This window comes from Yinghuangia soli, assembly GCF_021502675.1.
Classification (GTDB): domain Bacteria; phylum Actinomycetota; class Actinomycetes; order Streptomycetales; family Streptomycetaceae; genus Yinghuangia; species Yinghuangia soli.
This window is the reverse complement of the sequence record NZ_JAKFHA010000017.1, coordinates 128,884-169,831: the sequence shown is the minus strand read 5'-3', so window position 1 is coordinate 169,831 and position 40,948 is coordinate 128,884. Positions and strand designations below refer to the sequence as shown.

Sequence of the window (40,948 nt, the reverse complement as noted above, 5' to 3'; positions counted from 1 at the left end):
CCGCCGGGGGGGGCCCTGGGGGGGCCGCGCGGGGGGGGGGGCCCCCCGCCCCCCCCCCTTCGCCATGTCCTGGACGCCTCCTGCCGCGGCCCGCGGGCGCGTCAGCTGCTGGGCGGGCGCTCCGCGACGTGCACGTCGCCGTGCGCGAAAAGGTCGTCGAGATCGGCCAACATGCCCTCGGCCAGCTCGCGTTCGGCCTTGTAGTAGCGCTCGCTCCACTTGAGCACCAGCGCCGGGAACGGCCAGCGGTCCTGCGCGGTGTCCTCGGACGCCTGCACCTCGGCCAGCGTCCGGTCCGCCCAGTCGCGGTGCTCCACGAGCGTCTTGCGCAGCTCCTCGGGCTCGGACAGGTGGCCCATCCACACCCGCAGCGCGACGCCGTGCTTGAGCACCGGCGGGCCGGCCGGGGTGTCCCGGGCCCAGGCGGCGAGCGCGGCCTGGCCGGCCTCGGTGATGGAGTACAGCCGCTTGTTGCGCAGTTCGTCCTGCGAGGCGATCCGCGAGACCGCGAAGCCGAGCTGCTCCAGGCGCTTGAGCTCGGTGTAGATCTGGCTGAGCGCCGGGCTCCAGTAGAAGAACCGGAGCGACGAGTCGGCCCACTTCTTCAGGTCGTACCCGGAGCGCTCGCCGGGGAAGGACAGCAGCCCGAGCACCGCCCACGCGGTGTTCGGCAGCTTCGGCAGCCCCGCCGGCGGGGCCGTCGCCTCGGTCATGTGGTGTCCCTCCCTCTCACTCAACTGATTCTACGTCAGCTCGCCTCTTGACGTCGCAGTCAGTCATACATCTAATTGGAGTATTCCGCGTCAGACCCCAGGAGTACGGCATGCAGTTCTCGATGATCTTCGAGGCCCAGATGGCCAACCCGACCGCCGAGCACGAGCGGCAGGTCATCCTCGACTCGGTCGAGCAGGCCGTCTACGCCGAGGAGATGGGCTTCGACCGCATCTGGGCCGTCGAGCACCACTCCACCAAGTGGTACTCGCACATGAGCGCCCCGGAAATCTTCCTGACCTGGGTCGCGGCCCGGACCACCAAGATCCGCATCGCGCACGGCGCGGTCTGCATGCCGTTCAACTTCAACCACCCGGCGCGCGTCGCGGAGCGCATCGGCATGCTCGACACCCTCTCCGGCGGCCGACTGGACGTGGGCGCGGCCCGCGGCGGCACGCTGCAGGAGACCAGCCTGGTCGGCGCCGACATGGAGCGCACCAAGGCCGAGGTCGAGGAGGCGCTGCGCATCATCGGCGCCGCCTGGCAGAAGGACGAGCTGGAGTACGACGGCGACCTGCTGAAGATCTCCCCGCACCCGATCCTGCCGCGCCCGGTGCAGACCCCGCACCCGCCGCTGTTCCTGGCCTGCAGCAAGCAGCCCAGCCTCGTCGAGGCGGCCAACATGGGCGTCGGCGCGCTGGTGCTCGGCTTCGCCGGCCCCGAAGAGGTCGCCAACCTCAACAAGATCTACCGCGACGCGGTCGAGGCGCGCGACGGCAGCCAGTTCGTCTCCACCGTGCAGAACAACCACCTCGTGGCGCTCTGCCCGACGATCGTCGCCGAGGACGGCGCCAAGGCCCGCCAGATCGGCGCCCGCGGCCAGCGCTTCTTCGCGCAGTCCATCGCGCACTGGTTCTCCGGCGGTAAGTCCGGCATCCCGGACGAGGCCGTCGTCGAGGGCCGCGACGAGGTCGCGGTCATGAACGAGGCCGCCGAGCAGCAGGTCGCCATGCTGCACGAGGCCAAGATCCCGGTCACCGTCAACGCGACCGCGACCTACAACCTCAACCACGCGTACGGCACCGCCGAGGACGCGATCGGCTACGTGCAGAAGCTGATCGACGCCGGCGCCGACGAGATCATGTGCCTCATCCAGATGGGCACCGTGCCGCAGGAGGCGTGCATGGAGACCATCCGCATCTGGGGCGAGGAAGTCATCCCGCACTTCCGCAAGAAGTACGGCAGCACCCTCGGCGCCTGACGCCGACCCGGACAGGGTCGCCCGTTCCGGTGCGGAGGACTGGAACGGGCGGCCCGACCCCTGTGTAATCCGTACGGCTGCACCCGCCGGCGGGCGCGGCCCCGTACCGGCGCACCGCAACCCGGCGACCAGCCCGGGGGAGTGCGCCGCCGAGGCGCACGACGCGCAAAAGGGAGTGCCGCAGCATGACGAGCCTGACCGGCAAGGTCGCCATCATCACCGGGGCCGCGCGCGGCATGGGCGAGGCGGAGGCCCGCCTGTTCGCGGAGCGCGGCGCCAAGGTCGTGCTCACCGACATCCTCGAGGACGAAGGCCGCGCCGCGGCCGCGAAGATCGGCGACGCCGCGCTGTTCGTGCGGCACGACGTGTCCTCGGCCGAGGACTGGGCACGTGTGGTGGCTGCCGCCGTCGAGGCGTTCGGCGGCGTCGACGTCCTGGTCAACAACGCGGGCCTGCTCCGGCACGCCGCGCTGATGGACGAGACCGCGGAGAACCTCGACAAGATCCTCAAGGTCAACCTGTTCGGCGCGTTCCACGGCATCCAGGCCGTGGTCCCCGCGATGCGCGAGCGCGGCGGCGGCTCGATCGTGAACATCTCCTCGCTGGCCGGCCTGCAGGGCATCCCGCGGCACGCCGCGTACGGGGCGTCCAAGTGGGCGGTGCGCGGCCTCACCAAGACCGCCGCGCTGGAGCTCGGCGAGGACGGCATCCGGGTCAACTCGGTGCACCCGGGCGCGGTGGACACCGCGATGCTCGGCCGGACCGTCGAACGCGGCCGGGGCGGGTTCCCCGCGGTGCCGCTGCGCCGGGTCGGCGAGCCGGAGGACATCGGCGAGCTGGTGGTCTTCCTGGCCTCGGACGCGTCCTCGTGGATGACCGGCACCGAGTTCGTGATCGACGGCGGCTCGATGTCCGGCATCGTGCCCCCGATGAAGGGCTGACCCGGCCGGCCGGTCCGGCACGCCGTCCCCGGTGCGGTCCTTTTTGACATACGACATTTAGTTGTACTGTGCATGTGTGGGCATCTGCCCAGCTCGGTCCGACGCAAGGAAGCGATCACCATGGCGGAACTCCAGGGCCCCAACCTCGCGGGCAAGGTCGTCATCGTCACCGGCGCGGCCGGCGGCCTCGGCGCGGCCGCGGCCCGCCAGGTCGTGGCCGGCGGCGGCCGGGTCGTCATCACCGACCTGCAGGAAGAGGCCGGTGCGAAGACCGCCGCCGAGCTCGGCGCGGACGCCCGCTTCCACAAGCACGACGTCACCGACCCCGAGCAGTGGAAGGCCGTCGTCGACTACACGCTGGCCGAGTTCGGCCGGGTCGACGGACTGGTCAACAACGCCGGCGTCACCGCGGGCGGCCCGTTCGCGCAGGAGACCCTGGCCAACTTCGAGAAGGTCATCAAGGTCAACCTGACCGGCGTGTGGATCGGCATGCAGGCCGTGATCCCGGCCATGAAGGCGGCCGGCGGCGGCTCGATCGTCAACATCTCCTCGGCGGCCGGCCTCATGGGCCTGCCGTACACCGGCTCGTACTCGGCCGCCAAGTGGGCGGTCCGCGGCATCGGCAAGACCGCCGCGATCGAGCTGGCCGGCGACAAGATCCGGGTCAACTCGGTGCACCCCGGCATGATCTACACGCCGATGACGGCTGTCGTCGGCGTCCAGCCCGGCGAGGGCAACTACCCCAAGGCCCCGATGGGCCGGGCCGGCGACGCCGACGAGGTCGGCTCGGCGGTCGCCTACCTGCTGTCCGACGCCGCCTCCTACGTCACCGGCGCCGAGCTCGCCGTCGACGGCGGCTGGACCGCGGGCCCCACCGTCCGCAACGTCGTGGAAGGCTGACGCATCCCATGCCGGCAACGCCCCCCGAGCCCGCGGTCCGCGGCCTCATAGACGCGATGACCTCGGTGTTCCCGCAGGTCGGCACCGAACTGGACGACGCCGTGCAGGCCCGCGCCCTCCTCGGTGCGGCACCCAAGTCGCCGGCCCCGGTGGTGCCGGTCGCGGACGTCCGCGACCGCATCATCCCGGGCCCGGGCGGCGATCTGCCGGTGCGCATCTACCGCCCGCTCGGCAGCCAAGAGTCCGACGTGCTGCCCGTCGTGGTCTTCCTGCACGGCGGCGGCTGGGTGCTGTGCAGCATCGACAGCCACGACCAGACCTGCCGCAGCCTGGCCAACGCCACCGGCGCGGTCTTCGTCTCGGTCGAGTACCGGCTCGCCCCCGAGACGCGCTTCCCGGGCGCCGCCGAGGACGCGTACGCGGCCTACATATGGGCCCGCGAGAACGCGGCCGAGTTCGGCGGCGACCCGGCGCGCGTCGCGGTCGCCGGCGACTCGGCAGGCGGCAACCTGGCCGCCGCGGTCCCGCTCATGGCCCGCGACCGCGGCGCCGCGCAGCCGACGTTCCAGCTGCTCCTGTACCCCGTGGTCGACCACCGCCGGGCGACCGACTCGTACACCGAGAACGCCACCGGCTACTTCCTCACCGCGGCCCAACTCGCCTGGTTCTGGCGGCAGTACATCGGCCCGGACGGCGACCCCGCACACCCCTACGCCTCGCCCGGCACCGCCGAGGATCTCTCGGGCCTGGCCCCGGCGTTCGTGGTCGCCCCGGCGCTCGACCCGCTGCGCGACGAAGGCGTGGCCTACGCCGAGCGGCTCGCCGCGGCCGGCGTGCCCGCGGAGTACCGCGTCTACGAGGGCATGTTCCACGGCGCGATCAGCATGGGCGCCCTGGTGCCCAGCGCCGCGGCCGCCTTCGCGGACGCCACCGAGGCGTTGCGCAAGGCCCTCGCGTGACCGGCGGGCAGCCCTGCCCGCCGGCACCCCGTACTGTCCGCAGTCCCGTCCGGAAAAGGTGACGTCCATGGCACAGCTCGCCGACCAGCTCGCCGGCAAGGTCGCGATCATCACCGGCGCAGCCCGCGGCCAGGGCGAGGCCGAGGCCCGCCTCTTCGTGGCCCGCGGCGCCAAGGTGGTGCTGACCGACCTGCTGGAGGAAGAGGGCGAGAAGGTCGCCGCCGAACTCGGCGACGCGGCCCGCTTCGTCCGCCACGACGTCGGCTCGCCCGAGGACTGGGCGACGGTCGCGGCCACCGCCCTGGACGCCTTCGGCCGCATCGACGTCCTGGTCAACAACGCGGCGATCTACTGGACCAAGGCCTTCCAGGACGAGACCCTCGAAGGCCTCGACAAGATCTTCCGGGTCAACTTCCAGGGCGTGTTTCTCGGCATGCAGGCCGTGCTGCCGGCCATGAAGGAGCAGCGCACCGGCTCGATCGTCAACATCTCCTCGCAGTCCGGCCTGGAGGGCCTGCCGTCCCACTCCGCGTACGGGGCGTCCAAGTGGGCGGTGCGCGGGCTGTCGAAGACCGTGGCGCTGGAGGTCGGCGAGTACGGGATCCGGGTCAACGCGGTCTACCCGGGCGTCATCGACACCCCGATGATCGCCAAGGCGGGCGTCGAGCGCGGCGAGGGCAAGTTCCCGTCGGTGCCGCTGCGCCGCGTGGCGGCTCCCGAGGAGGTCGCCGAGACGGTCGCGTTCCTGGCATCCGACGCGTCTTCGTACATGACCGGCAGCGAGCTGGTCGTGGACGGCGGCATGATGGCCGGTACGACGCCCCCGATGGGACGCTACTGACCTGCGGCGATGCCGCACCGGACGCCTGCCGGGTATCGGTTATGAGATGCCACGGCGACCATGTAAAGTAATCCCTGGCCGATCGGTTTGAACACCGGTTGTCCGGGTGAGGGGCTTTAGCTCAGCTGGTAGAGCACCTGCATGGCATGCAGGGGGTCAGGAGTTCAAGTCTCCTAAGCTCCACTCTCACAATTGAATGGCCGTCACTCATGACGGCACCTTGGGGCTTTAGCTCAGCTGGTAGAGCACCTGCATGGCATGCAGGGGGTCAGGAGTTCAAGTCTCCTAAGCTCCACCCAAGGACCGAAGGCCGCCCCGATGGGCGGCCTTCGGTGTTTTCCGATTTTCGTACCCCCGGACTCCAGCCGCAGCGCGGACCCACCCATACGATGATCACCGTGACCCGCCGATTCCCCGCCGTTGCCGGCGCCGCCGCACTTGCCGCCGCGCTTCTGCTGTCCGCGACCGCCTGCAGCAGCAGCGACGACGACAAGACGTCCGAGGACGTCGCCGACACCCCGATCCCCGCCGCGGCCTCGGTCGGCGACATCCCCGACCTGCAGGCCCGCTGGTGGGGCTGGGCGGCCGCGCAGCCGACCGCGACCCACCCCGTGCTGGACGACACCGGCGCGCACTGCGCGGTCGGCCAGGGCGGCGATGTGTGGTTCGTGGCCGGGACGTTGGGCGGCGAGGCCAAGCGCGCGTGCACCGTCCCGGCGGGCCGGACAATCGCCGGGCCGCTGCTCAACGTCACCACGGACACGCCCGCCGCCTGCACCGACTTCATCGCCTCCGCCGACGGCGAGGTGATCCTGGACGGCGCCCCGGTCGACGTCAAGAAGATCGAGCCCGAGGCGGTCACGTTCACCGCCGTCGCCGGAAACCCGTTCACCAAGGAGGCCGGCGAAGTCGCCAAGCAGGGCTGCGGGTTGTGGTTCGCCCTCGCCCCGCTCCAGCCGGGCGTGCACAAGCTCAACATCCACGGTGTCTCGGACGTCTACAAGACCTCGGTCGAGTACACCCTGACCGTCACTGCGTGACTCCCGTGCCGATACCCCGGACCCTGCCGTGCGCCGGATAGACAAGGTCTACACCGGCCTCGGCGCCGTGCTTGCGGCTGCCGCGGGACTGGCTGCGGCCGGGGTCATCGGCGGCCCGGGCGGGTCGGCGGCGGCCGGGGCAGGGGACTGCCTATCGGCATGGCGCGGTACGGACCTGGTGACCGAACTGCCGTCCGTGGTGCCGTGCGGGAAGCCGGAATCGCGGTGGCGCGTCATCACCCGCTACACCGACGTGAGCGATCCGAAGCGCTGCGAGAAGCTCCGCGCCGAGAGCGGCTACCTCGTCACACTGCACTGGACGGGCGACGAAGTCGACGGCGACGCATCGCTGTTGTGCCTGACGATGACGCCCGCGACCGACCTGGCCGACCTCGAAGGCGTCGGGCTGGCCCCGTACGGCTTCGGCGAGCAGGAGTTCACCGCGCTGCGCAAGCGCATCCTCATGACCACCAACCAGCGCTGACCGCGCCGGACCGTGCTGTGCCGGCAGCAGACCCGCCGCCTACCATGATCGCCGTGACTCGCCGATCCCCTTCCGTGCTCGCTGTTGCGTGCACCGCCGCGCTTCTTCTTTCCGCGACCGCGTGCGGCACCGCCGGCAGCATCACCAGCGCCAGGGACAGCGGCAAGGCGTCCCAGAACGCGAGCGGCACCCCCACCGCCTCGGCCTTCGGTGGCGAGGAGATACCCGATTTGCAGGGCCGCTGGTGGACTTGGGCCGCCTCCCAGCCCACCGCGACCAACCCGGTGCGGGATCGCACAGGGGTGCACTGCGCGGTCGGCCAGAGCGACGATGTCTGGTTCGTGGCGGGCACGTTCGGCGGCGTCGCCAAGCGCGCCTGCACGGTGCCGGCCGGGCGTCCGATCGCCGGGCCGCTGCTGAACCTGGTGTGCTCCGACCGGGAGCAGTGCGAGGAGTTCATCGCCGCCGCCGAAGGCGAAGTGACTCTGGACGGGGCGCCCGTCGACATCCGCAAGTTCGAGGCGCAGCCGATCCGCTACACCGGGGTCGCCGGGAACCCGGTGACCCAGCAGCGCGGCCGTTTCACCGGCTTGGGCTGCGGGTTGTGGTTCACCCTTCCCGGTCTTCAGCCGGGGGTCCACAAGCTCAGCATCGACGGTGCCTCGGGCGGTTTGGAGCTTTCTGTCGAGTACACCCTCACCGTCACGGCCTGACCGCCATGCCGGCCCCGGGCCGCCGGCGCGCCGGACGGGCCCGCATCGGCCGGGGCAGGGGTCAGGCCAGGAAGCCGCGCAGCAGTGCTGCGGTGCCGTCGAGGTGTTCGACCACGGCCTGGCGGGCGGCCTCCGGATCGCCGGCCAGGACCGCGCCGACTATCGCCGCGTGCTGGACCGCGCTGTGCTCGATGTTGCGCTCCAGCACCGGGATCGCGTTCAGCAGGTCGTTGAGCCGCATCCGCACGTCGGCCGCGGCCGCGGTCAGCGAGGACGACCCGGCCAGTTCGGCGAGCGTCAGGTGGAACGCGGTGTCGAGCCGCCGGTAGTCGCCGGGTGCCGCGGAGTCGACCGCGGCCAGCCGGGCCAGCAGCACCTCGCGCTGCGCGTCGTCGAGGCCGCGGGTGGCCAGCACCTGGACCGCGCCGACTTCCAGGACCTGCCGGAAGGTCAGTGCGTCGTCGAGTGCGGGGCCCATGTCCTCGGCGCGGCGGCGGGCCTCGCCGGGTTCGGGCGCGGGCGGCGGCCCGGTGACGAAGGTGCCGCCGAACCGGCCGCGGCGCACCTCGACCTGCCCGGCCTGCTGCAGTGCGCGCAGCGCCTCGCGCAGCGTGATGCGGCTGACCCCGAGCCGGGCCGCGAGGTCGCGCTCCGCCGGGAAGCGGGCGCCGGGCGGCACCACGCCGAGCTTGATCGCGGCCATCAGCCGCTCGACGGTCTCCTCGAAGGCATTGCCGGCCCGGACCGGGCGCAGCACGGCATCCGCGGTCGGATCGCTCCAGCCGCGGAACTCGGACCCGGTCGTCGCCGCGTCGGCCGCATCAGTCGGCACGGTATCCCCCTCTCGACGCCGTCCCGAATTCTTTCATCCAATCAATGGACTGATGTTAGACCAATGAGATTGGATAGCCCGGAACGCCGGTACGAGCATGTCGGACGACGGGAGAGCAGTGTGACGCAGGGGAGGGCGGCAGTGTCCGGAGAGCAGCCGTACGACGTGGACCGGCTCCGCGCCGAGATCGCCGCCGGCGAGGTCGACACCGTCCTGGTCGCCTTCACCGACATGCAGGGCAGACTCCAGGGCAAGCGCCTGTCCGCCCGCTACTTCATGGAGGAAGTCCTCGCGCACCACACCGAGGGCTGCAACTACCTCCTCGCGGTCGACATCGACATGAACACCGTCGACGGCTACGCGATGAGCTCCTGGGAGAAGGGCTACGGCGACTTCGTCCTCGTCTCCGACCTCGCGACCCTGCGCCCGGTCCCGTGGAACGCCGGCACCGCGATGGTCCTCGCCGACCTGGCCTGGCCGGACGGCACCCCCGTGGTCGCCTCCCCGCGGCAGATCCTCAAGGCGCAGACCGACCGCCTCGCCGGCCTCGGGCAGCGCGCGATGGTCGGCACCGAGCTGGAGTTCGTGGTCTACCGCGACACGTACGAGCAGGCCTGGAGCCGCGGCTACCGCGACCTGACCCCGGCCAACCAATACAACGTCGACTACAGCGTGCTGGGCACCGCGCGCATCGAGCCGCTGCTGCGCCGCATCCGCAACGAGATGACCGCGGCCGGCATGTACGTCGAGTCGGCCAAGGGCGAATGCAACCTGGGCCAGCACGAGATCGCCTTCCGCTACACCGAGGCGGTCGCCACGTGCGACAACCACAGCATCTACAAGAACGGCGCCAAGGAGATCGCCGCGCAGGAGGGCATGAGCCTGACCTTCATGGCCAAGCCGAACCAGCGCGAGGGCAACTCCTGCCACATCCACCTGTCGCTGCGCACCGACGCGGGGCCGGTGCTGAGCGGCGACGGGCCGTTCGGGCTGTCCAAGGCCGGCGAGCACTTCCTGGCCGGGCAGCTCGCCACGCTCCGCGAGTTCACGCTGCTCTACGCGCCGAACATCAACTCGTACAAGCGCTTCCAGCCCGGCACCTTCGCGCCCACCGCGGTGCAGTGGGGCGTCGACAACCGCACCTGCGCGCTGCGCCTGGTCGGGCACGGGCAGTCGCTGCGGGTCGAGAACCGCGTACCGGGCGGCGACGTCAACCCGTACCTCGCGGTGGCCGGCATGATCGCCGCCGGGCAGTACGGCATCGAGAACGAACTCCCGCTCGCCGAGCCGCAGACCGGCAACGCGTACACCTCGGGTGCGGAGACCGTGCCGACCACGCTGCGCGAGGCCTTGGACCTGTGGGAGAAGAGCGAGCTCGCCCGCACGGTGTTCGGCGACGAAGTGCACGCGCACTACGCCAACGCCGCGCGGATCGAACTGGCGGCCTACGACGCGGCCGTCACCGACTGGGAGCTCTTCCGCGGGTTCGAGCGCATGTAGCCCCGCCGGAAAACCAGGACTTCAGCACCGGCGAGAACTCCGGTGCACGAGAACCCGAGAAAGGGCCGCAATGGCCGACGACGTCTTCGACGTGATCAACCCGGCGACCGAGGAACTCGTCGCCCAGGTGCCGATGGCGAGCGCCGCCGCGGTCGACGCCGCGGTGCGCAGGGCCGCCGAGGCGTACCCGGCCTGGCGCGCGGTGAGCCCGGGGGACCGGGCCCGGCTGCTGCGCCGCTTCGCCGAAGTGGTCGACGCGCACACCGACGAACTGGCCGCACTGGAGGTCGCCGAGGCCGGCCACCCGATCGGCAACGCGCGCTGGGAGGTCGGCAACCTGCGCGACGTCCTGCACTACTACGCGGGCGCCCCGGAACGCCTGACCGGCCGTCAGATCCCGGTCCCGGGCGGCATCGACGTCACCTTCCAGGAGCCGCTCGGGGTCGTCGGCCTCATCGTGCCGTGGAACTTCCCGCTGCCGATCCTCGGCTGGGGGCTCGCCCCCGCGCTCGCCGCGGGCAACACCGTGGTCGCCAAGCCGGCCGAGCTCACCCCGCTCACCGCGCTGCGGGTCGCCGAGCTGGCGCTGGAGGCCGGGCTGCCGGAAGGCGTCTTCCAGGTCGTCCCCGGCCGCGGTGCGGTGGCCGGCCGCGAACTGGTCGACCACGAACTGGTCCGCAAGATCGTCTTCACCGGGTCGACCGCGGTCGGCAAGGAGATCATGGCGCGCGCCGCGGGCGGCGTGAAGCGCGTGACCCTGGAACTCGGCGGCAAGAGCGCCAACATCGTCTTCGCCGACGCCGACCTGGAGAAGGCCGCCGCGGCCGCCCCCATGTCGTTCTGCGACAACACCGGGCAGGACTGCTGCGCGCGCAGCCGCATCCTGGTCCAGCGCAGCGTCTACGACCGGTTCCTCGAACTGCTCGAACCGCACATCCTCGCGGTCCGGGCCGGCGACCCGAACGACCCGGCCACCGAGATGGGCCCGCTGGTCTCCGCCGGGCAGCTCGCCCGGGTGCGCGGCTACGTACCCGAGGACGCGCCCGTCGCGATCCGCGGCACCGCCCCGGTCGGCAAGGGCTTCTGGTACCCGGCCACCGTGCTGACCCCGGCCGATCCGCTGGACCGCACCGTCACCGACGAGATCTTCGGCCCGGTCACCGCGGTCGTCCCGTTCGAGGACGAGGCCGACGCGCTGCGCATCGCCAACGCCACCTCGTACGGCCTGGCCGGCTCCATCTGGACCCGCGACGTCGGGCGCGCGCTGCGCGTCAGCCGCGGCGTCGAGGCGGGCAACCTGTCCGTCAACTCGCACTCTTCGGTGCGCTACTGGACCCCGTTCGGCGGCTTCAAGCAGTCCGGCCTCGGCCGCGAACTCGGCCCCGACGCGCTCTCCGCGTTCACCGAGACGAAGAACGTCTTCATCGCCTCGGACTGAGCCGGCCAGCACCCCTGCTTCCTTTGCACCCCCCGGCACCACGCCCCAGCACAACGGAGGACTGACCCAGTGAAGCGTTTCGAAGGCCGTACGGCCGTCATCACCGGCGCCGGCAGCGGCATCGGGCTCGCCACCGCGAAGCGCCTCGCGTCCGAGGGCGCCAACGTCGTCTGCGTCGACATCGACGAGACGGCCGGCAAGGCGGCCGCCGATGCGGTCGGCGGCCTGTTCGTCCGCGCGAACGTCACCAGCGAGGCCGACGTCGAGGCCATGTACCAGGCCGCGTTCGACGCCTACGGCAGCGTCGACGTCGCGTTCAACAACGCGGGCATCTCGCCGCCCGACGACGACTCGATCCTCACCACCGGCCTGGACGCGTGGCGCCGCGTCCAGGAGGTCAACCTGACCTCGGTGTACCTGTGCTGCAAGTACGCGATCCCGTACATGCAGCGCCAGGGCAAGGGCTCGATCGTCAACACCGCCAGCTTCGTGGCCCGCATGGGCGCGGCCACCTCGCAGATCTCGTACACCGCCTCCAAGGGCGGTGTGCTGGCCATGTCGCGCGAGCTGGGCGTGCAGTTCGCCCGCGAGGGCATCCGGGTCAACGCGCTGTGCCCGGGCCCGGTCAACACGCCGCTGCTGCAGGAGCTGTTCGCCAAGGACCCGGAGCGCGCCGCGCGCCGCCTGGTGCACATCCCCACCGGGCGCTTCGCGGAGGCCGAGGAGATCGCCGCGGCGGTCGCGTTCCTCGCCTCGGACGACGCGTCCTTCATCACCGCCTCGGAGTTCCTGGTCGACGGCGGCATCTCGGGCGCGTACGTCACCCCCATGTGACAACACGTGTGACCGACGCTTCCGCGGCGGGCTCTGGTGTACCGGTGCCCGCCGCGGGACTGTGGACATCCGCACAGAAGACCGACCCGGCCAGACAGGTGGTCCCCCGTATGCCCCGCCCCGTGATCGGCATCAGCGTCTACAGCGAGAAGGCCAAGTGGGCCGCCTGGGACACCCAGGCGACACTGCTGCCGCAGGCCTACGTCGACCGGGTCGCCGCCGCGGGCGGGCTCCCGGTGCTGCTGCCCTCGGTGCCCGACGTGGCCGAGGCACTCGACCGCGTGGACGCGCTGATCGTGGCGGGCGGCGGGGACATCGACCCGGCCCGCTACCGCAGCACGCCGCACGAGCGCACCGGATACATCCGGACCGCCCGCGACACCGCGGAGTTCGCACTGGCCGAACGCGCCCTGGACATGCGCCTGCCGGTGCTGGGCATCTGCCGCGGCCTCCAGGTCCTCAACGTGCTGCGCGGCGGCTCCCTGGTCCAGCACCTGCCCGACCAGGTCGGCGACGAGCGGCACGCGCCCGCGCCCGGGCAGTACGGCCGGCACCCGGTCGCGCTCGTGCCGGGCAGCCGTACCGCGCAGCTGTACGGGCGCGACGAACTGGACGTGGCCAGCTACCACCACCAGGCCGTCGACACCCTGGGCGCGGGCCTGGTGGTGACCGGGCGCGCCCCGGACGGCATCGTCGAGGCGCTCGAACTCCCCGGCCACCCGTTCGCCGTCGCGGTGCAGTGGCACCCCGAAGTGGACGAGGACCTGTCCCCGTTCCACGGCGTGGTGGCCGCGGCCGAGGCCCGCCTGGAGACGGTCGCGCTCGGGGTCTGAGGGGCCGAGGCGGGCGCGCAGCACCGCGTTTCGCCGCATTCCGTGCGCCCCGGCGTACGCGCGTGGGTACGCCGCCCGCGCGAACCGCACACCACAACGCGGCCCGGACTCGGGCTCATCACGGTTGCGTGACGTAGTGCCCGGACAGGCGAATTCTCCGGTTACCACTCAGTATGGTCGCCGGTCATGACCCCCCTCGCCTGGACCCTGTTCGCGATGGCCGCCGTGCTGGCGGTCGTCGACTGGGTCGCGGTCGGGCGCGAGGACACCCGCCTCGAACGCCGGGCCAAGCCCGCGGTCATGGCCGCCCTGATAGCCGCCGCCGCGGCCCTGGACCCGAACAGCCAGGGGCAGCGCGCGGCATTCCTCGTCGCCCTCGGGCTGTCGCTCATCCGCGACCTGCTCCCGACCGGCGACCGGCGGCGCTTCCCGGCCGCGGTGGCCGCCGCACTCGGCGCCCACACCGCCTATGTCGTCGGCTTCCAGCAGGTGGGCTGGTCGTGGCTGTGGGCCGCGGCCGGCATCGTCGTGGTCCTGGTCGCCACCCTCGGCTTCGCCGTCCACCTCGTCCTCGGGGTGCGTGCCACCGAGCCCCGGCTGACGTTCCCGGTGGTCGCCTATATAGGCGTGCTGTCCCTCATGGTCGTCGCGGCATCCGCGACCGGGCAGCCGACCGCGGTGGCCGGCGCGTTCCTGTTCTACTGCGCGGACGCCCTCACCGGCTGGAACCGCTTCCGCGAGCCGACCGCTTACGCGCGACCGCTCATCGCGGTCTCGTACCACCTGGCGCAGTTCCTGCTCGTGATCTCGCTCGTCTGAGCAGCGCGTCCGGCCTCGGCCCTACCGGTCCCGGACCCCGTCGGCGGATATCGCCGGGCCCGGCAGACGCCCTGCGGTACCCTGTCCCCATGCGTGCCGTACTGCTGCTTACCGGGCCGCGCTGAGCGGGTAGGGCGACCGATTCGTCGCCCACCTCGGCGCGGCGACCCCTCCTGTGCGAGGGGTTTTTGTATTTCCGGCGAGACTTCGCAAAAACGACGCGCACACGCGTGCACCCAGGAGCCCTGAGGACGATGACCGAGACGACGCAGGCCGCCGAGCCGACCGAGCCCTACCGCTACACGGCCGCGATGGCCGGCGACATCGAGCTGCGGTGGCAGGACCGCTGGGAGGCGGAGGGCACCTTCGAGGCCCCCAACCCGGCCGGTCCGATGGCCGAGCCCGAGAAGGTCGCGGGCCGCGAGAAGATGTTCGTGATGGACATGTTCCCGTACCCCTCGGGTGCGGGCCTGCACGTCGGCCACCCGCTCGGCTTCATCGCCACCGACGTCTTCTCCCGGTTCAAGCGCATGACCGGCTTCAACGTGCTGCACACCCTGGGCTACGACGCCTACGGCCTGCCCGCCGAGCAGTACGCGGTCCAGACCGGCACGCACCCGCGGGTCACCACCGAGGCGAACATCGCCAACATGCGGCGCCAGCTGCGCCGCCTGGGCCTGGGCCACGACAAGCGCCGCTCGATCGCCACCACCGACCCGGCGTACTACCGCTGGACGCAGTGGATCTTCCTGCAGATCCGCAACTCCTGGTACGACGAGACCGCGGACGGCGGCAAGGGCCGCGCCCGGCCGATCGCCGAACTGGTCGAGCAGTTCGAGAAGGGCACCCGCAGCGTGCCCGGCGACCGCGTGTGGGCCGACCTGAGCCGCGCGGAGCAGGCCAAGGTCGTCGACGAGTACCGCCTGGCGTACCTGTCCGAGGCCCCGGTCAACTGGTGCCCCGGCCTGGGCACCGTGCTGGCCAATGAAGAGGTCACCGCCGACGGGCGCAGCGAGCGCGGCAACTTCCCGGTCTTCAAGCGCAGCCTGAAGCAGTGGATGATGCGCATCACCGCGTACTCCGACCGGCTGCTGGACGACCTGGACAAGCTGGACTGGCCCGAGCCGATCAAGCTGATGCAGCGCAACTGGATCGGCCGGTCCGAGGGCGCCCACATCGACTTCGCGTTCGACGGTCACCAGGACGCTGCCGTGCGGGTCTTCACGACCCGTCAGGACACGCTGTTCGGCGCCACCTACATGGTGCTGGCGCCCGAGCACGACCTGGTCGACTCCGTGGTGCCCGCGGCCTGGCCGGCCGGCACCCCCGAGGCGTGGACCGGCGGTGCGGCCACCCCGGCCGAGGCCGTCGCGGCGTACCGGGCCCAGGCCGCGTCCAAGAGCGAGGTCGAGCGGCAGACCGAGGGCAAGGACAAGACCGGCGTCTTCACCGGCGCGTACGCGGTCAACCCGGCCGGCGGCGCGCGCATCCCGGTCTTCATCGCCGACTACGTGCTGGCCGGCTACGGCACCGGCGCCATCATGGCGGTGCCCGCGCACGACCACCGCGACTTCGAGTTCGCCCGCAAGTTCGGGCTGCCGATGATCTGCGTCGTGGAGCCCGAGGACGGCCGCTCCACCGACCCGGACACCTGGGACGACGCGTTCGACTCCAAGACCGCGAAGATCATCAACTCCTCGGCGGGCGGCTTCAGCCTGGACGGCCTGGCCGTGCCGGACGCCAAGCGCAAGATGGACGAGCACCTGGGCGCCGAGGGTGTCGGCGAGCCGACCGTCACCTACAAGCTGCGCGACTGGCTGTTCAGCCGCCAGCGCTACTGGGGCGAGCCCTTCCCGATCGTCTACGACGAGGACGGCGTCGCGCGCGAACTGCCCGAGTCGATGCTGCCCGTCGAGCTGCCCGAGATCGACGACTACCGGCCGCGCACCTTCGACCCGGACGACGCCGACACGCAGCCCGAGACGCCGCTGTCGCGCCGCGAGGACTGGGTCACCGTCGAGCTGGACCTGGGCGACGGCCCGCGCATGTACCGCCGCGAGACCAACACCATGCCCAACTGGGCCGGTTCCTGCTGGTACGAGCTGCGCTACCTGGACCCGACCAACGACGACGTCCTGGTCGACCCGGAGAACGAGAAGTACTGGATGGGCCCGCGCACCGAGGGCGCGTCGGGCGGCGTCGACCTGTACGTCGGCGGCGTCGAGCACGCGGTGCTGCACCTGCTGTACTCGCGCTTCTGGCACAAGGTGCTGTTCGACCTGGGCCACGTGTCCTCGTTCGAGCCCTTCCACAAGCTGTTCAACCAGGGCTACATCCAGGCCTACGCGTACACCGACGAGCGCGGCGTCTACGTGCAGGCCGACGAGGTCACCGAGGAAGACGGCAAGTTCTTCCACGGCGTCGAACAGGTCAACCGCGAGTACGGCAAGATGGGCAAGTCGCTGAAGAACTCGGTGACTCCCGACCAGATGTGCGAGGAGTACGGCGCCGACACCCTGCGCCTGTACGAGATGTCCATGGGCCCGCTGGAGGTCTCGCGCCCCTGGGACACCCGCGCGATCGTCGGCTCGTACCGCTTCCTGCAGCGCCTGTGGCGCAACGTCGTCGACGAGGAGACCGGTGCGGTGCGCGTCGCCGACACCGCCGCCGACGAGGACACGCTGCGCGCCCTGCACAAGGCGATCGACGGCATGCGCCGGGACATGGACGGGCTGCGGTTCAACACCGCGATCGCCAAGGCCATCGAGCTGAACAACCACCTGACCAAGCTGGACGCGGTCCCGCGGGACATCGCCGAGAAGCTGGTCCTGATGGTGGCCCCGCTGGTGCCGCACATCGCCGAGGAACTGTGGGGCCGCCTGGGCCACGAAGGCTCCCTGGCCCACCACGACTTCCCGGAGGCCGACCCGGCCTACCTGGTCGACGACACGGTCACCTGCGTCGTGCAGATCAAGGGCAAGGTCAAGGCCCGCCTGGAGGTCCCGCCCGCGATCGGCGAGGACGACCTGCGCGAACTGGCCCTGGCCGACCCGGCGGTACAGGCGGCGCTGGGCGGCGCCGGCGTGCGCATGGTCGTGGTCCGGCCGCCGAAGCTGGTCAACATCGTCCCGAGCTGACGGGAGCGCGGCCGAGGGCCGACCGGCGGCGCGGATTCGTTCGACCGGGAGCTGATCGGTCGGACGGTCCGCCGGGCGGTCGGCCACGGGCCGGTCGGCCACGGGGCGGACCTGTCCGGCATGACCGTGCGGGGTGGGTTCGCCGGGCCGGTCGGCCAGGTCCTGACCCGCCCGGTCCGGCGTACCGGCACCTTTTCCGTCCCGTGGGGCCTGCTCCTGGAGCGGGCCCCACGGCGGGCGCAGCGGGCTTGCCCTGGTTTCACCTCGACTCGTCCCCGGGACCGTCCGCCGGACTGGTCGGGCGGCCTGCTCCTCGCGCAGTGCCGGCCCCCAGGTCCCCGTTCGGAACCGCACCTGTTCCTCGGGGCCGGATCCCGGTCCGCAGCGGGTCCGACCCGACGTCTCGGACCGGCCCGACCCCGGATGCCCGGCCCGTCCCCCGAATGCCGACCCTCTTCCGGGGTACTGCAGGCGCGTGCCGTTTCCGGGCCATGTCGCGGTCGTTTCCGGGCTGTGAAGATCGCCCGGTATCGGGATGATTTGGTCGGCGGCGGACGTCCGGCGGCGCAGCGGCGCTACTGTTGAGGAATTCGCAGGTGGCGACCTGGGAGGAGACCAGCCGTGTCACTCGCCTCGGACGGCGCGCAAGCCGTCGTGCTGTTCCTCGGAGCAGGCGTCGCCGCGCTGATGACGGTGGTCGGTCTGGTGCTGATCGTCGCGGTGATGGTCCGGCGCGCGGTACGGCGCAGGATCGACCGCCATGCGCCGCGGCTCCGCGGCCTGGTCGACGACGCCGCCTCACGGGCCCGCGCGTACACCCGGCCCGGCAACGCGGGCGAGGCGGCCCGGCTCCGCGTCTCGGTCCGCAAGTCGCTCGAACACACCCGGCGGGTGCTCGACGCCGGCTACACGCGCGACAGCCAGCTCGGCGAGGCGCGGCAACTTCTCGCCCGCCTCGAAGGCTTCGCCGCCGGCCTGGACACCGACCTGCGGATGCTCGAACGCGAACCCGACGCCACCCGCGTCGACCGCGAACTCCCGGGGCTGCGCGAGCGCGCCGAACGCGTGCAGCATGCCGCCGGGTCACTGCGCTGGGCCGCGCAGGACCGCGAGCGCGTGCTCGCCCACGACGAGTTGGACCGCCTGGGCCGCGAGGTCGAAATGGAGGCGGCGGCCCTGCGCGAGACGACCCAGGCCGCGAAGGACGCCCTCGGGCCCTGACGCACCCCTCTGCCGCCCTGCCGTCCTGGCGCGACCGGGACGAAAGGACGACCCGAACGACCCGCACGACTACTCCGGCGGTGCCCCGGCATCAGGCGGGCGGGCCGTTGCTCCACCATCCTTTGTCCCTTCGCCGACGGGTAGCTTCGACTCCATGACGACCGAAGTCGCGATCGTTACCGATTCCACGGCGTATCTGCCCGACGATGTGGTCGAGCGGCACGGCATCGTCGTGGTCCCGCTCAAGGTCGTGCTGCGCGGCCGCCCCCTCGACGAAGGCATCGAGGCGACCCCCGCGGGCGTCGCCGACGCGCTGCGCCAGAAGCGCACCGTGACCACCTCGCGGCCGTCTCCCGAGACCTTTGCCGAAACGTACCGGCGCCTGGCCGACGACGGCGCGGGCGAGATCGTCTCGATCCACCTCTCCGCGGAACTCTCCGGCACGTACGAGGCCGCGCTCCTCGCCGCCCGCGACGCCCCGGTGCCGGTCCGCGTCGTCGACTCCCGCACCCTTGCGATGGCCATGGGCTTCCCGGTCCTCACCGCGGCAGAGGCGGTCGCCGACGGCGCCACCGCCGAGGACGCCGCGGCCGCCGCGGAGAAGCGCGCCGGCGCCACCTTCGGGTTCTTCTACGTCGACACGCTCGAGTACCTCCGCCGCGGCGGCCGTATCGGCGCCGCCGCGGCCCTGATGGGCACCGCCCTCGCGGTCAAGCCCCTCCTGCATGTCTCCGACGGCCGCGTGGCCCCCCTCGAAAAGGTCCGCACCGCCGCGAAGGCCATCAGCCGCCTCGAGGAAATCGCCCTCGAAGCCGCGGGCGGAGCCCCCGTGGACGTCGCCGTCCACCACCTCGCCAGCCCCGACCGCGCCGAGACCCTGGCCGAACGCCTCCGCGAACGCCTTCCGCAGCTGGGCGAGTTGCACACCAGCGAGGTAGGCGCCGTGATCGGCGCCCACGCCGGCCCGGGCCTCCTGGCCGTCGTCGTCTCCCCGAAGTAGCACGCGCGGAGCGGCCCCAGCTTCAACCACACCCCACGACGCAGCCCCGCGCCCCCACACCCGACGACCCTCCGCCGCCGCACGTCAGCCGATTCCGGCCGCCGCATGCGCCGAATCACCTGGACCCTGACCGCCGCGCCCCCTTCCCGGCCCCGCAGAGCACAGCCCCGACGCACGCGAGCCGCCCCACCCAGCACTGCCCGGCCCCGCTCTGCGCGCCCAACGGACTCGCCCTGCGCGAGCTGCCGCCGACTGCTACCCGGCCCAGCCCTGCTCCCGCGCGCCCTACCGGAACCGGCACTTCCAGACCCTGCGCCACCCCGTCGGCTTGGCGGTTCCGCGGTTCCGCGGTTCCGCGGTTCGATCCTCGGCCCGTCCCCACTCCGCCGCAGACGCTGTCCCTGCGGTCTGTCCAGTCGAGTTTCCCCAGGGCGCCTTGTCCACAGGCTGGGGAATCGCGGTCTCGGGGCGAGGAGTTCGGCGCCTAACGTCGAAGCATGTCGAAAGCACCGAACCCGTACACCGCCGCCCGACTCGCCGCGATGTTCCCTGCCGTCCCGCACTCCCGCGCGGATGTGCGCGGATCCCTGCACGCCGCTTCCCCCACCGAGCACGGCGGCTTCTTGCCGCCCGGCTCCGCGACCGCAACCCATCCGCTCCCGGCCGGGCGGGACGAACCACCCGACGAGCGCCCGCCCGAGCCCGCCCCCGTCCTCGACACCGAGGCCACCCCTGCCCCCGACCCCTGGGCGTTCGCTCCTCACTCCGTCACGTCGTCGCCGCCGCGCGGCCTCGCCCCCTCACCCACACCCTCACCTGCTCCCACCCGCACGCCCACTCCCGAACCCCTTCCACTGCCCGCGTCGAGCCGGCTCGCAGGTGCGGTCGCGGACCGGATCCCCCTATCGCTCCGCGCTTTTCGGCTCGGCGTGGACATGCGCGTCGTAGCCGCAGTCGCCGTACTCGCACTCCTCGCGATCGTGCTGGCCGGCGTGGGCTGGTGGCGGTCCCGACCGCAGCCGGTTCCGCTGCCCAGCGCCCTCGCCGCCGCCTCCCCGTCCGTCACCGCCACGTCGCCCGCCGCACTCGTCGCGCTCACCGCCCCCGGCGCAGCCCTGCCCGACTCCCCAGCCCCGCCCGGCGCCGCCGGCGCCCCCGCCCCCGCACCCCTGGCCGTCCACGTGGTCGGCCGCGTCGCCCATCCAGGACTCTTCTCGTTGCCGCCCGGTGCCCGGGTCGACGACGCCCTCAAGGCCGCCGGGGGAGCGCTGCCCGGCACCGACCTGTCCGTCCTCAACCTCGCCCGCCCCCTCGCCGACGGCGAGCAGATCCCCGTCGGCGTCCCCGGCGCGACCGCCGTCCCGCCGCCTGCCACCGCACCTGCTGCCGCCGGCGCAGCCCGCCCCGCCAACCCCAACGCTCCTGCCGGTGCCCCGCTCGATCTGAACGCCGCAACGGCCGAACAACTCGACGGCCTGCCGGGCATCGGCCCCGTCATGGCCGCGAACATCCTCGAATGGCGAACCCGGCACGGCCGGTTCACCTCCGTCGACCAGCTCCGCGAGATCCGCGGCATCGGCGAACGCCGCTTCGAGGACCTCCGCCCCAAGGTCCGCGTATGACGGACCCCGTACCCGCCACCACTGCCACCGCCCCTGCGCCCGCAGGTCGGCAGCCGAACCCACCCGCGGCCGCACACAGCGGTCCCATCCCCGTCCTGATCGCACCTCCGGTCGATCTGCGGCTCGTTCCCGGGGCGTTCGGTGCCTGGGCCGCAGCCTGGGCGGCACCGGCCACCGAGCCCGTCATCGTCTGGACGTTCGTCGGCGGCTGCACCCTCGGCGCCGCAGCCCTGGCCTTATGCAGCCGCAGCCGCAATCGCACATACAGCAGGCGCACACACGTCAGTAGCCCGCACAACAGCCGTACGCACAGGACCCCCACGCACGCCGGTCACACGCAGGGCACTCCCACCAGCAGCAACCCCCACACCCCCGCCCAAACCGGCGGCCCACACCCCCGCGCTCCACACCGCGACGGGTCACATCCCGGCAGTACGCAGCCCGGCGGCCCACGCCCTGGCACCCCACACCCAGGCACCCCACACCCCGGAGGCCCACTCCTCCACGCTCCACACCCCCGTGCTCTTCACCCCACCGGTCCGCAGCCCGATCCACGCCCCCACCATCCACGCCTCCCCGCCTCTCGTCCTCCATTTCGCCGTTCCCTCATCCGTACTACCGCCGCCGTAGCCCTTCTCTGCTGCGCCGCCGGAGGCGCAGCCGCAGCCCTCGCCGGGAGCAGCACCCGGTCCGGTCCCGTCCGTTCACTTGCCGCGCAACAAGCGTTCGTCACCCTGCACTTCACCGTGACCGGGGACCCGGTCCCGGTCGCCCCCAAGGTCCGGGGCATGACCCGCGGGGCCGGTTCGGTACGCCTGCCCGGCCGTGTCGAGTCGGTCGACGCAGGCGCCCTTCACTCGGCCACGCGCGTCCGCACGCCGATCGTCGTGCTGGCCGCCGGCGTCCCGGACACCGGTCCGTGGCTGCGCCTGCTGCCGTCTACCCGGATCGCAGCAACTGGGCGGCTCGTCCCCGCGCGGCCGGGCAGCAGCGACGCGGCGCTCTTCATCGCCGAGTCGGCGCCCCGGATCCTGGACGGCCCTTCCGCGTACCAGCGTTGGGCGGGCCATCTCCGGGCGAGGATGCGGGCCGCCTGCGCCGGACTGCCGTCGACCGAACGCGGTCTGCTGCCAGGGCTCGTCGTCGGCGACACCAGCGCAGTGCCGCCCGAACTCGTGGAGGACTTCCGGGCCACCGAGCTGACCCACCTCATGGCCGTGAGCGGTACCAACGTGACGATCCTGCTCGGCGCCGCCCTCCTGGCGTTCCGGTACGCCGGAGCCCGTGGTCGCGCACTGCCCGTCCTCGGGGCCGGCGTCGTGCTGGGGTTCGTCGTGCTCGCGCGGCCGGAGCCGAGCGTGCTGCGGGCGGCGCTCATGGGGCTGGTGACGCTGGCCGCGTTGTTCGGCGGCCGCCGCCGGCACGGGCCGTCCGCACTGGCGGCCGCCGCGCTGTTCCTGGTGCTCGTCGACCCTGGCCTGGCGCGGAGCTTCGGGTTCATCCTGTCCGTTCTGGCCACCGGGGCCCTGCTGTTGCTGGCTCCGCATTGGGCGGACGCGCTGGTCCGGCGCGGTTGCCCGGCGAAGCTCGCCATCGTCGTCGCGCTGCCCTGCGCCGCGCAGGCGGTGTGCGGTCCGGTCGTGGTGACGTTCACCGAGCGGGTCAGCCTGGTGGCCGTCCCGTGCAACCTGCTGGCCGAAGTGGCGGTCGCCCCCGCCACGGTGCTCGGTTTCCTGGTCCTTGTCCTGGCCCCGCTGTGGCTCGCCGGAGCAAGCCTGCTTGCGCACGTGGCGGGGTGGCCGGTGGCCTGGATCGCGGCGGTGGCCCGCACCGGGGCGGCGTTCCCCGGTGCGACCGTCGGCTGGCCCGGTGGTTGGGGCGGGGGAGTGGCGTTGGCGGTGGCGACGGTGGCAGCCGTGCCGCTCGTCCGGGTGCTGCTGCGCAGGCCGGTCGTCGCCACGGTCCTGGTCGGCGTCCTCGCGGTGGCCCTTCTGCGGCCTGCCGCCGTGGTCCGGCCGCTCACCGGATGGCCACCCGCCGACTGGACGGCAGCGGCCTGCGACGTGGGCCAAGGCGACGCGTTCGTGCTGCGCGCGGGCAGGGACACCGGCGTCGTCGTGGACGCCGGCCCGGAGCCCGACGCCGTGGACCGGTGCCTGCACGAACTGGGCATTTCACGTGTGTCCGTGGTCGTGCTGAGCCATTTCCATGCCGATCACGTCGAGGGGCTGCCCGGCGTGCTGCGCGGCCGTGCGGTGGGGCTGATCCAGACCTCCGGGCTGGCCGAGCCCGCCGGCGAGGTCCAGCGAGTGCGCCGCTGGGCGGCCGCCGCCCGAGTGCCGATGGCGGTCGCCCAGATCGGCGAACGCCGGGCTCTCGGCGGCACGTTGCACTGGCAGGTCGTCGGCCCGCGCGACCCCGCCGCAGCCCGCCGCCAGTCCGGATCCGCGCCGAACAACGCCAGCCTGGTCCTGCTGGCCGAGGTGTCCGGCGTACGCATCCTGCTCACCGGCGACATCGAGCCGGAGGCCCAACGCGCGCTGCGCACCGACCTCCTTGGCATCAGTCCCACGCGCACCGCCCCCGTGCGGACAGACCCCACGCGCACCGACCTCCTGGGCACTGAGGCCATGCGCACTGAACCGACGCGCGCCGACTCCACGCGCACCGACCCCGTGCGGGCAGACTCCCTCGCGGCCCTGCCAGGGCTGCGCACCGGCCCGCTCGCAGCTCCACCGGCGCTGCAGACAGACCCCCTCGCCGCGCCACAGGGACCACGAACCACCCCTGTCACCACCACCGCACCCAAGCCGCGCAACGACTTCCGTGCGGCTGCGCCGGGGCTGCATGCCTACCCCTTCGCTGCCCCACCGGGGCCGCGAACCGCGCCCCTCACGACCACCGCACCCAAGCCGCGCAATGACTCTCTCGTGGCCGCGCCAGGGATGCACGCTTCCCCCCATCCCACCCCACCTGGGCCGCGAACCGCCTCCGTCACCACCGCACCCGAGCTGCGCAATGACTTCCTCGCGGCTGCGCCGGGGCGGTATGGCCACCCACTCACAGCTCCGCTGGACCTGCGCACCGACCCCCTCGCAACCCCAGCCCCGCTCCCACCCCCACCTGCACTCCCACTGCGCATCGACGTCCTCAAGGTCCCGCATCACGGCTCCGCTCGGCAGGACCCGGCCCTCCTGCTCGCGCTCCGCCCCCGGCTGGCCCTCGTCTCGGCGGGCACCGGGAATCCGTACGGCCACCCCGCGCCGGCCACCACCGCGCTGCTGACCGCCGCAGGTGCCCGCATCATGCGTACCGACCGGGACGGCGCGATCGCCGTCGCCGGACCGGTGGACCGGCTGCGGGCCGTTGCCCGCGGCCGTGCCCGGGTTGTCGCCGGAGCGTGCCATGCTGTCCACGATGGCCAGGAAAGTTGCAGACGACCCGCTCGCTCCGGTGACCCTCGTGGTCGGCCCGGAGGAACTCCTCGTCGACCGCGCGGTCTCCGTGGTCACCCGCGCCGCGCGCGCGACGGACCCGGACGCCGACATCCGCGACCTCGCCCCCGGCGCCCTGCAGCCCGGCATGCTGACCGAGCTGGCCAGCCCGTCGCTGTTCGGCGAGCGCAAGGTCATCGTGGTGCGCGGCGCCCAGGACCTGGCCGCCGACCTGGTCACCGAGGTGAAGTCCTACCTGGGCGACCCACCCGACGACGTGGTGCTGGTGCTCACCCACCTCGGCGGCCCGAAGGGCAAGGCCCTGCTCGACGCCGCCCGCAAGGCAGGCGTCCGCGAGGTCGCCTGCCCGAAGGTCTCCAAGGCCACCGAGCGCCTCGCCCTGGTGAAGACCGAGTTCCGCACCGCGGGCCGGTCCGTCACCGAGGACGCTGCCCGCGCCCTGGTCGAGGCGGTCGGCAACGACCTGCGCGAGCTGGCCGCCGCGTGCAGCCAGCTGGCCGCGGACACCGAAGGCGTCATCGACGAAGAGATCGTCGCGCGCTACTACACCGGCCGCGCGGAGGCATCGAGCTTCGACGTCGCGGACAAGGCCGTCGAAGGCCGCGCCGCGGAAGCACTGGAGCAGCTGCGCTGGGCCCTTTCGGTCGGGGTCGCCCCGGTGATGGTGACCAGTGCGCTCGCGCAAGGGGTACGCCACATCGCCCGCCTCGGCGGCGCCCCGCGCGGTGCCCGCCCCGCGGACCTGGCCCGCGACCTCGGCATGCCCCCGTGGAAGATCGACCGCGTCCGCCAGCAGCTCCGCGGCTGGACCCCGGACGGCATCGTCCGCGCACTCCAGGCCGTCGCCGAAGCCGACGCCGCCGTCAAGGGCGGCGGTACGGACCCCGCCTATGCCCTGGAGAAGGCCGTCGTCACCGTGGCCACAGTCCGCAACACCTGACGCCCAGGCCCTGCGCGTGACCGATGAGCGTTCGCGGACCCGCGGCTCGGCGGCGTCGCGAAAATTCGGTTCGCGGCGCGTGGAGCGGGGCGGGAGACTGCCGGGATGGGTGATTCCGTGGGGCTCGGGGACCGCATGAAGGGGTACGAAGCAGCGGCGCGCATGGTGTTGCCGAGGCGTACGTACACAGTCATCCGCGTGGACGGACGCGCGTTCCATACGTATATGCGGGGCGCGGACAAGCCGTTCGACGACGGGTTCATGGCAGCCATGGACCGGGTGGCGGAGGCCTTGTGCACAGAGGTCGGCGGGGCGGCGTTCGCCTACACCCAGTCGGACGAAGTGTCCGTGCTGGCCACGGACTTCGCTGCGGCGGGGACGGAGCCGTGGTTCGGCGGTGTCGTTGCCAAGCAGGTATCGGTGGCAGCGGCTGTGGCCACGGCGGAGATGAACGCGCAGCGGCCCGGGAAACGGGCGCTGTTCGATGCGCGCGTGTTCACCGTGCCGGACGCCGTCGAGGCGGCGAACTACTTCCTGTGGCGACAGCGGGACGCGGTGCGCAACAGCGTGGCCATGGCGGCACAAGCACGGTTCTCGCAGCGGCGGTTGCACGGCGTACCGGTCAGCGGGATGCGCCGACTGCTGTTGGACGAGGCAGGAGTCGACTGGTACGCCTACCCCGACGGTTGCAAGCGCGGCCGCGTCGCACTGCGGCAGAGCGGCATGCGGGAGACCACGTGGGTCGACCGGCGTACGGGTGCGACGAACACGGCCTATGCGGAACGGAGTTGGTGGGAAAGCGAGGCCGCACCCGAGTTCAGCGCGGCAGCGAGCGGTTGGCTGGCGGGGATGATCCCCCAGCAGCCCGCCTCGCCGGAGGGGTAAGGCACGAACGAGTCGCTGCCGCCCGGCGCGTGCGCGTATCGCATCCGCCTCACAACCGAGCCGAGCCGCAAGCCATCAGGGGCCGCGCGACATGCCTGCGCCCCAGACGCGATCCGGGCACGCACCCCCTCGCCTCTCGGCCCCCGAACAAGGCCCCGGACGTGCACCCCGCCGCCCCGCTGGCCAGGTCACCGGCTCCCGCCGCGACGACCGTGCCGCCCAGGTGGAGGCCTCACGCCATGAGTGGCGCCGGTGAGGTGGTGCCGTTGCCGGCGTCATGCCGCCAACTGTCCCCCTGCCGTCTCGCCGAACGGGACCTCGGCCCGCCCCCAAGCCCAGCCCGACCCCTGGACCCGGCCCAAGCCCGTCCCCGGACACGGCGAAGGCGCCGCTCCCATGTGGGGAGCGGCGCCTTCGTCATCACAGAACCGGCGGGACGCCGGCCGGTCGGCTCAGCCCTGGAGCGAGGCGACCTTCTTGGCCAGCGCCGACTTCTTGTTGGCGGCCTGGTTCTTGTGGATGACGCCCTTGGTCACAGCCTTGTCGAGCTTGCGGCCGGCCTCGCGGCTCAGCTCGGTGGCCTTCGCGACGTCGCCGGCCTCGACGGCCTCGCGCGCCTTGCGGACCGCGGTCTTGAGCGACGACTTGACCGCCTTGTTGCGCTGGCGGGCCTTCTCGTTCGTCTTGATCCGCTTGATCTGGGACTTGATGTTAGCCACGGTTAAGAGCCTCGTCTTTTGGACGCGAAAGTGTTCCCGTAGGGGAGAGGGCCCTCGTGGAACGTTGACTTGCGTGGCTGAGACAAGTGGCACACGCAGTCGCCCAGGCTACCAGGGCCGATCGGGTGGACCCAAAACGGGCGGTCGGCGCGGCACCCGGCGGACCTGCGGTCACAGAGCGTCGGCGAAGTGCGTGACCTCGGGGAACGGGTCGTAGAAGTGGTGCAGCAGCTCCCGCCACTGCTGGTACTCCGCCGAGCCGCGGAAGCCCTCGGTGTGGTCCTCCAGGCGCTCCCAGCGCACCAGCAGCAGGAAGCGCGACGGGTGCTCGATGCAGCGTTCGAGGCGCAGGTCCACGAAGCCCTTCTGGGCCTCGATCAGCGGGCGGGCCGTGCCGAAAGCGGCGAGGAAGTCGTCTTCGAGGCCGGGCCGGACGTCGAGGAGCGCGTGTTCGAGGATCATGGGGCCACATCTTCCAGTCCGGTGCGCAGCCAGGCCAGCGCTTTGCGGGCCCGCTCGGCCTCGTAGCCGCGCAGCCCGGGGGCGTAGTCCGGCGGCTCCAGGCGCGCCGCGTCGGTCCAGTGGCCGGCCGCTCCGGCCAGGAAGGCCGTCAGCGCGGGGGTTGCCGCGGGGTAGCGGGCCCGGAACCACCCGGGCAGCTCGCGGACCGCGGGGTCGCGCAGGCAGAAGAGCAGGGGGTCCACCCAGTCCGCACCGGCGGACGGCCGGGTCCAGTCCACCGCCAGTGCTTCCGGGCGCCGCCCGCCCGGCGCGGCCGTGACCAGCACGTTTCCGGGGTGGAGGTCGGTGTGCACCGGGCTGGAGCCGGTGCTGTGCGGAGCCCAGGCGCGTTCGAGGGCGCACAGCCGGCCGAGGTTGGCCGCCGCCCACGGGTCCAGGTCGCGCGGGGGCGCCTCGGCGATCCGCTGCCAGCCGGACGCCAGATGTCCGAGCGAGACGGCGACCGGGGGGATGCGCTGTGCATAAGAGGAGGGGTACGCGGCCGCCGCCAGGCGGTCGAAGAGCTCCAGGCACGCAGCCAGGTCGCCGGGGTCGCCGAGGTCCGCGTCGTGCCCGTCGATGTCCTCGAAAACGAGGACGTACCAGTCGGCGGCCCAGAAGTCGTCGAGCAGCAGGGGAGCGGGGACCAGGAGCGCCGACCCCGCAGCAGGCCCGACGTCCGGCCCCTCGCGCAGGCGGCGGCCGAACCAGCCTTCGACTTCGTACTGCGCCAATATGGGGTGGCTGCCGTGGCAGCCCTTGACGAAGGCCGTGCGGCCGTCGGCGAGGACGAGACGGGCTGCGAGGCCGCCGCTGAACCCGCCCGGTTGGGACGCCGCCGAGGCGACCCGCACCCCGAACCGGGACGTCAGGGCAGCTTGCAGCGCAGCCGGGAGAGACCAGTAGTCCGCGCGCATGGGACGATGATGGTCTACGTGGTCGTCACCCATGTGCCGACCCGTCCCGGCGGTGCCCGAGCAACACCCTGGCAGCGCCCTCGAAGTACCCCCGCAGCACCTGAGCAGTACCCGAGAAGCACCCCGCAGTACCCCAGCAAGACGCTTCGTCCCCGCCCACCGAGCCCGAGAACCTGGAAGCCTGCGTGCCCGCGACCCCCGTGAACGTGCCGGAGCCCAGCCGTACCGACCCGGCGCTGATCCGCAACTTCTGCATCATCGCCCACATCGACCACGGCAAGTCGACGCTCGCCGACCGCATGCTGCAGATCACCGGCGTAGTCGACCCCCGGCAGATGCGCGCGCAGTACCTCGACCGGATGGACATCGAGCGCGAGCGCGGCATCACCATCAAGTCGCAGGCGGTGCGGCTGCCGTGGACCGCGCCGGACGGCCGCGTCCACATCCTCAACATGATCGACACCCCCGGGCACGTCGACTTCACGTACGAGGTGTCGCGCTCGCTCGCCGCGTGCGAGGGCGCGATCCTCCTGGTGGACGCCGCGCAGGGCATCGAGGCGCAGACGCTGGCGAACCTGTACCTGGCGCTGGAGAACGACCTCGCCATCATCCCGGTGCTGAACAAGATCGACCTGCCCGCCGCGCAGCCCGAGAAGTACGCCGAGGAGCTCGCGCACATCATCGGCTGCGAGCCGTCCGACGTGCTGCGGGTGTCCGGCAAGACCGGCGAGGGCGTGCCCGAGCTGCTCAACGAGGCTGTGCGCCTGGTGCCGGCGCCGATCGGCGTCAAGGACGCCCCGGCCCGCGCGATGATCTTCGACTCGGTGTACGACGCGTACCGCGGTGTCGTGACGTACGTGCGTGTCGTGGACGGTCAGCTGACCAAGCGCGAGCGCATCCAGATGATGTCCACCGGCGCGACCCACGAACTGCTGGAGATCGGCGTCATCTCGCCCGAGCCGAAGCCGGCCGACGGCCTGGGCGTCGGCGAGGTGGGCTACATCATCACCGGCGTGAAGGACGTCCGGCAGTCCCGCGTCGGCGACACCATCACCTCGATGCACAAGGGCGCCACCGAGCCGCTGGGCGGCTACAAGGACCCGCGTCCGATGGTGTTCTCCGGCCTGTATCCGCTGGACGGCTCGGACTACCCGGAGCTGCGCGACGCCCTGGAGAAGCTGCAGCTCAACGATGCCGCGCTGGTGTGGGAGCCGGAGACGTCGGTGGCGCTGGGCTTCGGCTTCCGCTGCGGCTTCCTGGGCCTGCTGCACCTGGAGATCATCCGCGAGCGCCTGGAGCGCGAGTTCGGGCTCGAGCTGATCTCGACCGCGCCGAGCGTGGTGTACCGCGTGATCATGGAGGACGGCACCGAGGTGACCGTCACCAACCCGAGCGAGTTCCCTGGCGGCAAGATCGCCGAGGTGCACGAGCCGGTGGTGCGCTCCACGATCCTGGCCCCCAGCGAGTACGTCGGCGCGATCATGGAGCTGTGCCAGACCCGGCGCGGCAACCTGCTGGGCATGGAGTACCTGTCCGAGGACCGCGTCGAGCTGCGCTACACGCTGCCGCTCGCCGAGATCGTCTTCGACTTCTTCGACCAGCTCAAGTCCAAGACGCGCGGCTACGCGTCGCTGGACTACGAGCCCACCGGCGAGCAGATGTCGCAGCTGGTCAAGGTCGACATCCTGCTGCAGGGCGAGGCCGTCGACGCGTTCAGCGCCATCGTCCACAAGGACAAGGCGTACAACTACGGCGTCGAAATGACCAAGAAGCTGCGCGAGTTGATCCCGCGTCAGCAGTTCGAGGTGCCGATCCAGGCGGCCATCGGCGCGCGGGTCATCGCGCGCGAGAACATCCGCGCGATCCGCAAGGACGTGCTTGCCAAGTGCTACGGCGGCGACATCTCCCGTAAGCGCAAGCTGCTCGAGAAGCAGAAGGAAGGCAAGAAGCGCATGAAGATGGTCGGCCGGGTCGAGGTGCCGCAGGAGGCGTTCATCGCCGCCCTGTCCACCGACTCGGACGGCGGCGGCGACAAGAAGAAGTAGGCAAGAAGCAGTAGGCAAGAAGCAGCAAGAAGCAGGCAAGAAGACGTAGCGGTACGAAACGCCGGAGGCGGCCTCCCCGTTCGGGAGGCCGCCTCGGCGCGCTTTACCACTCGGGGCGCCTACAGCACCCGGCCGGCCACCCGGCTCTTGCCCATCGCCCAGTCCATGCGCTCCAGGCGCACGGACTTGCCCGGCCGCGGCTCGTGCCAGACCATCCCGTTGCCGGCGTAGATGCCGACGTGGGTGATCGCCCCGCGCTTGCTGGTGAACACCAGATCACCGGGCTGCAGTTGGTTGAGGGGGATCTTGCGGGACGCCCGGTACTGCTGGCTGGTGGTGCGCGGGATGCTCTTCCCGGCCTTCCCGTACACGTACTTCGTGTAGCCCGAGCAGTCGAAGGCGTTCGGCCCGTTGCCGCCGTAGCGGTACGGCTTGCCCTTGAGCGAGGCCGCGATGTTCAGGACCTTCGAGGCCGACGGCGACGCCTTCTTCGGCGCCGCTTCGGCGGCCGCGGCCGGCAGTGCCACGGTGAGCGTGGCGACGGCGGTCGCGGTGACCCCGACCCGGGTCAGGACGCGTCGGGGGGTACATATGTGACTGGACATGCGTGGTTTCTCCCGTACGCCTGCGTGGGCGGCGCGCGGGGACGAGACAGGCTGCCGTAACCGGCCATGGGCCTTGTCAGGAGGGACGTCCCGGACGCTGTGCCCCGAACGCGCCGCAGTGGCCGCGCCCGGTCCGACGAGGACCGGTGGGGTCCGCGCTCCCGCCCTGGGGGTTCGGTGTCGCGCGACCGGAGGGCGGGACAAGGCGTTCCGGCGCGAGGGTCAGGCCGCCCTCGCGGATCCGGGTCACGTGCACGGGACCGGCAGGATGCGAGGGCCGCGGTGTCCGAGGACCGGGATCACCGGGCCGGACACACACGGTCCGGGTGGCCCTCTGCAGGGTCGCCCGGACGGCGTTGAGGTTAACCAATGGAGTCCGAATTAGTCCAAAAAGTTACTTATATGTGGGATGCGGAATGCTGATCGCTCGTTGTTGCGCCGCGCGCGCCGGCCGTGTCCCGCCGAGCCGGCTCCGCCACCCGTCAGCGGCGGTTTTTCCCGGAGTCCGACCGGGCACCCGGACCGGAGGCGATCACCCCCTACCGCCGGACCGCCCGGCGCACTACCTTGACCCAAGATCACCGGCGTGACGCAGCGCACAGCGAGAAGTGCGCGGGCGTCAGCGCGCCCCCGGCACCGGGGCCGCGGCGTCGGACCATCCCCGGGCCCCGGAGGCCGCCGTGAGTGAAGCAGCTGCCGCGATCGACGACCGCCCCGCATCCGTCGCCGTCGACTTCCTGGACCGGGTCCGGGAGATCCCGGATGCCGAGGCGTATCGTTTCCCCTCGTCTCTCCCCGGGGGCGGGACCGCCTGGAAGTCCCTGACCTGGGCCGAGACCGCCGCGCGCGTCAAAGCGATCGCCGCCGGGCTGACCGCGCTCGGCGTCGCCCCGACCGACCGGGTGGCCATCGTCGCGGAGACCCGCATCGAGTGGATCCTGGCCGACCTCGGCATCGTGTGCGCGGGCGCCGCGACCACCACGGTCTACCCGTCCACCAACGCCGACGAGGCCGCGTTCATCCTCGAAGACTCCGGCAGCACGATCGTCTTCGCCGAGAACGAGGCCCAGGTGGCCAAGCTCCGCGGCGAACGCAAGGCCGGCCGCCTCGGCGACGTCCGGCACCTCGTCACCTTCGACGGCACCCCCGACGGCACCCCCGACACCGGCGCGGACGGCGACTGGGTCCTGTCCCTGGCCGAACTCGAGGACCGGGGCCGCGGCATCCTCGCCGAGGATCCGGAACTCGTCGACCGGCTGGTCGCGGCCATCGAGCGCGACCAGCTCGCCACCTTGATCTACACATCCGGAACCACCGGCCGCCCCAAGGGCGTCCGCCTCACCCACGACACCTGGGCCTACCAGGCCGCCGCCCAGCAGCAGATGGCCATCACCGACCGCGGCGACCTGCAGTACCTGTGGCTGCCGCTTGCGCACTGCTACGGCAAGGTGATGATCTCCGGCCAGCTGCGCATCGGCTACCCGACCGCCGTGGACGGCCGCATCCCCAAACTGGTCGAGAACCTTCCGGTCGTGAAACCGACCTTCATGGCCGCCGCACCGCGCGTGTTCGAGAAGGTCCACAATTCGGTGTACACCCGCATGAAGGCCGAAGGCGGCGCCAAGTACCGCATCTTCACCTGGGCGGTCGGCGTCGGCCGCAAGCACGTCCGGGCCCGCCAGGCCGGAAGCACCCCGGGAGTGCTGCTCGACCTGCAGTACAAGCTCGCCGACCGGCTCGTGTACGGCAAGCTCCGCGACCTCTTCGGCGGCCGCATGAAGGCCTGCATCTCCGGCAGCGCCGCACTCTCCGACGACGTCGCCGAGTTCTTCGAGGCCATCGGCATCTCCGTACTCCAGGGGTACGGCCTGACCGAGGCCAGCGCGGGCAGCTGCGTCAACCGCCTCGGCGCCAACCGCATCGGCACCGTCGGCCTGCCGCTGCCCGGCACCGAGGTCAGGATCGCCGCCGACGGCGAGATCCTGCTCCGCAGCCCCGCCGTCATGACCGGCTACCACAACAACCCGGACGCGACCGCGGACGCCCTCGAACCCGACGGCTGGCTGCACACCGGCGACATCGGCGAGATCGACCCGGACGGCTCGCTGCGCATCACCGACCGCAAGAAGGACCTCATCAAGACGTCCGGCGGCAAGTACGTTGCCCCCTCCGACATCGAGGGCCGCTTCAAGGGCCTGTGCCCCTACGTCGGCAACATCATCGTGCACGGCAACAACCGCAACTTCTGCAGCGCCCTGATCACCCTCGACGCGGACGCCCTCGCCGGCTGGGCGGCCGGCGCGGGCGACGGGCTCGCGGACCTGCCCTACGCCGACCTCGTCGCGACGCCGCAGGTCCGGGCCCTGATCGAGGGCTACGTCGCGGAACTCAACGCCGGGCTGCAGCGCTGGCAGACCGTCAAGAAGTTCGCGATCCTGCCGCGCGACCTGTCCGTCGAGCACGGCGAACTGACCCCCAGCCTCAAGGTCAAGCGCATCGTCGTGGAACGCGAATACGCCGCCCTCCTGGACGAGATGTACGACGGCACCCTCGTCAAGTAGCACCGGTCACACCCCGCACGGCTGCGGGCACCCACCGGGACACGCAGGAGCGTCCGGGCCGGTCGTTTGGGCCCGGACGCTCCCGTCGTGGAGACTGGCCAGATGCCTTCCGCACTCCCCGACGGCCTGCCCGCCCCCATCGACGGGTCGCTCCCCGCCTCCGCCTTCGGCGGCCCCGAGGACCCGCAGCCGCCGTTCGGGTTCTACGTGCACGTGCCCTACTGCGCGTCGCGCTGCGGCTACTGCGACTTCAACACCTACACCGCCGCCGAACTGGGCGGCGGTGCCTCGCAGGCCTCCTACGCCGACGACGCGATCGCCGAGATCCGGCTGGCCCGCCGCGTCCTGGGCGATGCGGACCGCCCGGTCGAGACCGTCTTCTTCGGCGGCGGCACCCCGACCCTGCTGCCCGCCGCCGACCTGGGCCGCATCCTGGCGGCCATCCGCGACGAGTTCGGCCTGCTGCCGGACGCCGAGGTGACGACCGAGGCCAACCCCGAGTCCGTCGACCCCGGCTACCTCGCCCACCTGCGCGAAGCGGGCTTCACCCGGCTGTCCTTCGGCATGCAGAGCGCCCGCGCGCACGTCCTGCAGGTCCTGGACCGGCACCACACCCCGGGCCGCGCGCAGGAATGCGTCGCCGAGGCCCGTGCGGCCGGCTTCGCGCACATCAACCTCGACCTGATCTACGGGACCCCGGGGGAGACCGACGAGGACTGGCAGGCCTCCCTCGACGCGGTCTTGGCCGCGGAGCCCGACCACGTCTCGGCGTACGCGCTGATCATCGAGGACGGCACCCGCATCGCGACCCGGATCCGGCGCGGCGAGATCCCGCTGCCCGACGACGATGTCCTCGCCGACCGCTACCTGATGGCCGACGAGGCCCTCACCGCGGGCGGGCTGGGCTGGTACGAGGTCAGCAACTGGGCCGCCGACGGCGCCGCCCGCTGCCGGCACAACGAGCTGTACTGGACCGGCGCCGACTGGTGGGGCGCGGGGCCCGGCGCGCACAGCCACATCGGCGGCGTGCGGTGGTGGAACGTGAAGCACCCCAAGCCGTACGCGGAGCGCGTCGCGGCAGGGGAGTCCCCGGCCCAGGGCCGCGAACTGCTGACCGAGGAGGACCGCCGCGTCGAGCGCATCCTGCTCGAACTGCGCTTGAAGGACGGCATGCCGCTGTCCCTGCTCAAGGACCGGGGCTTCGCGGCCGCCGAGGCGGCGGTCGAGGAAGGCCTCCTGGAACCGGACAAGTTCGCGGACCGCAAAGCGGTGCTGACGCTGAAGGGCAGGCTCCTGGCCGACGCCGTGGTCCGCGACCTCGTGGACTGAGCGGGTAGGCCAGGCCGCTACGCAGGAGCGGGCGCCACGTCGATGACGGGCCGCACCCAGGCCTCGCCGAGGTAGTCGGCGAGGACGTCCTCGGCCGGCGTCGAGCGGTATGCGGATGCCAGCGGCAGCCACGCCAGGAAGGCGCCGTACCCGCCGCAGGTCGCCTCGCCGCCGTCGCCGCCCGTCATCGTGCCGGGCTCCGAGGTCAGTTCCGAGACGTACGGGTCGTACGCGATGCGCAGCCCGAACCGGTTCGGCGCCTGCTGCGGCCCGTCGGCTGTGGTGTACGGGTCGGTCTCGCCCGGGTACTCGCCGCCCCAGCGGAACAGCGTGCCCACGCCCGCTCCGCAGGCGTACTCCCACTCGTCCGGCGTCGCGAGCCGCGCCCCGACTTCGGCCAACGCCGCTTCCGCCGCGCGCACTTCCGCGGCGCCGACGTCCCCGTCGTCGTCACCTGCGTCTTCGTCCTCGTCGTCCCAGTCGACCAACTCGCCGAGTTCGACCGGGTCGACGGCCACCAGCAGCGTCGGCAGCACGGCGGCACGCGGCGGACTCAGCACGGCCCCGGCGGACCCGCCCATGCCGCGCAGGTATTCGTGCAGGTCACCACGCATCCCGTACTCCGCCGCACTCTGCGCATACGACGCAGCCTGTCCGGCCGTCGGCACGAACCTGTCCACGTCGAACCCCAACCGCACCCGCCCGCCCGGCACCAGCGCGTAACGCCGCCCGGCGCACGCGAAGTACGCCCGCTGCCACACCCGTCCGTCGACGACCGGCCCGTCCTCGACCCCCGCGAACCCGACACCGGGCAATCCTGCGGCAATTGCCCGTGCGGCAGCCGCGGCCCCGTCCGCATCCAGCGCAGCCCAGGATCCGGCCGTCATGACCGTCGGCACTCGCTTCTCCGCTCCGCATCGGCCGCGCACCCGCAACCCGCCGTCAGGACGGGCCCGACGGTAGCGGGGCGCGGTGACAGTCTTCCCTGCCGGAGTCGCGGCCTCCGACCGCTGCGGCCCGCAGGGCCTACAGCGCCACGTCCATGATCAAGTCCGCGAGCTGCTCGTCGATCCGGTTCAGCTCGCCCGCGTAGCGCCGCAGGTCCGCCCCCGTCTTCTTGGCGTCCGACTCGCCCTGCTCCTTGGTCCGGAGCGCCTCGCCGACCTCGTCCCGGATGCTCTTGATCTCCGCGTCGAGGCCCTGCGCGATCGCGTCGCGCATGGTCCGCAGTTGCTTGGTGATCTCGTCGCCCAGCGCCTGCACGTCCGCATCGGACCGGCCCCGCAGCTCCTCGACCAACTGCTCGGCGACCTGCTCCTTCATCCGCTGGTTCGCCTTGTTCAGCTGCAGTGCGCCGCGGAACAGGTTGCCGCCCAGCAGCATCGCGAAGATCGCCACCGGGCCCAGGCCCACGAAGATCGCGATGGCGCCCACCGCGATCTGCGGCAGCAGCGTGGTGAGCATCGTGCGCAGGCTGAACTTCCCGCCGCTCAGCGCGGTCCCGGGGTCCAGCACGAAGGAGACCGCGTCGGCCAGCAGGCGCTCCAGCGGGGCCTGCGTCTTGTCCGGGACCTTGAGGATCTGCGTCTCGGCCTCGGCCGGGGTGAGCGACGCGCGGATCTCGTCGATGCGCGTCACGAACTGCTTCACGTCGTCGTCGATGGACCGCTCCAGGTCCTCGACGCGCCGGGTCAGCAGCGGCTTGAGCTCCTTCTCCTGCCACTCCGCGAACGCCACCTGGATGCGCCCGGAGAGGTGGTCGGAGATCTCCCGGACCGCCGCCTCCATCTTCTCGCGCGCCTTGAACGGGTTGGCGCCGAGCGAGTTGGTCGGGTCGTAGTCCCGCGCCCAGCCCGGCACCTGGCCGATCACCCGGTTCATGAACCGGCGGCCGGCGTCCTCGACTTCGCCGCGCGTCTCGCGCAGGTGCCCTTCCATCTGCGCGACGATGACGCGGCGGTTCTGCTCGAGCCGGGTCAGCGGCACCTGCACGCGCTCGTACGTGGCCCGCAGGTCGTCGACGCTCTGGGTGAGCATCGCCTCCTTGCGGTCGATCTGCTCGCGCGCCTCGATGAGCAGGTACTTCAGCTCGCGGGCCGGCGACAGGATCTTCGCGCGGCCGCGCTCGCGGGTGAGGAACTCCTCGAGCGCGCGCTCCAGTTCCACCATGCCGGACTCGCCGACCAGCTCCGGGTCGCCCTTGCGGCGCCCGTTGAGCGCGGCGCGCGCGTTCACGAAGAAGACCCGGTCGGGACGGGAGACATAGGGGCCCAGGCGCTTGCGGATCTCGCGCTTGACGTCCTCGCGCTCCTCGTCCTCCACCAGGTTGATCTTGTTGCCGACGTAGAAGACGTCCTCGTGCCCGCGGGCCTTGACGTGCACGTCGAGGAACAGCTGCTCGCTGCGCGACATCGCCGCCTGGCAGTCGACCACGAAGACCAGCACGTCGGCCTGCTCCAGGTACGCCAGCGTGACGCGCTCGCGCTCGGGCGCCTCGTTCAGGCCCGGCGAGTCGACCACCACGACGCCGTTGCGGCACAGCTCCAGCGGCCAGCGGACCACCGCGCGCTGGTACGGGTTGGGCGTGTTGTCGTCGTCCGCGCCGATGGTGACGTAGTCGACGATCTCCTCGACCGAGATCGGGATCGGCTCGCCCGCGGTGCCGTCCGGCTCCAGCGGATAGATCAGCGCCGAGCGCTGGTCCGCCCACATCACCTCGTTGATGATCGCGGTGCACGGCCGGGCGAAGGAGGGCAGCACCTTGTCGCCGAGCATCGCGTTGATCACGGTGCTCTTGCCGCGCTTGAACTCCCCGACGATCATCACCTTGAACGCCTCGGAGGCGGCCCGGGTGCGCACCGACGCCAGCTTCTTCACGCCGCTGCCGATGGACAGGCCCGAGATGATCGGCGTCAGCCGGTCGATGAGCTCCACCAGGGTCTCCTGGCGGGCCCGCCAAGCGCTGTAGCCGCCTGCGCCGCCGCGTGCCCCCGCGAGTCCCCGGTCCCGGTGCTGGTCCACTGCTCTCCCTCCCTCCGCCGCGCCGGTCCGTCCCCCGTGCGACGATCCCTGCGGATCATACGGTCAACGGACCGGTGTCACGCGTCCGTGCCGTCACCGTCGATCAATGCGCTGACGCCGGTGATCAATTCCTGGGTTCGGGTGAACAGTTCCTGCCAGTCCGGCCCGTCCGAGCCCTGCGCGGTGAGCGCCTGCAGCCGGTCCGCACGCCAGGCCTTCTGGCCGCGTACGGCCTCGTCCATGACGCCCGCGTACAGCTCGTACAGCCGGTCCGAGACCTGCTGCGAGAAGCCGGACAGCATCTCCTCGATGGCCGGTTCCAGGGCCTTCGCGGCCTGCCCGCGCTGCTGTTCGGTGAGCGAGCCGGACTTGACCTCGCCGAGCACCATGCCGCCCACCGAGGCCGCCATGCCCGCACCCATCGGGATGGCCGCGAGGCCGCCGGTCAGCGGGATGATCAGCATGCCCAGCACGGCCACGCCGCTGGGTCCGATGCGCCAGGCCAGCTTGCGGCTCTTGAGGTCCTTGAGGCCCAGTTCCTCGGCCTCGTTCAGCTCGAACTCGGTGGACAGCTGCTCGGCCTTGTCGACCTTGTGCGTGCTGCCCTTGCCGAAGTGCCGCTTCATCTGCGCGTCGAGCCACTGCAGGTCGGCGCTGACGCTGGAGTGCAGCTGGCCCTCGTACTTCTTGGCCATCGCGGTCAGCTCACGGCGCAGCCGGAACGGCAGGTCGCGCTCCCACCACGTCTTGGGGTCCGGGGTGCGGTCCATCTCGTACTTCAGCACCCCGAGCAGGTCCTCCTGGGACTGCGCCAGGTGCTCGCGGAACTTCTCCGCGGTGGTGCTGCGCCGCTTCTGCAGCTCCACGCGGACCTTGCCCCATTCCGCGGTCATGTTGTCGATCTCGACCTCGGCGGCCTCGGCCGCGCGCCGCTTGTCCTCGACGCTGAGCGCCGAGTCCGCCACGCCCTGCCGGGCCAGTTCGGTCATCTCCTCGAGGAGGCCCAGGAGTTGGCCCGCGGTCTGGCGGGCCCGCATGGCCCGCCGCCCGCCGGAACCGGCGTACTCCTCCAGGCGGGCCCGCACCCCGGCGATCGGCGCGCTGTCCTCGCGGTGCGGACCGGGCAGCACTTCGAGCACCGGGGCGATGCGCCGCACGCGGCCGCCCAGGTAGTCGACGATGTCCTCGCGCTCGTCCTCGTCGACCGAGTCCAGCTTCGACACCACCACGGTGATCCGCGGCACGTGCTTGGAGATGACCTCTTCCTCGAGGAACGAGGTCTCCGACAGCCCGAGCGGCGCACTCGCGGACACCACCATGAACGCCGCGTCGCTGGCCGCCACGGTACGCCGCACCAGGTCTTGGGCCTGGTCGTCGTCCACGCCCTCGCCGAGTCCCGCGTTCACCCCGGGAGTGTCCACGATCTCCACGTCGAGCCGGGCCAGTTCCGGGTCGGCGACCAGCACGCGGATGCCGACCAGCGCGGCGCCGCCCTCGCGCGCCGCGGCCTCGTCCAGGTCCGCCCACGACTCCGGGACGGACGGCCGGACCTCGGCCCGGCCGTCCGCGTACTGCAGTTCGAGCCGGGCCTCGGGCCCGGGCGCCACCACGACCGGGACGCGGGTGTGCCGTCCCTCGGGGACGACCTTGGCCCCGAGGAGGCGGTTCACCAGCGTCGACTTGCCGCGGCCGAACTCGCCGACCACCGCGATGCGGAAGCCGGGCCGGCGCATCCGGGCGCGCAGCCGGTCGACCTCGGTGCAGATCTGCTCCAGGCCGTACTGCTCGGCCAGTTCGCGCGCCTCGGTGATGGGCGTGCTGAGTGCGGCGCCCGCGGACTTGACCAGGCTGGGGCCGGAGCCCGCATCGCGCCTGGGCGTCGCCGCGGGAGCCGCGGTGGCGGCCCGCCGGGGAGGAGCGCCCGCCGAGGACGGACCGGTGCCGCGCGCCGGGGCCCCCGCGCCCCGTGCCGCGGCGCCGGCCGGGGCCGCCTTCGGCGCAGCAGGCTGCTGCTGCGCCGCGGTCCTCGACGGGCCGGGTAGACCGGCGACGCCGGCCTCGGCCGAGGCGCCCGCCGAACGCGAGCGCTGCTCACGGCCCGCCGCCGCCTTCGCGGGGGCGGCCGGCGAGACCTGCAGCCAGCTGCGGGTGCTGGGCACCAGCATGTGGTAGATCGGGTACGCGGCCCGCGGGAGCACCTGCGCGTAGGCGCGGGTGAGCAGCTTGAGGTCGCGCTCGCCCGGCTCGGAGACGAAGCGGGTCAGCGTCTGGAAGAAGCGGGCCCGCGCGGCCAGCGCCTCGGCCTGCATCGACAGGTTCCAGTTCGTCTCGGCGCCGGCCGCCTTGGCGAGCATGTCGGCGGCCGCGGCGTGCTCGGCGAGCGTGGTGTGCTGGAGCACCTTCTGCGAAGGCCACTCCCACTGCACCGCGCCCCACGCGGGGGACACGGTGATGACCGGCGCCTGCGGCTCGCGGCGGCCGACCGCGACGAGCGCGGTCAGCGTCCAGGTGCCGTCCACGCGCTCGGCGACGGGCGGCAGCGCGATCGAGCCGGACTTGAGCCAGCCCTTCAGTTCGGCGCTGCGGTGGATGCCGCCGAGCAGCGCGGCGACGCCGCTCTGGCGGCGGGGCTGGGTCTGCGCGACGCGGGCGTTGACGGCCTCACGGTCGATGGTCACGGAGGTAGTCCTCTCGAGGGAAGTCAGGTTGTGGGCAAGCGGATCGGACGGGATGCCGCAAACGGCGGGCCGGGCCCGGGACGTCACCAGGACGCCCGGCCCGCCGGACGGCTATCCGGATCAGGCGTGTGCGATGACCGCCTGGTTGCCGCTCTCTTCCCACGCGTTCGCGAAGTCCTCGATCGCGATCGCCTGGGTCTGGCCCT

General features: G+C 72.1%; 34 protein-coding genes, 2 tRNA genes and 1 pseudogene (1 of these 37 cut by a window edge). 25 read left to right on the top strand and 12 right to left on the bottom strand.

Annotated features, from left to right (window positions below; genetic code table 11):
* Positions 1–101: 101 nt before the first annotated feature.
* The gene (locus tag LZ495_RS26080; RefSeq protein WP_235055324.1) at positions 102–713 is read right to left on the bottom strand and encodes a PadR family transcriptional regulator; all 612 of its coding nucleotides are present in this window, start codon (positions 711–713) and stop codon (positions 102–104) included.
* A gap of 110 nt (positions 714–823) precedes the next feature.
* Between LZ495_RS26080 and LZ495_RS26075 the strand changes: the two genes are divergently transcribed.
* From LZ495_RS26075 to LZ495_RS26030, 10 genes are all read left to right on the top strand, one after another.
* The gene (locus LZ495_RS26075) at positions 824–1,972 is read left to right on the top strand and encodes an LLM class flavin-dependent oxidoreductase (protein ID WP_235055323.1); all 1,149 of its coding nucleotides are present in this window, start codon (positions 824–826) and stop codon (positions 1,970–1,972) included.
* 185 nt (positions 1,973–2,157) lie between these two features.
* A complete protein-coding gene (locus LZ495_RS26070) occupies positions 2,158–2,913 on the top strand; it encodes a glucose 1-dehydrogenase (RefSeq protein WP_235055322.1) in 756 nt (251 codons plus the stop codon).
* Positions 2,914–3,033: 120 nt separating this feature from the next.
* Positions 3,034–3,813, top strand: a complete 780-nt coding sequence (locus LZ495_RS26065) for a glucose 1-dehydrogenase (RefSeq protein ID WP_235055321.1) — start codon at positions 3,034–3,036, stop codon at positions 3,811–3,813.
* A gap of 8 nt (positions 3,814–3,821) precedes the next feature.
* Positions 3,822–4,772: a LipP1 family hormone-sensitive lipase gene (gene lipP1 / locus LZ495_RS26060; protein ID WP_235055320.1), complete on the top strand. Its 951-nt coding sequence runs from the start codon at positions 3,822–3,824 to the stop codon at positions 4,770–4,772.
* Between the two features lie 67 nt (positions 4,773–4,839).
* Positions 4,840–5,613 (top strand): glucose 1-dehydrogenase, encoded by a 774-nt coding sequence (locus LZ495_RS26055; RefSeq protein ID WP_235055319.1) that lies wholly within the window; start codon positions 4,840–4,842, stop codon positions 5,611–5,613.
* Between the two features lie 110 nt (positions 5,614–5,723).
* A tRNA-Ala gene (locus LZ495_RS26050) sits at positions 5,724–5,796 on the top strand.
* Positions 5,797–5,835: 39 nt separating this feature from the next.
* A tRNA-Ala gene (locus LZ495_RS26045) sits at positions 5,836–5,908 on the top strand.
* Between the two features lie 103 nt (positions 5,909–6,011).
* Positions 6,012–6,653 (top strand): signal protein, encoded by a 642-nt coding sequence (locus LZ495_RS26040; protein WP_235055318.1) that lies wholly within the window; start codon positions 6,012–6,014, stop codon positions 6,651–6,653.
* Positions 6,654–6,681: 28 nt separating this feature from the next.
* Positions 6,682–7,137 (top strand): LppU/SCO3897 family protein, encoded by a 456-nt coding sequence (locus LZ495_RS26035; RefSeq protein ID WP_235055317.1) that lies wholly within the window; start codon positions 6,682–6,684, stop codon positions 7,135–7,137.
* 53 nt (positions 7,138–7,190) lie between these two features.
* On the top strand, positions 7,191–7,850 hold the full coding sequence (locus LZ495_RS26030; protein ID WP_235055316.1) for a signal protein: 660 nt from the start codon (positions 7,191–7,193) through the stop codon (positions 7,848–7,850).
* Positions 7,851–7,911: 61 nt separating this feature from the next.
* Here LZ495_RS26030 and LZ495_RS26025 read toward each other — a convergent pair whose 3' ends face one another.
* Positions 7,912–8,682 (bottom strand): FadR/GntR family transcriptional regulator, encoded by a 771-nt coding sequence (locus LZ495_RS26025; RefSeq protein ID WP_372498648.1) that lies wholly within the window; start codon positions 8,680–8,682, stop codon positions 7,912–7,914.
* 141 nt (positions 8,683–8,823) lie between these two features.
* Here LZ495_RS26025 and LZ495_RS26020 point away from each other — a divergent pair, with 141 nt between their 5' ends.
* From LZ495_RS26020 to LZ495_RS25980, 9 genes are all read left to right on the top strand, one after another.
* A complete protein-coding gene (locus tag LZ495_RS26020) occupies positions 8,824–10,182 on the top strand; it encodes a glutamine synthetase family protein (RefSeq protein ID WP_235055315.1) in 1,359 nt (452 codons plus the stop codon).
* A 70-nt stretch (positions 10,183–10,252) separates the two neighbouring features.
* Positions 10,253–11,620 (top strand): aldehyde dehydrogenase family protein, encoded by a 1,368-nt coding sequence (locus tag LZ495_RS26015; RefSeq protein ID WP_235055314.1) that lies wholly within the window; start codon positions 10,253–10,255, stop codon positions 11,618–11,620.
* A gap of 69 nt (positions 11,621–11,689) precedes the next feature.
* Complete coding sequence (locus LZ495_RS26010) at positions 11,690–12,454, top strand: 3-oxoacyl-ACP reductase (protein WP_235055313.1); 765 nt, start codon at positions 11,690–11,692, stop codon at positions 12,452–12,454.
* A gap of 110 nt (positions 12,455–12,564) precedes the next feature.
* Positions 12,565–13,287 carry a gamma-glutamyl-gamma-aminobutyrate hydrolase family protein gene (locus tag LZ495_RS26005; protein ID WP_235055312.1) on the top strand — a complete coding sequence of 241 codons (723 nt, stop codon included), beginning with the start codon at positions 12,565–12,567 and terminating at the stop codon, positions 13,285–13,287.
* Between the two features lie 186 nt (positions 13,288–13,473).
* Positions 13,474–14,106, top strand: a complete 633-nt coding sequence (locus tag LZ495_RS26000; RefSeq protein WP_235055311.1) for a lysoplasmalogenase family protein — start codon at positions 13,474–13,476, stop codon at positions 14,104–14,106.
* A gap of 254 nt (positions 14,107–14,360) precedes the next feature.
* Positions 14,361–17,243, top strand: a complete 2,883-nt coding sequence (gene leuS / locus LZ495_RS25995) for a leucine--tRNA ligase (protein ID WP_235055310.1) — start codon at positions 14,361–14,363, stop codon at positions 17,241–17,243.
* 621 nt (positions 17,244–17,864) lie between these two features.
* Complete coding sequence (locus LZ495_RS25990) at positions 17,865–18,464, top strand: hypothetical protein (protein WP_235055309.1); 600 nt, start codon at positions 17,865–17,867, stop codon at positions 18,462–18,464.
* A 154-nt stretch (positions 18,465–18,618) separates the two neighbouring features.
* On the top strand, positions 18,619–19,464 hold the full coding sequence (locus LZ495_RS25985) for a DegV family protein (RefSeq protein ID WP_235055308.1): 846 nt from the start codon (positions 18,619–18,621) through the stop codon (positions 19,462–19,464).
* A gap of 497 nt (positions 19,465–19,961) precedes the next feature.
* Complete coding sequence (locus LZ495_RS25980) at positions 19,962–21,086, top strand: ComEA family DNA-binding protein (RefSeq protein WP_235055307.1); 1,125 nt, start codon at positions 19,962–19,964, stop codon at positions 21,084–21,086.
* A gap of 419 nt (positions 21,087–21,505) precedes the next feature.
* Here LZ495_RS25980 and LZ495_RS25975 read toward each other — a convergent pair whose 3' ends face one another.
* A complete protein-coding gene (locus LZ495_RS25975) occupies positions 21,506–21,652 on the bottom strand; it encodes a hypothetical protein (protein WP_235055306.1) in 147 nt (48 codons plus the stop codon).
* A 222-nt stretch (positions 21,653–21,874) separates the two neighbouring features.
* Here LZ495_RS25975 and LZ495_RS45365 point away from each other — a divergent pair.
* Positions 21,875–23,290: pseudogene (locus tag LZ495_RS45365) on the top strand (ComEC/Rec2 family competence protein); the annotation flags it as partial.
* On the opposite strand, the gene LZ495_RS25965 reads toward LZ495_RS45365, so the two are convergent.
* Positions 23,261–23,620, bottom strand: coding sequence for a hypothetical protein (locus LZ495_RS25965; RefSeq protein WP_235055304.1), 360 nt, complete (start codon positions 23,618–23,620; stop codon positions 23,261–23,263). The pseudogene LZ495_RS45365 and the gene LZ495_RS25965 sit on opposite strands and share 30 nt — an antisense overlap.
* Positions 23,621–24,503: 883 nt before the next feature.
* Between LZ495_RS25965 and holA the strand changes: the two genes are divergently transcribed.
* Both holA and LZ495_RS25950 read left to right on the top strand, forming a co-directional pair.
* On the top strand, positions 24,504–25,481 hold the full coding sequence (gene holA / locus LZ495_RS25955; protein WP_235055303.1) for a DNA polymerase III subunit delta: 978 nt from the start codon (positions 24,504–24,506) through the stop codon (positions 25,479–25,481).
* Positions 25,482–25,586: 105 nt separating this feature from the next.
* On the top strand, positions 25,587–26,366 hold the full coding sequence (locus LZ495_RS25950; RefSeq protein WP_235055302.1) for a tRNA(His) guanylyltransferase Thg1 family protein: 780 nt from the start codon (positions 25,587–25,589) through the stop codon (positions 26,364–26,366).
* Between the two features lie 452 nt (positions 26,367–26,818).
* Here the strand turns inward: LZ495_RS25950 and rpsT are convergent, their stop codons facing one another.
* The 3 genes from rpsT to LZ495_RS25935 all read right to left on the bottom strand — a co-directional run bounded on the left by rpsT (position 26,819) and on the right by LZ495_RS25935 (position 28,503).
* Entirely contained in the window at positions 26,819–27,085 is a 267-nt protein-coding gene (gene rpsT / locus LZ495_RS25945) for a 30S ribosomal protein S20 (RefSeq protein ID WP_235055301.1), read from the bottom strand.
* 171 nt (positions 27,086–27,256) lie between these two features.
* Positions 27,257–27,547 carry an antibiotic biosynthesis monooxygenase family protein gene (locus LZ495_RS25940; protein ID WP_235055300.1) on the bottom strand — a complete coding sequence of 97 codons (291 nt, stop codon included), beginning with the start codon at positions 27,545–27,547 and terminating at the stop codon, positions 27,257–27,259.
* Positions 27,544–28,503 carry a phosphotransferase gene (locus tag LZ495_RS25935; RefSeq protein ID WP_235055299.1) on the bottom strand — a complete coding sequence of 320 codons (960 nt, stop codon included), beginning with the start codon at positions 28,501–28,503 and terminating at the stop codon, positions 27,544–27,546. The genes LZ495_RS25940 and LZ495_RS25935 overlap by 4 nt, the downstream gene beginning before the upstream one ends.
* Positions 28,504–28,688: 185 nt before the next feature.
* Between LZ495_RS25935 and lepA the strand changes: the two genes are divergently transcribed.
* The gene (gene lepA, locus LZ495_RS25930; protein ID WP_235055298.1) at positions 28,689–30,548 is read left to right on the top strand and encodes a translation elongation factor 4; all 1,860 of its coding nucleotides are present in this window, start codon (positions 28,689–28,691) and stop codon (positions 30,546–30,548) included.
* 119 nt (positions 30,549–30,667) lie between these two features.
* On the opposite strand, the gene LZ495_RS25925 is transcribed toward lepA, so the two are convergent.
* On the bottom strand, positions 30,668–31,153 hold the full coding sequence (locus tag LZ495_RS25925; RefSeq protein ID WP_235055297.1) for a C40 family peptidase: 486 nt from the start codon (positions 31,151–31,153) through the stop codon (positions 30,668–30,670).
* Between the two features lie 680 nt (positions 31,154–31,833).
* On the opposite strand from LZ495_RS25925, the gene LZ495_RS25920 reads away from it, so the two are divergent.
* Positions 31,834–33,714 (top strand): AMP-dependent synthetase/ligase, encoded by a 1,881-nt coding sequence (locus LZ495_RS25920; protein ID WP_235055296.1) that lies wholly within the window; start codon positions 31,834–31,836, stop codon positions 33,712–33,714.
* A 102-nt stretch (positions 33,715–33,816) separates the two neighbouring features.
* Positions 33,817–35,043 carry a radical SAM family heme chaperone HemW gene (gene hemW, locus LZ495_RS25915; protein ID WP_235055295.1) on the top strand — a complete coding sequence of 409 codons (1,227 nt, stop codon included), beginning with the start codon at positions 33,817–33,819 and terminating at the stop codon, positions 35,041–35,043.
* Between the two features lie 17 nt (positions 35,044–35,060).
* Here hemW and LZ495_RS25910 read toward each other — a convergent pair whose 3' ends face one another.
* The 4 genes from LZ495_RS25910 to LZ495_RS25895 all read right to left on the bottom strand — a co-directional run.
* Positions 35,061–35,942 carry a hypothetical protein gene (locus LZ495_RS25910; RefSeq protein ID WP_235055294.1) on the bottom strand — a complete coding sequence of 294 codons (882 nt, stop codon included), beginning with the start codon at positions 35,940–35,942 and terminating at the stop codon, positions 35,061–35,063.
* A 127-nt stretch (positions 35,943–36,069) separates the two neighbouring features.
* Positions 36,070–38,064 carry a dynamin family protein gene (locus LZ495_RS25905; RefSeq protein WP_235055293.1) on the bottom strand — a complete coding sequence of 665 codons (1,995 nt, stop codon included), beginning with the start codon at positions 38,062–38,064 and terminating at the stop codon, positions 36,070–36,072.
* Between the two features lie 77 nt (positions 38,065–38,141).
* Positions 38,142–40,742, bottom strand: coding sequence for a dynamin family protein (locus LZ495_RS44995; protein WP_235055292.1), 2,601 nt, complete (start codon positions 40,740–40,742; stop codon positions 38,142–38,144).
* Positions 40,743–40,862: 120 nt separating this feature from the next.
* On the bottom strand, positions 40,863–40,948 hold the 3' portion of the coding sequence (locus tag LZ495_RS25895) for a hypothetical protein (RefSeq protein WP_235055291.1). Its footprint extends 1,561 nt past the window's final position; 86 of the gene's 1,647 nt are visible here — the last part of the coding sequence; the start codon falls outside the window, past its right edge; it ends in the stop codon at positions 40,863–40,865.

What these genes read in the sequence shown, in the direction of transcription:
- LZ495_RS26080 (WP_235055324.1), bottom strand. Translation starts at nt 713, where the DNA reads ATGACCGAGGCGACGGCCCCGCCGGCGGGGCTGCCGAAGCTGCCGAAC.
- LZ495_RS26075 (WP_235055323.1), top strand. Translation starts at nt 824, where the DNA reads ATGCAGTTCTCGATGATCTTCGAGGCCCAGATGGCCAACCCGACCGCC.
- LZ495_RS26070 (WP_235055322.1), top strand. Translation starts at nt 2,158, where the DNA reads ATGACGAGCCTGACCGGCAAGGTCGCCATCATCACCGGGGCCGCGCGC.
- LZ495_RS26065 (WP_235055321.1), top strand. Translation starts at nt 3,034, where the DNA reads ATGGCGGAACTCCAGGGCCCCAACCTCGCGGGCAAGGTCGTCATCGTC.
- lipP1 (WP_235055320.1), top strand. Translation starts at nt 3,822, where the DNA reads ATGCCGGCAACGCCCCCCGAGCCCGCGGTCCGCGGCCTCATAGACGCG.
- LZ495_RS26055 (WP_235055319.1), top strand. Translation starts at nt 4,840, where the DNA reads ATGGCACAGCTCGCCGACCAGCTCGCCGGCAAGGTCGCGATCATCACC.
- LZ495_RS26015 (WP_235055314.1), top strand. Translation starts at nt 10,253, where the DNA reads ATGGCCGACGACGTCTTCGACGTGATCAACCCGGCGACCGAGGAACTC.
- LZ495_RS26005 (WP_235055312.1), top strand. Translation starts at nt 12,565, where the DNA reads ATGCCCCGCCCCGTGATCGGCATCAGCGTCTACAGCGAGAAGGCCAAG.
- LZ495_RS26000 (WP_235055311.1), top strand. Translation starts at nt 13,474, where the DNA reads ATGACCCCCCTCGCCTGGACCCTGTTCGCGATGGCCGCCGTGCTGGCG.
- leuS (WP_235055310.1), top strand. Translation starts at nt 14,361, where the DNA reads ATGACCGAGACGACGCAGGCCGCCGAGCCGACCGAGCCCTACCGCTAC.
- LZ495_RS25985 (WP_235055308.1), top strand. Translation starts at nt 18,619, where the DNA reads ATGACGACCGAAGTCGCGATCGTTACCGATTCCACGGCGTATCTGCCC.
- LZ495_RS25980 (WP_235055307.1), top strand. Translation starts at nt 19,962, where the DNA reads ATGTCGAAAGCACCGAACCCGTACACCGCCGCCCGACTCGCCGCGATG.
- LZ495_RS25975 (WP_235055306.1), bottom strand. Translation starts at nt 21,652, where the DNA reads ATGGTGGGGGCGTGGATCGGGCTGCGGACCGGTGGGGTGAAGAGCACG.
- holA (WP_235055303.1), top strand. Translation starts at nt 24,504, where the DNA reads ATGGCCAGGAAAGTTGCAGACGACCCGCTCGCTCCGGTGACCCTCGTG.
- LZ495_RS25950 (WP_235055302.1), top strand. Translation starts at nt 25,587, where the DNA reads ATGGGTGATTCCGTGGGGCTCGGGGACCGCATGAAGGGGTACGAAGCA.
- LZ495_RS25940 (WP_235055300.1), bottom strand. Translation starts at nt 27,547, where the DNA reads ATGATCCTCGAACACGCGCTCCTCGACGTCCGGCCCGGCCTCGAAGAC.
- LZ495_RS25935 (WP_235055299.1), bottom strand. Translation starts at nt 28,503, where the DNA reads ATGCGCGCGGACTACTGGTCTCTCCCGGCTGCGCTGCAAGCTGCCCTG.
- LZ495_RS25925 (WP_235055297.1), bottom strand. Translation starts at nt 31,153, where the DNA reads ATGTCCAGTCACATATGTACCCCCCGACGCGTCCTGACCCGGGTCGGG.
- hemW (WP_235055295.1), top strand. Translation starts at nt 33,817, where the DNA reads ATGCCTTCCGCACTCCCCGACGGCCTGCCCGCCCCCATCGACGGGTCG.